55 protein-coding genes (2 of these 55 cut by a window edge) are annotated in these 55,499 nt (G+C 66.6%); 20 read left to right on the top strand and 35 right to left on the bottom strand.

The window, feature by feature from the left end:
• The 5 genes from O9281_RS13285 to rpmG all read right to left on the bottom strand — a co-directional run.
• On the bottom strand, window positions 1-469 hold the 5' portion of the coding sequence (locus O9281_RS13285; protein ID WP_298186734.1) for a GNAT family N-acetyltransferase. Its footprint begins 26 nt before the window's first position; the window shows 469 of its 495 coding nt (coding positions 1-469); its start codon is at window positions 467-469; the stop codon falls past the left edge of the window.
• Window positions 470-477: 8 nt separating this feature from the next.
• Window positions 478-1,533 (bottom strand): GTP cyclohydrolase II, encoded by a 1,056-nt coding sequence (gene ribA, locus O9281_RS13290; RefSeq protein WP_298186736.1) that lies wholly within the window; start codon window positions 1,531-1,533, stop codon window positions 478-480.
• Window positions 1,530-2,321, bottom strand: a complete 792-nt coding sequence (locus O9281_RS13295; RefSeq protein ID WP_298186739.1) for an exodeoxyribonuclease III — start codon at window positions 2,319-2,321, stop codon at window positions 1,530-1,532. Before O9281_RS13295 ends, ribA begins: the two co-directional genes overlap by 4 nt.
• A gap of 436 nt (window positions 2,322-2,757) precedes the next feature.
• Window positions 2,758-3,399 (bottom strand): outer membrane lipoprotein carrier protein LolA, encoded by a 642-nt coding sequence (locus O9281_RS13300; protein ID WP_298186741.1) that lies wholly within the window; start codon window positions 3,397-3,399, stop codon window positions 2,758-2,760.
• A 42-nt stretch (window positions 3,400-3,441) separates the two neighbouring features.
• Window positions 3,442-3,609: a 50S ribosomal protein L33 gene (gene rpmG / locus O9281_RS13305; RefSeq protein ID WP_147089455.1), complete on the bottom strand. Its 168-nt coding sequence runs from the start codon at window positions 3,607-3,609 to the stop codon at window positions 3,442-3,444.
• Between the two features lie 189 nt (window positions 3,610-3,798).
• Here rpmG and phhA point away from each other — a divergent pair, with 189 nt between their 5' ends.
• Entirely contained in the window at window positions 3,799-4,740 is a 942-nt protein-coding gene (gene phhA, locus O9281_RS13310; protein WP_298186746.1) for a phenylalanine 4-monooxygenase, read from the top strand.
• Window positions 4,741-4,744: 4 nt separating this feature from the next.
• Here phhA and O9281_RS13315 read toward each other — a convergent pair whose 3' ends face one another.
• The 3 genes from O9281_RS13315 to O9281_RS13325 all read right to left on the bottom strand — a co-directional run bounded on the left by O9281_RS13315 (window position 4,745) and on the right by O9281_RS13325 (window position 9,640).
• Window positions 4,745-5,554 carry an undecaprenyl-diphosphate phosphatase gene (locus O9281_RS13315; RefSeq protein ID WP_298186748.1) on the bottom strand — a complete coding sequence of 270 codons (810 nt, stop codon included), beginning with the start codon at window positions 5,552-5,554 and terminating at the stop codon, window positions 4,745-4,747.
• 64 nt (window positions 5,555-5,618) lie between these two features.
• Window positions 5,619-7,748: a M13 family metallopeptidase gene (locus O9281_RS13320; protein WP_298186751.1), complete on the bottom strand. Its 2,130-nt coding sequence runs from the start codon at window positions 7,746-7,748 to the stop codon at window positions 5,619-5,621.
• Between the two features lie 77 nt (window positions 7,749-7,825).
• Window positions 7,826-9,640, bottom strand: a complete 1,815-nt coding sequence (locus O9281_RS13325; protein ID WP_298186753.1) for an ABC transporter transmembrane domain-containing protein — start codon at window positions 9,638-9,640, stop codon at window positions 7,826-7,828.
• Window positions 9,641-9,811: 171 nt separating this feature from the next.
• Between O9281_RS13325 and O9281_RS13330 the strand changes: the two genes are divergently transcribed.
• Entirely contained in the window at window positions 9,812-11,056 is a 1,245-nt protein-coding gene (locus tag O9281_RS13330; protein ID WP_298186755.1) for a polyhydroxyalkanoate depolymerase, read from the top strand.
• Window positions 11,057-11,079: 23 nt separating this feature from the next.
• Here O9281_RS13330 and O9281_RS13335 read toward each other — a convergent pair whose 3' ends face one another.
• The 6 genes from O9281_RS13335 to O9281_RS13360 form a co-directional block, all read right to left on the bottom strand.
• Entirely contained in the window at window positions 11,080-11,676 is a 597-nt protein-coding gene (locus O9281_RS13335; RefSeq protein WP_298186758.1) for a carboxymuconolactone decarboxylase family protein, read from the bottom strand.
• Window positions 11,676-12,860 (bottom strand): acetyl-CoA C-acyltransferase, encoded by a 1,185-nt coding sequence (locus tag O9281_RS13340; protein ID WP_298186760.1) that lies wholly within the window; start codon window positions 12,858-12,860, stop codon window positions 11,676-11,678. Before O9281_RS13340 ends, O9281_RS13335 begins: the two co-directional genes overlap by 1 nt.
• A gap of 51 nt (window positions 12,861-12,911) precedes the next feature.
• The gene (locus O9281_RS13345) at window positions 12,912-13,361 is read right to left on the bottom strand and encodes a MaoC family dehydratase (protein ID WP_298186762.1); all 450 of its coding nucleotides are present in this window, start codon (window positions 13,359-13,361) and stop codon (window positions 12,912-12,914) included.
• A 119-nt stretch (window positions 13,362-13,480) separates the two neighbouring features.
• Complete coding sequence (locus O9281_RS13350; RefSeq protein ID WP_298186765.1) at window positions 13,481-14,590, bottom strand: acyltransferase; 1,110 nt, start codon at window positions 14,588-14,590, stop codon at window positions 13,481-13,483.
• Complete coding sequence (locus tag O9281_RS13355) at window positions 14,587-15,948, bottom strand: putative O-glycosylation ligase, exosortase A system-associated (RefSeq protein WP_298186767.1); 1,362 nt, start codon at window positions 15,946-15,948, stop codon at window positions 14,587-14,589. Before O9281_RS13355 ends, O9281_RS13350 begins: the two co-directional genes overlap by 4 nt.
• Window positions 15,941-16,120 (bottom strand): hypothetical protein, encoded by a 180-nt coding sequence (locus O9281_RS13360; protein WP_298186770.1) that lies wholly within the window; start codon window positions 16,118-16,120, stop codon window positions 15,941-15,943. Before O9281_RS13360 ends, O9281_RS13355 begins: the two co-directional genes overlap by 8 nt.
• Window positions 16,121-16,186: 66 nt before the next feature.
• Between O9281_RS13360 and O9281_RS13365 the strand changes: the two genes are divergently transcribed.
• The 4 genes from O9281_RS13365 (at window position 16,187) to O9281_RS13380 (ending at window position 25,309) form a co-directional block, all read left to right on the top strand.
• Window positions 16,187-17,416 (top strand): TIGR04063 family PEP-CTERM/XrtA system glycosyltransferase, encoded by a 1,230-nt coding sequence (locus O9281_RS13365; RefSeq protein WP_298186773.1) that lies wholly within the window; start codon window positions 16,187-16,189, stop codon window positions 17,414-17,416.
• Between the two features lie 42 nt (window positions 17,417-17,458).
• Window positions 17,459-18,988 (top strand): hypothetical protein, encoded by a 1,530-nt coding sequence (locus O9281_RS13370; RefSeq protein WP_298186775.1) that lies wholly within the window; start codon window positions 17,459-17,461, stop codon window positions 18,986-18,988.
• Window positions 18,989-19,223: 235 nt separating this feature from the next.
• Window positions 19,224-23,864, top strand: coding sequence for a glutamate synthase large subunit (gltB, locus tag O9281_RS13375; RefSeq protein ID WP_298186778.1), 4,641 nt, complete (start codon window positions 19,224-19,226; stop codon window positions 23,862-23,864).
• A gap of 11 nt (window positions 23,865-23,875) precedes the next feature.
• Window positions 23,876-25,309, top strand: a complete 1,434-nt coding sequence (locus O9281_RS13380) for a glutamate synthase subunit beta (protein ID WP_298186780.1) — start codon at window positions 23,876-23,878, stop codon at window positions 25,307-25,309.
• Between the two features lie 4 nt (window positions 25,310-25,313).
• Here O9281_RS13380 and O9281_RS13385 read toward each other — a convergent pair whose 3' ends face one another.
• Entirely contained in the window at window positions 25,314-26,333 is a 1,020-nt protein-coding gene (locus tag O9281_RS13385) for a beta-propeller fold lactonase family protein (RefSeq protein ID WP_298186783.1), read from the bottom strand.
• A 40-nt stretch (window positions 26,334-26,373) separates the two neighbouring features.
• Window positions 26,374-27,072, bottom strand: a complete 699-nt coding sequence (locus O9281_RS13390) for a pirin-like bicupin family protein (RefSeq protein WP_298186786.1) — start codon at window positions 27,070-27,072, stop codon at window positions 26,374-26,376.
• A gap of 111 nt (window positions 27,073-27,183) precedes the next feature.
• On the opposite strand from O9281_RS13390, the gene O9281_RS13395 reads away from it, so the two are divergent.
• Complete coding sequence (locus tag O9281_RS13395; RefSeq protein WP_298186788.1) at window positions 27,184-28,071, top strand: hypothetical protein; 888 nt, start codon at window positions 27,184-27,186, stop codon at window positions 28,069-28,071.
• Here the strand turns inward: O9281_RS13395 and O9281_RS13400 are convergent.
• Window positions 28,068-28,754 (bottom strand): uracil-DNA glycosylase, encoded by a 687-nt coding sequence (locus O9281_RS13400; protein WP_298186790.1) that lies wholly within the window; start codon window positions 28,752-28,754, stop codon window positions 28,068-28,070. The two genes, O9281_RS13395 and O9281_RS13400, sit on opposite strands and share 4 nt — an antisense overlap.
• Window positions 28,755-28,830: 76 nt before the next feature.
• On the opposite strand from O9281_RS13400, the gene O9281_RS13405 reads away from it, so the two are divergent.
• Genes O9281_RS13405 through O9281_RS13425 form a run of 5 tightly spaced genes read left to right on the top strand, consistent with a single transcriptional unit; the run spans window position 28,831 to window position 33,055 of the window.
• Window positions 28,831-29,451, top strand: a complete 621-nt coding sequence (locus O9281_RS13405) for a ribonuclease D (RefSeq protein ID WP_298186792.1) — start codon at window positions 28,831-28,833, stop codon at window positions 29,449-29,451.
• Between the two features lie 21 nt (window positions 29,452-29,472).
• Window positions 29,473-30,117: an LPS export ABC transporter periplasmic protein LptC gene (locus O9281_RS13410; protein ID WP_298186795.1), complete on the top strand. Its 645-nt coding sequence runs from the start codon at window positions 29,473-29,475 to the stop codon at window positions 30,115-30,117.
• Window positions 30,117-30,650: an LptA/OstA family protein gene (locus O9281_RS13415; RefSeq protein WP_298186798.1), complete on the top strand. Its 534-nt coding sequence runs from the start codon at window positions 30,117-30,119 to the stop codon at window positions 30,648-30,650. Before O9281_RS13410 ends, O9281_RS13415 begins: the two co-directional genes overlap by 1 nt.
• A 6-nt stretch (window positions 30,651-30,656) precedes the next feature.
• Window positions 30,657-31,820 carry a nucleotidyltransferase family protein gene (locus tag O9281_RS13420; protein ID WP_298186799.1) on the top strand — a complete coding sequence of 388 codons (1,164 nt, stop codon included), beginning with the start codon at window positions 30,657-30,659 and terminating at the stop codon, window positions 31,818-31,820.
• Window positions 31,817-33,055, top strand: coding sequence for a WcaI family glycosyltransferase (locus O9281_RS13425; RefSeq protein WP_298186802.1), 1,239 nt, complete (start codon window positions 31,817-31,819; stop codon window positions 33,053-33,055). Before O9281_RS13420 ends, O9281_RS13425 begins: the two co-directional genes overlap by 4 nt.
• Here O9281_RS13425 and O9281_RS13430 read toward each other — a convergent pair.
• From O9281_RS13430 to mutS, 3 genes are read right to left on the bottom strand one after another with little or no spacing between them, the layout of a single operon-like run.
• Complete coding sequence (locus O9281_RS13430) at window positions 33,018-33,347, bottom strand: hypothetical protein (RefSeq protein WP_298186804.1); 330 nt, start codon at window positions 33,345-33,347, stop codon at window positions 33,018-33,020. The genes O9281_RS13425 and O9281_RS13430 overlap by 38 nt on opposite strands.
• Before the next feature lie 3 nt (window positions 33,348-33,350).
• Window positions 33,351-33,524 (bottom strand): hypothetical protein, encoded by a 174-nt coding sequence (locus tag O9281_RS13435; protein WP_298186806.1) that lies wholly within the window; start codon window positions 33,522-33,524, stop codon window positions 33,351-33,353.
• 41 nt (window positions 33,525-33,565) lie between these two features.
• Window positions 33,566-36,148, bottom strand: a complete 2,583-nt coding sequence (gene mutS / locus O9281_RS13440; RefSeq protein ID WP_298186962.1) for a DNA mismatch repair protein MutS — start codon at window positions 36,146-36,148, stop codon at window positions 33,566-33,568.
• A 133-nt stretch (window positions 36,149-36,281) separates the two neighbouring features.
• Here mutS and O9281_RS13445 point away from each other — a divergent pair, with 133 nt between their 5' ends.
• On the top strand, window positions 36,282-38,579 hold the full coding sequence (locus O9281_RS13445) for an NADP-dependent malic enzyme (RefSeq protein WP_298186809.1): 2,298 nt from the start codon (window positions 36,282-36,284) through the stop codon (window positions 38,577-38,579).
• Window positions 38,580-38,652: 73 nt separating this feature from the next.
• Here O9281_RS13445 and O9281_RS13450 read toward each other — a convergent pair whose 3' ends face one another.
• The 7 genes from O9281_RS13450 to dksA form a co-directional block, all read right to left on the bottom strand.
• The gene (locus O9281_RS13450) at window positions 38,653-39,417 is read right to left on the bottom strand and encodes a sulfite exporter TauE/SafE family protein (RefSeq protein ID WP_298186812.1); all 765 of its coding nucleotides are present in this window, start codon (window positions 39,415-39,417) and stop codon (window positions 38,653-38,655) included.
• Window positions 39,418-39,566: 149 nt separating this feature from the next.
• A complete protein-coding gene (locus O9281_RS13455; RefSeq protein WP_298186814.1) occupies window positions 39,567-40,289 on the bottom strand; it encodes a tRNA (guanosine(46)-N(7))-methyltransferase TrmB in 723 nt (240 codons plus the stop codon).
• A 74-nt stretch (window positions 40,290-40,363) separates the two neighbouring features.
• Window positions 40,364-41,059 (bottom strand): response regulator transcription factor CtrA, encoded by a 696-nt coding sequence (gene ctrA / locus O9281_RS13460; RefSeq protein ID WP_298186816.1) that lies wholly within the window; start codon window positions 41,057-41,059, stop codon window positions 40,364-40,366.
• Between the two features lie 140 nt (window positions 41,060-41,199).
• Window positions 41,200-41,598, bottom strand: a complete 399-nt coding sequence (locus O9281_RS13465) for a DUF4112 domain-containing protein (RefSeq protein ID WP_298186819.1) — start codon at window positions 41,596-41,598, stop codon at window positions 41,200-41,202.
• 90 nt (window positions 41,599-41,688) lie between these two features.
• Window positions 41,689-43,158 (bottom strand): ABC transporter substrate-binding protein, encoded by a 1,470-nt coding sequence (locus O9281_RS13470; protein WP_298186821.1) that lies wholly within the window; start codon window positions 43,156-43,158, stop codon window positions 41,689-41,691.
• Between the two features lie 45 nt (window positions 43,159-43,203).
• Window positions 43,204-43,566 (bottom strand): PilZ domain-containing protein, encoded by a 363-nt coding sequence (locus O9281_RS13475; protein ID WP_298186824.1) that lies wholly within the window; start codon window positions 43,564-43,566, stop codon window positions 43,204-43,206.
• Between the two features lie 170 nt (window positions 43,567-43,736).
• Window positions 43,737-44,195, bottom strand: a complete 459-nt coding sequence (gene dksA / locus O9281_RS13480) for an RNA polymerase-binding protein DksA (protein WP_298186827.1) — start codon at window positions 44,193-44,195, stop codon at window positions 43,737-43,739.
• A gap of 306 nt (window positions 44,196-44,501) precedes the next feature.
• Here dksA and O9281_RS13485 point away from each other — a divergent pair, with 306 nt between their 5' ends.
• Window positions 44,502-44,840 carry a hypothetical protein gene (locus O9281_RS13485; RefSeq protein WP_298186830.1) on the top strand — a complete coding sequence of 113 codons (339 nt, stop codon included), beginning with the start codon at window positions 44,502-44,504 and terminating at the stop codon, window positions 44,838-44,840.
• Between the two features lie 6 nt (window positions 44,841-44,846).
• Here the strand turns inward: O9281_RS13485 and O9281_RS13490 are convergent, their stop codons facing one another.
• From O9281_RS13490 to O9281_RS13510, 5 genes are read right to left on the bottom strand one after another with little or no spacing between them, the layout of a single operon-like run.
• Window positions 44,847-45,980, bottom strand: a complete 1,134-nt coding sequence (locus tag O9281_RS13490) for a GNAT family N-acetyltransferase (protein WP_298186833.1) — start codon at window positions 45,978-45,980, stop codon at window positions 44,847-44,849.
• The gene (locus O9281_RS13495; RefSeq protein ID WP_298186835.1) at window positions 45,977-46,756 is read right to left on the bottom strand and encodes a glycerophosphodiester phosphodiesterase family protein; all 780 of its coding nucleotides are present in this window, start codon (window positions 46,754-46,756) and stop codon (window positions 45,977-45,979) included. The genes O9281_RS13490 and O9281_RS13495 overlap by 4 nt, the downstream gene beginning before the upstream one ends.
• Entirely contained in the window at window positions 46,728-47,198 is a 471-nt protein-coding gene (locus tag O9281_RS13500; RefSeq protein WP_298186838.1) for a RidA family protein, read from the bottom strand. Before O9281_RS13500 ends, O9281_RS13495 begins: the two co-directional genes overlap by 29 nt.
• A complete protein-coding gene (locus tag O9281_RS13505; protein ID WP_298186841.1) occupies window positions 47,191-47,823 on the bottom strand; it encodes an HAD family hydrolase in 633 nt (210 codons plus the stop codon). The genes O9281_RS13500 and O9281_RS13505 overlap by 8 nt, the downstream gene beginning before the upstream one ends.
• On the bottom strand, window positions 47,820-48,104 hold the full coding sequence (locus tag O9281_RS13510) for a DUF3572 family protein (RefSeq protein WP_298186963.1): 285 nt from the start codon (window positions 48,102-48,104) through the stop codon (window positions 47,820-47,822). Before O9281_RS13510 ends, O9281_RS13505 begins: the two co-directional genes overlap by 4 nt.
• Window positions 48,105-48,125: 21 nt before the next feature.
• Here O9281_RS13510 and O9281_RS13515 point away from each other — a divergent pair, with 21 nt between their 5' ends.
• From O9281_RS13515 to O9281_RS13530, 4 genes are all read left to right on the top strand, one after another.
• Entirely contained in the window at window positions 48,126-48,503 is a 378-nt protein-coding gene (locus O9281_RS13515; RefSeq protein ID WP_298186844.1) for a response regulator, read from the top strand.
• Window positions 48,504-48,579: 76 nt separating this feature from the next.
• Window positions 48,580-48,819, top strand: a complete 240-nt coding sequence (locus O9281_RS13520) for an acyl carrier protein (protein WP_298186846.1) — start codon at window positions 48,580-48,582, stop codon at window positions 48,817-48,819.
• 8 nt (window positions 48,820-48,827) lie between these two features.
• Entirely contained in the window at window positions 48,828-50,027 is a 1,200-nt protein-coding gene (locus O9281_RS13525) for an aminotransferase class I/II-fold pyridoxal phosphate-dependent enzyme (protein WP_298186848.1), read from the top strand.
• Window positions 50,027-50,791, top strand: coding sequence for an SDR family NAD(P)-dependent oxidoreductase (locus O9281_RS13530; protein ID WP_298186850.1), 765 nt, complete (start codon window positions 50,027-50,029; stop codon window positions 50,789-50,791). Before O9281_RS13525 ends, O9281_RS13530 begins: the two co-directional genes overlap by 1 nt.
• On the opposite strand, the gene O9281_RS13535 is transcribed toward O9281_RS13530, so the two are convergent.
• From O9281_RS13535 to O9281_RS13545, 3 genes are read right to left on the bottom strand one after another with little or no spacing between them, the layout of a single operon-like run.
• Window positions 50,775-52,340 (bottom strand): serine hydrolase, encoded by a 1,566-nt coding sequence (locus O9281_RS13535; protein WP_298186853.1) that lies wholly within the window; start codon window positions 52,338-52,340, stop codon window positions 50,775-50,777. The genes O9281_RS13530 and O9281_RS13535 overlap by 17 nt on opposite strands.
• A complete protein-coding gene (locus O9281_RS13540; RefSeq protein WP_298186855.1) occupies window positions 52,337-52,957 on the bottom strand; it encodes a glutathione S-transferase family protein in 621 nt (206 codons plus the stop codon). Before O9281_RS13540 ends, O9281_RS13535 begins: the two co-directional genes overlap by 4 nt.
• A complete protein-coding gene (locus O9281_RS13545) occupies window positions 52,954-53,589 on the bottom strand; it encodes a YqaA family protein (protein ID WP_298186856.1) in 636 nt (211 codons plus the stop codon). Before O9281_RS13545 ends, O9281_RS13540 begins: the two co-directional genes overlap by 4 nt.
• Window positions 53,590-53,781: 192 nt before the next feature.
• Here O9281_RS13545 and O9281_RS13550 point away from each other — a divergent pair, with 192 nt between their 5' ends.
• On the top strand, window positions 53,782-54,327 hold the full coding sequence (locus O9281_RS13550) for a hypothetical protein (RefSeq protein WP_298186859.1): 546 nt from the start codon (window positions 53,782-53,784) through the stop codon (window positions 54,325-54,327).
• Window positions 54,314-55,499 carry the 5' portion of a terminase family protein gene (locus O9281_RS13555; protein ID WP_298186861.1) on the top strand. 158 nt of this gene lie beyond the right edge of the window, so the window shows 1,186 of its 1,344 coding nt (coding positions 1-1,186); it begins with the start codon at window positions 54,314-54,316; the stop codon falls past the right edge of the window. The genes O9281_RS13550 and O9281_RS13555 overlap by 14 nt, the downstream gene beginning before the upstream one ends.

The raw sequence follows: 55,499 nt of genomic DNA on the forward strand, positions 1-55,499 counted from the left end.
ACGTGCCCTGCGGCGCTGTGCCGGACAAGACCTGAGCCCGGAAGAACTGCGCATCGTGCTCGGCCAAGGGAGCGAGGCCGGGAATGATCGCGAAGCCGAAGCGCTCGTAATAAGCCGGGTTGCCGACGACGGCGACGCCGCGCGCACCTTGCTCCTGCAAAGCCGCAATCCCCGTTCGGATCAGCGCCGAGCCGATCCCCTGCAGCTGAACCTCGGGCGAGACCGAGACCGGCGCCATCTGGAACCAGCCGCAGTCAGCACCATCGATCGTTACCGGACTGAAGCCAATATGGCCGCCGATCTCGTCAGCTGCGGTCACGGCAACCAGCGACAGCACCAGATCGCCCGCGCCGCGCAAGGCATCAACCAGATCGGGTTCGCTGCCATCGCTGAACCACATCGGTGCGAAGGCGCGGCGGACCAGATCATGGATGGCGGCCTGATCCTGCGGCTCTTCGCGTCGGATCATTGGCGGGCTCACAGCAGGATATGCCCGGTCCGGTCGCGCTTGGTATCGAGGTAGCGGGCGTTGTGCGGATTGGGCGGCAGCTGGTGGGGCACGCGTTCGCCCACGGTCACCCCGGCGGCGGATAGTGCCTCAACCTTCGCGGGATTGTTGGTCATCAGCCGGATCGGGCCGACGCCCAGCAGATGCAGCATCCGGGCCGCAACGGGGAAATCGCGCGCCTCGGTCGGCAGACCCAGCCGGTTGTTGGCATCAACCGTGTCGAACCCCTGGTCCTGCAGCTGATAGGCCCGCAGCTTGTTGACGAGACCGATCCCCCGCCCTTCCTGCCGCAGGTAGAGCAGCACGCCCCAGCCGCCGGTCCTGGCTTCCTCCGCCATGGCGCGCAGCGCAGCATCGAGCTGCGGCCCGCAATCGCATTTGAGGCTGCCGAGGATGTCGCCGGTCAGGCATTCGGAATGGAGCCGCACCAGCGGTGGCCGGTCGGCATTCTGCTGGCCGATCACCAGCGCGACGTGTTCGCGCAGGTCATCGGCCGAACGGAAGGCCACGATCTCCGCATCCTCGGCCGCCGCCACCGGCAGTCGGGCGCGGGTAGCGATGGCGAGATGGCGCGGATCGCTGAACTCTGCGAGATCGCCGGAAGACACGGCCTGCGCCTCACCGGCACCGTCGGGATCGACCAGGAAAGCCGGCAGGATGCCCGCCAGGCGCGCGAGCGCCAGCGCCGTCTCGGCAGCCCGCCCATGCTCGATATGCTCGGCCGCGAAAGGGCCCTTCATGGGCCAGTTGAGGTCTTCCGCCGGATCGGCCAGCACGCGCGCGGCGGGCAACGTGAAGGGTTCGGCCGCGCGGATCAGCACCGGGGCTTCGGGTACGGCAGCCTCGCGCTGATTGGCCAGCTTGAGCGTGGCGGCGCGCGCTGCGGAAATCAGCAGGCGCGGCGCACTGGCACCGGGGGCAAAGCCGGTTTCGGCCGGCAGCAGGCGCAGCACCCCGTCGACCTCGATCGGCCAGCCATGGCGCAAGGCGTCAAGCGCCAGGGCAACACGGCGGGTGGCTCTCAAAGCGCAAACTCCGTGATCAGCGGCACGTGGTCACTCGGCTGTTCCCAGCGGCGGGTTTCCTCGACGAAGCGGTGGCTGACCGACTGGGCGGCAAGCTCGGGCGAAGCCCACATGTGATCGAGCCGGCGGCCGCGATCCTTGTCCTGCCAGAAGGTGCGATAGGACCACCAGGTCCAGTTGCGTTCCGGCGCGGGGATATGCTTGCGGCCCAGATCTACCCAGCCATGGGCGTCGCGGAAGCGGTAGAGCTCCTCAATCTCGATCGGCGTGTGGCTGACCACCTTGATCAGCGCCTTGTGATCGTAAACGTCGCAATCGAGCGGGGCGATGTTGAAATCGCCGACGATCAGAGTCGGCCGGTCCAGCTTGTCCGCCCAGTGCGTCATCCGCTCCAGGAAGTCGAGCTTCTGACCGAACTTGGCGTTCTGGTCGCGGTCCGGAATGTCTCCTCCGGCGGGGATATAGACATTCTCGACCACCAGCCCTTGCCCGACGCCAAGCAGTTCCACCCCGATATGCCGCGCCTCGCCATTGGCCTGCCAATCGTGCCGGTCCAGCTCGCGCAGGGGAATGCGACTGACCGTAGCAACGCCGTGATAGCCCTTCTGCCCGTTGACCACCCGGTGGGCATAGCCAGCCGCTTCGAACACGTCGTGCGGGAACAGGTGTTCGGCACACTTGATCTCTTGCAGGCACAGAACGTCCGGCCCCTGTTCGGACAGGAACCGCACCACCTGATCGGCGCGCAGACGGACGGAATTGATGTTCCAGGTGGCAATCGAAACCATGGGGCTGGCTTTAGGTGTGATGCGACAGGGCGGCAAGGGTAGTGCACAATCGCCAGCAAAGGCTTTTCGCGCTCCAGATTGGCTCAGGCCGGAGCGAAAATGGTAGATGCGGAGAACCGGCGCGCAGCGACCATCAAGGTCGTGAGCACCGGAAGCGCAGGCGGCTGCCATTTGCAGCCCGGCATCAGCCGATCTGGTAGCGAAAAGGAAAACCCCCGGTCCGGGGGCATTGGACCGGGGGCTCCTTGGTGCGTTCGTCACGCTGTTGACGTTGCGGCCCTTACAGGAGGCTTGGGCAACAGGGGGGAAACCCGCCTCAGGCCGCGCCGTCGAGAACCGTTCTAGGCCCTTGCGGCTTGCTGGCCCATGAACAATCGCAAGGTTCGCGGTGCAGTTCATCGCAGCCAGCGCACATTCCGCGCCGGGCCGTTTCCGGTCATCGACGAGTGGGCGAGCGGGGGTCGTTGAAGCGGAAGGTGTTGTCGGGGACGGCCAGTCCGTATTGCTGATTCGAAAGCGTGACGATGGTCCGCCGCTTCTGCGAATCGAGCGCCGCCCAGCTGGAAAGTTCCAGCCCGCCCGGTACGCCGGCCTTGCGCACGAAGACCAGGGTGATCACGCCATATTCGGGCCGCGCCTTGTCGCGCACCTCGATGCTGACGATCCGGTCGCTGCCGGTCGGCATCACGCGGCCATACTTGCCGACATCGCGATTCGGATCGAGCAGCGCGCCCAGTGGACTGTTCCGGATCGGCCAGCGCTGGACCTGGCGAACTTCGTAATCGACAAAGGTCAGCGCGCTGCCGTCCGAGACGATCAGCATCGGCACGCCTTTTTCGTACTGGAAACGAATCCGCCCTGGCCGCTTCAGGGTCAGCACGCCCTTGATCTGCTGGCCATTCGGATCGGACTGGACGAAATCGGCGCGCATCGTGGAGATGGCGCGAAGTGCGGTCACCGCACTGGCCAGATCGGCCGAATCCTGGGCTGCGGCAGGTACTGCGACAGAGGCAGAAACGACAAGCGCCGCCGAAACGGCGGCACTTGCAAGCGATCGAAAGGTAAAGTGCAAATTCATGGCTGGGCGACTAGCCGCTGCGCCGTGAACAAGCCTTGAACCTTACTTGATCTTGGCTTCCTTGAACTCGACATGCTTGCGCACGACGGGATCGTACTTCTTGAACACCATCTTCTCGGTGGTGTTGCGCGGGTTCTTCTTGGTGACATAGAAGAAACCGGTATCGGCGGTGGAAACCAGCCGGATCTTGACGGTTGCGGGCTTCGCCATGGCGTACGTCCTGTTCTCTAAACGATTCGGCCCGAAAGCCGCAAAAACCAAGCGGGCGGCCGCGCGGCCGCCCTTCACGGAGCGGGCCATTGGCCCAGAAGCCCCGGAAAGTCAAGGCGCGCAGGCCCCACAATTGCGGCAGGCAATTGCAGCGACGAGGCTTCGCTGCTAGAAGTTGCAAACGAAACTATGTCCCAGACCGCAACCCTCGCTCCCGAAGACTTTGCCCGGCTGCCCGACCCGGGCCCGGACGTGTTCACCGCCCCGCTCCAGCGCCCCGCCCATGTCGGCGAGGACTGGCTCGAACCGGTCCAGCGCCAATATACGGCCGAAGAGCATGGGATCTGGGACGACCTGTTCGCCCGGCAGATGCAGGTTCTGCCCGGCCGCGCCGCCAGCGCCTTCATGGCCGGGCTCGACCGGCTGGACCTTGGCCGGGGGGGTGTGCCGGACTTCGCACGGATGTCGGAAGACCTGGGCAAGCTGACCGGCTGGTCGGTGGTGCCGGTGCCGATGCTGATCCCCGATCACGTGTTCTTCTGGCACCTCGCCAACCGCCGCTTCCCGGCCGGCAATTTCATCCGCACGCGCGAGACCTTCGACTACATCCAGGAACCTGACGTGTTCCACGATGTGTTCGGCCACGTGCCGATGCTGACCGACCCGGTCTTTGCCGACTACATGCAGGAATATGGCCGCGCCGGGTGGAAGGCGATGCGCTATAACCGGCTGAAGGCGCTGGGCGCGCTCTACTGGTACACGGTGGAATTCGGGCTGATCCTCGAGGCGGAAGGCCTGCGGGCCTATGGCGCGGGGATCCTCTCCGGCCCGACCGAGACGGTCTTTTCGGTCGAGGCGCAAAGCCCCAACCGGATCATGCTCAACGTCGACCGGGTGATGCGCACCGATTACGTGATCGACGATCTGCAGCCGACCTATTTCGTGATCGAGAGCTTTGGCGAGCTCTATCACGACACCGTCGATCGCGATTTCGACCGGCTCTACCGCTCGCTCGGCCCCGGATTCACCTATGCCAATTCGGCGGTGATCGACGTCGACGACGTGCTCCATCGCGGCACGCAGGAATATGCCCTGCGCGGCGGGCGGGGATCGGGCGCGAAACCGGTCTGAGCGCCTAGCGGCTGAGCAGCCAGATCGCGAAGATCCCCAGCACGATCCGGTACCAGGCGAAGGGGGCAAAGCCCGCGCGGCTCACGAAGGCGACCAGCGCCCGAACCACGGCCAGGGCCACCACGAAGGCGGTGACGAAGCCCACGCCGATTTCGGCCCAGCCGACCGGGCCGGTGCCGGCCATCAGCGCCGCCCGATTGTCCCACAATTGCAGGCTGGTGGCCCCCATCATGGTGGGCACCGCCAGGAAGAAGCTGAACTCGGCGGCGGTGCGTCGCTCGATCCCCATGGCCAGGGCGCCCATGATCGTCGCGCCGCTGCGGCTGACGCCGGGGACCATGGCGAGGCACTGGATCAACCCGACGCCCAGCGCCTGGCGCGCGGGCAATTGCGAGACGCCGCTCGCCGGGCCGGGCTTGGCGACCTTTTCAATCGCCAGGATCGCGATCCCGCCCAGCAACAGCGCCCAGGCCACCACCAGCGGGCTGCCCAACATCTGGTTGATCTGGTCCTTGAACAGGAAGCCCAGCACCGCGGCTGGCAGGAACCCCAGCAGGATGTTGCGGACGAAGGCCACGCTTTCCGGCCGCCATTTGAGCAGGCCGAGCCCAACGGCCCAGAACGTGCGCCAGTACAGCACCACCACCGCCAGCACCGCGCCCAGCTGGATCGCCACGGTGAACACCTTCCAGGTGGCCGGGTCATAACCGAACAGTTCGGTCGCCAGGATCAGGTGCCCGGTCGAGGAGACCGGCAGGAACTCGGTCAGCCCTTCGACGATACCGAGCAGGATGGCGGTAAGGATGGTGTCCATGGCCCGCCGATCAACGCGGCGGGCGCGGCCAAGTCAAGCCGCACCCGCCGGTTATGGCAAGTTTTTACCAGATCCGGACGCGCTGTTCCGGCGGCAGGTACATCTTGTCGCCCGGCTGGACGTTGAAGGCCTTGTACCATTCGTCGAAGTTCCGGACCACGCCGAGGATCCGGTACATGCCCGGCGAGTGCGGGCCGGTCTGCAGCTGGCGGCGCAGCGCGGCTTCGCGGAACTTGGTGCGCCACACCTGGGCCCAGGCCATGAAGAAGCGCTGGTCGCCGGTGAAGCCGTCGATCACCGGAGCCTCCTTGCCGCCAAGCGAGAGCTTGTAGGCGCGGTAGGCCAGGCTCAACCCGCCCACGTCGCCAATGTTCTCACCCAGCGAAAGCCGACCATTGATGCAGGTCTTGCCATCGTCGAGCGGGCAGAGCTTGCTGTACTGATCGGCCAATGCCCCGGTCAGCTTTTCGAAATTGGCCTTGTCCTGCGGGGTCCACCAGTCGCGCAGGTTGCCATCGCCGTCGCTCTTCGAACCCTGGTCGTCGAAGCCGTGGCCGATCTCGTGACCGATCACCGCACCGATCGCGCCATAGTTCACCGCATCATCGGCGCTCAGCGCGAAGAAGGGCGGCTGCAGGATGCCGGCCGGGAACACGATCTCGTTGCCCGAGGGGTTGTAATAGGCATTCACCGTCTGCGGGGTCATGAACCATTCGGTCCGGTCCACCGGCTTGCCCAGCCGCTGGACGCGGTCGGCCTGGAACCAGCGGGCGGCGGCTTCGGCATTGGCAAAGGCGCTGTCCGGGGTGACGTTGAGGCCCTTGTAGTCCTTGTACTTGTCCGGATGGCCGATCTTCAGCGAGAAGGCATCAAGCTTGGCCTTGGCAGCAACCTTGGTTTCCGGGCCCATCCAGGTCAGGTTTTCAAGGTTGTAGGCCATGGCGGTCCGCAGATTGCCGACCAGCTTGTCCATTGCCGCCTTGTGGGTGGCGGGGAAATGCCGTTCGACATAGAGCTTGCCAGTCAGCTCGCCCAGGGTGCCCTCGGTCGCGCTGAGTGCGCGCTTCCAGCGCGGGCGCTGTTCGGGCTGGCCGCCCAGGAACTTGTTGTAAAAGTTGAACTGCGCTTCGTCGAAACGCTTGGGCAGCACGGCAGCGCGGCCCGAAACATACATCACCGACATCCAGGCCTTCCAGGCCTCGATCGGCTCGCTGGCAATCAGCTTGGCCAGCGCCGGTACCCCGCCACCCAGCTTGGCAGCCATTTCCGGGGTATACTTGGCGGCTTCCAGTTCTTCCTTGGTCGGCGGCAGCTGCGCGACGATGATGTCCTTGGCCTGGCCCACGCCCAGCGCATCCATCGCCGTCTTCAGCGGAACGTTGGGCGCCAGCGCGAGGAATTCGGCGACCGGCATCTTGTTGTAGGTCAGGTCGCGGTTGCGGCCGAGCGCACGATCCCAGTTCTGGGCGGCCATCTTCTTCTCAAGCTCGAAGATCATGTTGGCCGTTGCGGCCGGATCGCCATAGCCCAGTTCGCCCGCCACGAAGGTCAGGTATTCCTTGTACTTGGTGACGATCTCCTGGTTGCGGGGATTGTCGACCAGGTAATAGTCGCGGTCAGGCAGGCCAAGCTGGGCCTGGCTGGCATAGAGCGCGTTGACTCGGCTGTCCTTGGCATCGGGCGAAACCCCCATGCCGACGGGCGAAGGGATCCCCGGCATGACAAACAGCTTGGCCAGATCGGTAGTGGTGCGGGCGGCCTTGATCCGGTTCAGGGTCGGCTGGGTGGGCTTCAGCCCGGCCTGCTCAATGGCATCGGTGTTCATGTAGGCATTGAACACGGCGGCAATCCGCGCCTCGTCGCTGCCCGGCTTGTGCTGGCCCTTGGCGATTTCCTCGATGATCGCCTTCATCCGAGCTTCGGACAGGTCAGCGAGTTCAACGAACGAGCCGAAGATGCTGCGATCGGCCGGGATCTCGTAGGTGTCCAGCCACTTGCCGTTGACGTAGCGGTTGAAATCGTCGCCCGGCTTGACCGAGACGTCCATGTAAGGGGTCTGGATGCCCCAGCCCCAGTCCGCGGCAGGCTTGGCCGCCTGGGCCGCGGGTGCGGCGGTGGTCTGGGCCAGCGCGGGCGTGCCGCAGGTCAGGGCCACCGAGCTGGCGGCAAGCAGGATCGAAGCGCGAAGATTCATGGCAAGTCCCCGAATATGATGTTCTATGGGACGGCCTGATAAGGTCTTGCGCGCGCGCGGGAAATGCGGACCTTGTGCTATTTGACGGGTTCGCTTGACGGTTCGTCGAATTGCAGCGCGGCCAGCCGGGCATAAAGCCCGCCAGCCCGGCTGAGCGCCTCGTGGGTGCCCTGTTCGACAATGCCGCCCTTCTCCATCACCACGATCCGGTCGGCCGCGCGCACCGTGGCGAGGCGGTGGGCGATCACCAGCGTGGTGCGGCTGGCCATCAGCCGGTCGAGCGCCTGCTGAACCAGCCGTTCGCTTTCGGCATCGAGGGCCGAAGTGGCCTCATCCAGCAGCAGGATCGGCGCATCGCGCAGCAGCGCGCGGGCAATCGCCATGCGCTGGCGCTGCCCACCCGAAAGGCGCGCCCCGCCCTCGCCCAGGTAGGTGTCCAGCCCCTCGGGCAGTTCACGGAGGAATTCGGCGGCATTGGCGGCTTCGGCGGCCTGCCAGATCGCCGCGTCTCCCGCCTCCCAATTGCCATAGCGCAGGTTGTCGCGGGCCGAGGCGGCGAACAGGATCCCTTCCTGCGGCACCAGCGCCATGTTGCGGCGGATCGTGGCCGGATCGACCGCGGTCAGCGGCACGCCATCAAGCTTCACCGTGCCGGCCTGGGGATCGTAGAACCGCTCAGCCAGCTGAAACAGGGTGGACTTGCCCGCACCCGAAGGGCCGACGATCGCCACAGTCTCACCGGGTTCGATGGTCAGCGAAAAGTCGGCCAGGGCCGAAACCTCGGGCCGGGTCGGATAGCGGAAGGTGACCTTCTCGAAGGCCAGCTTGCCGCGCACCGGCGAGGGGAGCTGGAGTGGCCGGGCCGGCATGGCGATGGTCGGCTTCTCGTTGAGCAATTCGTTGAGGCGACTAGCTGCGCCCGCGCCGCGCAGCAGGTCGCCATAGACCTCGGTCAGGGCGCCAAAGGCCCCGGCCACCAGACCGCCGGTCAGCACGAAGGCGGCGATGGTGCCACCGCTGATCGTGCCTTCGGCGACCCCGATCGCGCCTTCCCACATCAGCATGGTAATCGCCCCGAACACCAGCATGATGATGATCGCCGTCATCGCCGCGCGCAGCAGGATGCGGCGCTTGGCGGTGGCAAAGGTAGCCTCCACCGCGCTGGCGAAGCGCGCGGCCTCGCGCTCTTCCTGGTTGAAGGCCTGGACGATCTTCATCGCCCCCAGCACTTCGGCCACCATCGAGCCGACATCGGCCACCCGGTCCTGGCTGGAGCGCGAGACATTGCGCAGCCGCCGTCCGAACCAGACGATCGGCAGGACGATCAGCGGAATTGCGATGACCAGCGCCAGGGTCAGCCTAGGGGCCAGGGTGAACAGGTAGGCCACCCCGCCGATGCCCATGATCGTGTTACGCAGCGCCACCGAAACCGTAGTGCCGACCACCTGCTCGATCAGCGCGGTGTCGGACGTCATCCGGCTGGAAATCTCGTTCGGGCTGTTCTCCTCGAAGAAGCCGGGCGCCATGCGCAGCAGGTTGGCCTGCACCTGCAGCCGGATATCGGCCACCACCCGTTCGCCCAGCCAGGACACGAAATAGAACCGCAGCGCCGTGCCGATCGCGAGGGCCAGCACGATCAGCAGCAGGTACTGGAACCAGCGCCCGATGTCCTCGGGATTGCCCCCGGCGGCAAAGCCCCGGTCGATGATCAGCTTGAAGCCCGACGGGATCGCCAGCGTTGCCCCGGCGGTGATCATCAGCGCGAGACCAGCCATGGCCAGCTGCGTCGGATAGGCCAAGGCTGCGCGCCAGATCATCCGCAGCGGCCCCAGTGAACGGGCCGGCTTGGGTTCGGGGGCGGCAGCGGCAGTCTGATCGGGTAGGGAAGCCATAGCCTGCGGCCCTAGCGCAGCGAGGTTTAAGTAGCAAATCCGAACTTATTTTGCAGGCGCGAAAGGACTGCACCGAAATATTGCATTGCAACATGGAACGAATGGGAGCAGTTTGGCCTTAACAGTCCGGACATCCATTCAACCGGGGCCGGCGCGCAGGGGATCGTCGCTTTGCTCTACACCGCTTACGAACTGCAACGCTCGTGGCTGAATGCCGCCAGCACCTGGGCCTCGGTCGGGGCTGACCTGTTGTCGAATCCGGCCCTGCCGTTCGGCTATTCGGGCCTTGGTCCGGTCATGGCCTCGGCGCTGGAAGTCTTCGCCCATGCCTCGGCCCCCTATGGCAAGCCGGCGTTCGACATCGAGTCAGTCGAGGTCGATGGCACGAGCTATCCGGTGACCGAGGCGATCGTGATGCACCGCCCCTTCGGCAACCTGCTGCGCTTCAGCCATCCGGGCCTGCCCGCCGATGCTCCGCGCCTGCTGATCGTCGCGCCGATGAGCGGCCACTTCGCCACCCTGCTTCGCGGCACGGTCGCCCGCATGGTCGAAAATTGCGAAGTGTTCATCACCGACTGGGCCGATGCCAAGACCGTGCCGCTCGAGGCTGGCCGCTTCGATCTGGACGATTACATCGACTACCTGATCGGCTTCCTTGAGCACATCGGGCCGAACGCCCACATGCTGGCGGTGTGCCAGCCCTCGGTCCCGGCGTTGGCGGCCACTGCCCTGCTGGCCGGGCGCAAGCACCCTTGCCGCCCGCTGACCCTGACTATGATGGGCGGCCCGGTCGACACGCGCGAGGCGCCGACCTCGGTCAACGATCTGGCCATGCAGCGCCCGCTCGAATGGTTCAAGCACACCGTCATCGCCACGGTGCCATTGCAGTATCCGGGGGCTGGGCGGCGGGTCTATCCCGGCTTCCTGCAGCTGGCCGGGTTCATGTCCATGAACCTGGGCAACCACATGCTGAGCCATTACCACATGTTCAAGCACCTGGTCGCAGGTGACGGCGAAAGCGCCGAGGCGACCAAGGCCTTCTATGACGAGTATCGCGCGGTCTGCGACATGGATGCGGATTATTACCTGCAAACGATCGAACAGGTGTTCCAGCGCCAGTCACTTGCCCAGGGTGAATTCATGCACCGCGGCGAGCGGGTGGACCTGGGCGCGATCAAGGACACCGCGCTGCTGGCGGTCGAGGGTGAGCGCGACGACATTTCCGGGATCGGCCAGACCCGCGCCGCGCTGAAGCTGGCGGTCAACCTGCCCGAGAGCCGCAAGCGCTATCACCTGGCGCCGGAAGTAGGCCACTACGGGATCTTCAACGGCAGCAAGTGGCGCAACCAGATCGCGCCGGTGCTGGAAGACTGGATCAAGCAGCACGACAAGCCGCGGCTCAAAGTCGCAGCCTGAGGCTAGGGCCGATCAGCCGGGCCTTACCCGGCCCGGCGGTCCAGTTCGGGATCGAGTTCCTGACCCGGATCGAGCTGCACCCCGAAGCTGTTCAGCATCATCGAGACCTGGGTATACTGGCCCACGGTCATCACCAGATCCATCTGCTGCTTCTGGCTGAGGAAGGACAGGGCGGCCCAGCTGGCATCGGAAACGTGGAAATCGCGGGTGAGATCATCGGTCGCGCGCAGCATGGCGCGGTCAGCCTCGTTCCATGATGGATCGTCCGGCCCGGCCTTGATCGCCTCGATCTCTGCCTCGGTCAGCCCGGCATCGAGGCCGATGCGGGTGTGCTGGGTGAATTCATAGCCCGAACCGCAATTGAACCCGGTACGCAGGATCACGAGCTCGCGCTCGCGCTCAGCCAGGCTGTTGCGGCGCGAGAGAATGTAGCCGCCCCAGGCGAGAAAGGCGGTCAGCGCCTTGGGCGCGTGGACCAGGGTGCGAAAGATGTTGAGGACAGCCCCTTCGGACTTCGTCACATCCCGCGCGACCCCGGCAAAGACGGCCAGAGCCTCGCGCTGCTCGTCGTCGATCCTATCGAGATCGACGGGGGCAATGCGAGGCTCCGACAGCCGCATCAGAACACCTCGAACAGGCCGGCAGCACCCTGGCCGCCGCCGATGCACATGGTGACCACGGCATACTTGGCGCCGCGGCGCTTGCCTTCGATCAGGGCGTGGCCGGTGCAGCGCGCACCGGTCATGCCGAAGGGGTGGCCGATCGAGATCGAGCCACCGTTGACGTTGAGCAGCTCGTCAGGAATGCCCAGCTTGTCGCGGCAATAGAGCACCTGGACGGCGAAGGCCTCGTTCAGTTCCCACAGGCCGATGTCGTCCATCTTCAGGTTGAAGCGCTCGAGCAGCTTGGGGATCGCGAAGACCGGGCCGATGCCCATTTCATCGGGTTCGGTACCGGCCACAGCCATGCCGACATAGCGGCCCAGCGGGGTCAGGCCGCGCTTTTCGGCAACCTTGGCTTCCATCACGACGCAGGCCGACGAACCGTCGGACAGCTGGCTGGCATTGCCCGCGGTGATCACGCCGCCATCGCCCATCACCGGCTTCAGGCTGGCCAGTCCTTCCAGCGTGGTGTCGGGACGGTTGCAATCGTCCTTGGTGGCGGTGACTTCCTGGTAGGAGACTTCCTTGGTCTCCTTGTTGACTACGGCCATGGTGGCGGTGCAGGCCACGATTTCATCGTCGAACTTGCCGGCGGCCTGGGCAGCGGCGGTGCGCTGCTGCGACTGGAGCGAGTATTCATCCTGATATTCGCGAGTGATGCCATAACGCTTGGCCACCACTTCGGCCGTGCCGATCATCGGCATGTAGATGTGCGGATGCATTTCCAGCAGCTCGCGATCCGGCTCGACGAACATCTTGCCGCTGCCGACCACCTTGGAGATGCTTTCGACGCCGCCGGCGACGCAGATGTCCATGTTGTCGACCAGGATCTGCTTGGCCGCCGTGGCGATGGTCATCAGGCCCGAGGAGCACTGGCGATCGATCGTCATGGCCGGGACCGACACCGGCAGGCCGGCACGCAGCGCGGCGAGGCGCGCAACGTTGCCGCCGGTCGACCCCTGCTGGACGGCGGTGCCCATGATCACGTCATCGACTTCGGCCCCGGCAAGACCCGCACGCTCGACAGCGGCCTTGATCGACCAGGCGCCGAGCGTTGCACCGGTGGTGGTGTTGAAAGCGCCGCGCGCCGCCTTGGTCAGCGGGGTACGGGCGGTGGAAACGATGACTGCATCACGAGACATGGGAAATTCCTTGCTTGGTCGAATGGTTGTGACCCCCGGGGAGGGTGCAGATCACACGAAGAACAGCGTGATCCATTCGCAGATCAGGGCCGGCTTGTCCTCGCCCTCGATCTCGATGGTGATCTCGTTGGTCTGCTGCCACTGGCCGGGGCGCTTCTCGACGAGTTCGAGCAGCTTGGTGTGGGCGCGCACGCGCTTGCCGGCGCGGACGGGCGAGATGAAGCGGGTCTTGTTGCCGCCATAGTTGACGCCCATCTTTATCCCGTCGACGCGCGCGCCTTCAGTCATCGCGCCCAGCACCGGGATCAGCGACAGGGTCAGGAAGCCGTGGGCGATCGTCCCGCCGAACGGGGTTAGCTTGGCCTTTTCCTCGTCGATGTGGATGAACTGGAAGTCACCGGTGGCTTCAGCAAACTTGTTGATGCGGTCCTGGCTGACTTCGAACCAGTCCGACACGCCGATCACTTCACCGGTCTTGGCTGCGAGTTCCTGCGGGGTCATTTGCGCCTCTCCTCTGGAGCTGGAAAGGCGCTTACATGGCCCAAGGCGCGGCCTTGCGCAACGCATCTGCGCCTGCCGCTACGGCATGGAAGGGCCTGCGCCCCGTGCGAAGCGGCGAATCACTCGGCGGCGATGGCGGCCGGGCGCATGGCCCAGCGCGGCGGGCGGGCATTGAGCCAGCGCTGCGCCGGCTTTTCGAGCCCATGATACAATGCCATCGAGGCCGCCAGCACCAGTATCAGGAACCCGGCCAGCCCGGCCCAGCCAAGCTGGAGCGAAGCGTCAACGAAGGCGATCTTCCAAAGGATGAACAGAAAGAAGTGCGCCAGATAGGTCGAATAGGAAACCTCGCCCAGATAAACCACTGGCCGGGCCGACAGTAGCCGCACCAGCCACCCCCGGCCCAGCGCCAGGGCCAGCAGCCCGGTCAGGAAGGCCGCCGGGGCAAAGGCCGTTTCCGGCAGGCCGAGGCCCAGCCCGGCACAGATCACGCCAAGACAGGCCAGCCCGGCCAGCAGGCCGCCAGACGCGGCGCTGCGCCAGCGCTGCCATAACAAGCACATGATATTGCCCAGCATGAACGCGGCCAGGCAGCGCCACAGCCCCAGTTGCTCGATCCCGTACCCCAGGGCGGTATAGCCGTAAGCAGCGAACAGCAAATGGATCGCCCCCAGCAGGACCAGCGCGACGCAGACCAGCAGCGCGGTCGATGCCCGCTGCCAGTCCGCCGCCAGCACGATCAGCGGGAATACCAGGTAGGCCGCCAGTTCGGTGCTGATCGACCAGGCGGGATGGTTCCAGCTGAGCGCGGTCGTGAACCCCCAGTTCTGCACCAGCAGGAGGTGCAGCGGCAGTTCCCCCAACGGATAGCCCGCCGTGCTGCGCCCGGTTGCAGCAAGCACCGCCACGAAGGCCAGCATGGCCAGCAGGATCGCAGCGTGGAGCGGCCAGACCCGGGCGATCCGGCGCCACAGGAACAGCCGCGTCTCGGCCCCGCCACCATCGCGCAGGCGCTCGGCATAGTTGTACCAGATGACGAAGCCGGACAGGATGAAGAACAGATCGACTGCCAGATAGCCGCGCGCCATCACCGCGATCGCCTCGGGCGGGAACAGCCCGGTCAAAGACAGGCGGATGTGATAGAACACGACGGCCCAGGCGGCGATGCCGCGAATACCGGTCAGGGCATCAAGATGGCCGGGGCCGTCATTCCGGGCGGACGGGCTCATCCTGCCGTCACCCGCAATTGGGCGCGCGCACCGATCACCGGTGCCGCCACCGGCGCTTCGATCCGCCGGGCATAGGACCACAGCCCGCATTGCAGACCGATGATCATGAACATCACCGGCTGGAAGGCCACGCCGATAAACACCGCGCCGAGGAAATAGACGATCTGTGAAAGCTGGAGGGCATTGGCCAGTGGCGCGATCCAGGCGGTGTCAGGCCCCTTGCGATCCTTCCAGCGTCGCCGCAGTCGCTCCATCTGCCATACGCCGAGCAGCTGGATCCAGGCCCACAGCGCAAAGCCGAAGTAGCCCTGTTCGCCCAGCATCTCGAAATAGGCCGAGTGATAGGCCCGTGCCTTTTCCACGTGGTATTCGGTGACCAGGGTGACGTTGTTCTTCGGCCCGACCTCCTTCACCGTCGGCACCAGCAGGCTGTTGCCGCGATAGGCATCGAACCCGCCGCCAAACGGATGGTCCTGGACATAGTCCAGCGTCCACATCCACACCGCTACACGGGTCGAGGCCGACTGGTCGGACTGATGCTCGCGGATCGTACTCATCCGCTCGGTATAGCTGTCAGGCAGGAAGGGGATCGCGGCGAGGGCCAGCGCCCCGGCCGCGCCAAGGTAGAGAAAGCGGTGCTTCACCGCCCGCAACGACAATACCCCCAGCAGGGCAATGCAGAGCAGGCCGGTGCGGGTCTGGGTGCCGATCGGGATCATCAGCGCCGCGAAAGTAAGCGCCACCGCGAACAGCGTGACCAGCTTGCCCTTTGGAAAGATCGTGGTGTGGCGCGCTACCCACCAGATCAGCGGGATGATCATGATCGCCACGGTCGACAGGGTCGATCCTTCGTAGATCCCCGAGTTTTCGGCCACCAGCGTGCGCATGTGGCCATAGCCGCCGCCGCCACCCACGGTCTTGATCCCGCCAGAGATGAGAATCGCCCCCACGGTCAGCACCATGGTCGTCACCACCGCTTCGAACCGCAGGCGAGTGCGCAGGGTCAGTGGCAGGAAGATCGCGAAAAGCAGCGCCTTCCAGACCCATGACCATTTCTCGGCCGCCTCGACCGGGAACTCGGCAATGGTCGTGGTGATCCCGCAATAGGCCAGCAGGGCCACGATCAGCGCCTGGCGCAGGGTGAAGCGGGTGTCGCGCTTGTCATCCAGCAACAGCCAGCCGCCAAAGGCCAGCAGGAAGGCGATCAGCGAGATCGGTAGCGATGCCAGCAGCGACCAGCTGATCTTCTGGGGGGTCAGGATATCGATATAGAGATAGGCCAGCACCCACAGGAACGGCCGACGGAACCCCAGCGTCAGGAAGGCCAGGGTGAAGGCGGTGATGGCAAGGTCAAGCACGGGTGCGCAGCCCTGGCCTGACGGGTTTTGCAGCAGGCTTGTCCCCGGCCCGGTCGGGTTCGCGTTCGGCCGCAGGTTCGGGATCGCCATCCAGGTCGTCACGGAAAAGCAGCCGCCAGCCCGCAAGGGCCAGCAGCCCATGGGACAGGGCCAGGGCGAAATAGTCGACCATCGTGGCCTTGCCCTAGCAGGGCCTAGTTGACGCCCCGTTAAGCCTTGCTGCCCTAGGGAAACGGGCATGACCCGCGTTCTGCACGTCCTCGATCACTCGCTGCCGCTGCACAGCGGCTATACCTTTCGCACCCGCGCGATCCTGACCGCGCAGGCGGCGCTGGGGCTGGAAGTGCGCGGGATCACCGGGCCGCGTCATGTCGCACCGGGGCCGGACCGCGAGGAAGCCGAAGGGCTGACCTTCCACCGCACCCGTGGCAGCGCCGCTGGCCCGCCTGGCCTCAAGGAATGGCGCGAGATCGACTTGCTGGCCGATGCGATCGTCACGCTGGCCGGGGACTGGCGGCCCGACCTGCTTCACGCCCATTCGCCCGCGCTGTGCGGCAAGGCCGCGCTGATCGCGGGCAAGCGGCTGGGCATTCCGGTGGTCTACGAGGTTCGCGCCTTCTGGGAGGATGCCGCCGTTTCGAACGGGAATGGCCGCGAAGGCAGCCTGAAGTACCGGCTGACCCGCGCGCTGGAAGATCATGTCGTGGCCGGAGCCGATGCCGTGGTCACGATCTGTCAGGGCCTGAAGGACGATCTGGTCGCGCGCGGCGTGGCGGCGGACAAGATCTCGCTCAGCCCCAACGGGGTCGATCTCGACCTGTTTGGCGCGGCAGCTCAAGCCGATCCGGCACTGGCCGCCCGGATCGGGCTGCGGCCCGGCCCGGTGATCGGCTTCATCGGCAGCTTCTATGACTACGAGGGGCTGGACGACCTGATCGCCGCCATGCCGCTGCTGATCGCGCGCGAACCGGCTGCCCAGCTGCTGCTGGTAGGTGGCGGGCCGATGGGTGCGGCTTTGCGCGCGCAAGCGGCGGGCTCCAGCGCGGCGGACGCGATCCATTTCACCGGACGCGTCCCGCACAGCGAAGTGGAACGCTACTATGCCCTGATCGACGTGCTGGCCTTTCCGCGCAAGCGCAGCCGCCTGACGGAGCTGGTCACGCCGCTCAAACCACTGGAAGCCATGGCCCAGGGGCGGCTGGTGGCGGCATCCGACGTGGGCGGGCACCGCGAACTGATCACCGACGGGGTGACCGGCACGCTCTTTGCGCCCGATGATCCCGCTGCCTGTGCCGCAGCCCTGGCAAGCCTGCTGGCCGATCGCGACCAGTGGGAGGCTCGGCGCGCCGCCGGTCGCGCCCATGTCGCAGCGCGTCACGACTGGGCCGCGAATGTTCATCGTTATCAGGATGTTTACCAAGCCGCGCTAGGTCGATCAGTGCATTCACGGAACGCGGCGGCCGCCTGAACAGGGGGCGGAGGCCGCAGGGGACTGGACGGGATCGACAGGGTGGCACAGAGCAAACGCAAATCGGCGGGCAACAAGCCGATCACCAGTCATCCGCTGTTTGCGGCGGTGGTGGCGCTGTGGTTCAGCGCACTGTTCGGCCTGGGCAGCCTGGCAATCCGTCCCGCCCTGTTCGAAAGCCTGGTGCTGAAAAGCGGAATCGACCTGATCATTCCCGCCGCCGCTCCGCCACTGGGCGTCACCGCCCGGATCCTGATTGCCATGGCCATGGCGGCCTGCGGCGCGGTGATCGGCGCGATCCTGGCGCACCGCATGACCCGGCCAAAGGCGGCCCCGGTTGCGCGCAAGCGCGGCGTCCGCAGTACGGCCCCGGAACCGAAGGCGCGTCGCCCGATTTCGGCGCATGACGAACTGGGCGAAAGCCTCGACGCCCCCACCGAGCGCGAGAGCATCCTGACCAGCCGTCGCCGCCCCCTGTCGGTCGAGCACGAGGAACGCCCGTTCCAGCCGCCCGAGATGGCTCCGCTGCCCGGTGGTCTGCCCCCGATCCTGGCCGAAGCGCCAGTTGCCCCGGCTGCAACCCCGGCCCCCTTCGCGCCACCTGCCGCGCCCCAGGCCACGTCAGAGACCGAAGCCCCACTCGATCTAGGTGCCTTCGTCGCGCCGCTGGCCCAACCGGTCGCGCTCGACTGGGAGGCAGCGCAGCCGGTTGCCTCTGCCACGCCGCAATTCGAGGCACCCCCAGCATTCGCGCCATTTGCGGCGCCGCGCGCCGCCGAGCCTGCACCGCCGGTTGAACCGGTCACGCCGCCGCAGACCATTGCCACGGCCCGCCCAGCCAGCCTTGAGATGACCGACCTGGCGCTGCGGCTGCAGGAATCGATGGCCCGTCGCCGCGCCGCGCGTAACGCCGCCGCCCGCGCAACCGAACCCGAGGCTGCCGCCACCGCTGCCGCCGAGGCGGTACCAGTCGCCGCGCCAGCAGAACCGCCAGTCGATCTGGCCCCGCCGACAGCGCCGTTCGGCTCGGCCAACCTGTTCCTTGAACCGACCCCGGCCCCTGCCATTCCGGCTGCACCCCTGGCCATGCCGGCCGCGCTGCGCCCGCTCGACTTCGATATTGGCGATGATGAAGCCGACCTTGGCAGCCTGGGCCTGCTCGGCCCGCGCCATCTGACCATGCCGCCCGCACCAGCTACCGCCGCGCCGGTACCTGCAGCCACCTTCGCGCCCGAGCCGGAAGAGCAGGCAGCCGAGGAAGAGGCTGCACCGGCTTCCGAGCAGGCCTTTGGCTCGCTGCTTGACCTCGGGGCTGCCGCGCCGCGCACCGGCTTTGTCCGGATCGACGAGCCCGAACCGGCTGCCGCGCCGATCGAACCGGTGGTGATCTTCCCCGGCCAGCTCGCCGCCAGCCCGGCCGCACCGTTTCGCCGGTTCGATTCGCCTGCCAATGCGGCCCAGGCCGCGCCGGTTTCCGCCGCGCCAGCCGCCCCGGCGATCGAGGCCCAGGTCGCCGAGGCCGCGCTGCGCGCCGCGCTGGCCAATCTACAGCGGATGAGCGGCGCGGCCTGAGCCGCCTTCCCCCTTCCCGACCGCAATCCTATTCACAGCCACGCTTGGCCGCACCCAAGCGATTCTTGGCTTGTTCGCAGTTGCAAAAACAGCTTCCTGTCGTCATGGGAAAGCCTCGCGCAATTTTCGCTGCCTCTGGCGGCAGGGATTCTTGCGCTTAATTGCCGGATTTCCGGGGTTTGTGGCCAACTGGTGACGAATCGCGGCAACCGGGTGACGACAGGATGGGATTTCGATGGGATACCCGGCACCGCAAGGGCTTTACGATCCACGCAATGAGCACGACGCCTGTGGCGTCGGTTTTGTCGCCCATATCAAGGGCGCCAAAAGCCATGCGATCGTAACCCAGGCGCTGCAGATCCTGCACAATCTCGACCACCGTGGCGCCGTTGGCGCCGATCCGCTGCTGGGCGATGGCGCCGGCATCCTGATCCAGACGCCCGATGCGCTGTTCCGCAAGTGGGCCGACCGCGAAGGGCTGAAGCTGCCCACCGCCGGCGATTACGCGGTCGCCATGTGCTTCCTGCCCCAGGACCAGGCCAGCCGCGAATTCATCGTCGGCACCTTTGAAAAGTTCATCGCCAAGGAAGGCCAGCGACTGATCGGCTGGCGCGACGTGCCGGTGACCACCGATGGCCTGGGCAAGGCCGTGCTCGAACAGATGCCGGTGATCCGCCAGTGCTTCGTCGCCCGCGGCGACAACTGCGCCGACCAGGACGCCTTCGAGCGCAAGATCCTGGCGATCCGCAAGCAGACCCAGAACCCGCTGGCAGCCCTGGCCGAAAAGCACGGGATGCCGGGGATCGCCGATCTCTACATGCCCAGCTTCTCCAGCCGCACGGTGGTTTACAAGGGGCTCCTGCTGGCAACGCAGGTTGGCAGCTTCTACGATGACCTGCGCGATCCGGACTGCGTTTCGGCGCTGGGCCTGGTTCACCAGCGCTTTTCCACCAACACCTTCCCCAGCTGGAAGCTGGCGCACCCCTATCGCTTCATCGCCCACAATGGCGAGATCAACACGGTGCGCGGCAACGTCAACTGGATGAACGCCCGCCGCCGCACGATGGAAAGCGAGCTGCTGGGCGCGGACCTCGACAAGATGTGGCCGCTGATCCCGCACGGCCAGTCGGACACCGCCTGCCTCGACAATGCGCTCGAGCTGCTGCTGGCGGGTGGCTACAGCCTGGCCCACGCGGTGATGATGCTGATCCCCGAGGCCTGGGCCGGCAATCCACTGATGGATGCCAAGCGCCGCGCCTTCTACGAATATCACGCCGCGCTGATGGAGCCGTGGGACGGCCCGGCCGCCGTGGCTTTTACCGATGGTCGCCAGATCGGCGCGACGCTCGATCGCAATGGCCTGCGTCCGGCGCGCTTCCTTGTCACCGATGACGATATCGTGGTCATGGCGTCCGAAAGCGGCGTCCTGCCGATCAAGGAAGACAATATCGTGCGCAAGTGGCGGCTCCAGCCGGGCCGCATGCTGCTGATCGATTTCGACCAGGGCCGGATCATCGAGGACGAGGAACTGAAGGCCTCGCTCGCCGCTGCCGAACCTTATGAGGACTGGCTGGAAGCCGCGCAGTACAAGCTCAAGGATCTGGAAGTGGTCGAGCCGGAACTGGCTGCCCTGCCCCAGGAAAACACCAGCCTGCTCGATCGACAGCAGGCGTTTGGCTACACTCAGGAAGACCTCTCCCGCTTCCTTGAGCCGATGGCCGTCAATGCCGACGATCCGCTCGGCTCGATGGGCACCGACACGCCGATCGCGGTGCTCTCGAACCGCGCGCGCCTGCTCTACGATTACTTCAAGCAGAACTTCGCCCAGGTCACCAACCCGCCGATCGACCCGATCCGCGAGGAGCTGGTGATGAGCCTGGTCAGCATGATCGGCCCCCGCCCCAACCTGTTGGGGATGGAAGCCGGCACGCACAAGCGGCTGGAAGTCGACCAGCCGATCCTGACCAACGACGATATTGCCAAGATCCGCTCGGTCGAGGCCGCGCTCGATGGCGCCTTCCGCACCGAGACGATCGACATCACCTGGGATGCCGCCGCCGGTGCGGCCGGCCTCGAAATGGCGATCAAGGAAATGTGCTGGGCTGCGACCGAGGCCGTGCTGCAGGACAAGAACATCCTGATCCTGTCCGACCGCGCCCAGGGGCCTGACCGGATTCCGATGCCAGCGCTGCTGGCCACGGCCGCGGTGCACCACCACCTGGTCCGCCAGGGGCTGCGGATGCAGACCGGGCTGGTCGTCGAAACCGGCGAAGCGCGCGAAGTCCATCACTTCGCCGTGCTCGCGGGCTATGGGGCCGAAGCGATCAATCCTTATGTCGCCTTCGAGACGCTGGAGGACATCCGCGTCCGCAAGGAGCTGCCGCTCTCCGCCAAGGAAGTGCAGAAGAACTACATCAAGGCGGTCGGCAAGGGCATCCTCAAGGTCATGTCCAAGATGGGCATTTCGACCTACCAGTCCTACTGCGGCGCGCAGATCTTCGACGCGGTCGGCCTGTCGAGCCAGTTCATCGACAAGTACTTCACCGGCACGGCCACGACGATCGAGGGCATTGGCCTGGCCGAAGTGGCCGAGGAAACCGTGCTGCGCCACCAGGCAGCCTATGGTGACAACCCGATCTACAAGTCGATGCTCGACGTGGGCGGGATGTATGGCCTGCGCCTGCGCGGCGAGGAACACGCCTGGACCGCGCAGAACATCGCCGCGCTCCAGCACGCGGTGCGCGGCAACGTGCCCGACAAGTATCGCGAGTTCGCCCAGACCATCAACGACCAGTCGACCCGGATGTTGACCATCCGCGGGCTGATGGAACTCAAGCCGGCCGATAAGCCGCTCGACATTTCCGAGGTCGAACCGGCCAGCGAGATCGTGAAGCGCTTTGCCACCGGGGCGATGAGCTTCGGCTCGATCAGCCGCGAGGCGCACACCACGCTGGCCGTTGCCATGAACCGGATTGGCGGCAAGTCGAACACCGGCGAGGGCGGCGAGGAACCGGACCGGTTCAAGCCGCTGCCGAACGGGGATTCGCTGCGCTCCGCGATCAAGCAGGTCGCCTCTGGCCGGTTCGGCGTGACCACCGAATACCTCGTCAATTCGGACGACATCCAGATCAAGATGGCCCAAGGCGCCAAGCCCGGCGAGGGCGGCCAGCTGCCCGGCCACAAGGTCGACAAGGTAATCGGCAAGACCCGCCACTCCACCCCGGGCGTGGGCCTGATCTCGCCCCCGCCGCACCACGACATCTATTCGATCGAAGACCTCGCCCAGCTGATCCACGACCTCAAGAACGTGAACGGCAAGGCGCGGATCTCGGTCAAGCTGGTGTCGGAAGTCGGCGTCGGCACGGTTGCCGCGGGCGTTTCCAAGGCCCGCGCCGACCATGTGACGATCTCGGGCTATGAAGGCGGGACCGGCGCTTCGCCGCTGACCAGCCTGACCCACGCGGGCAGCCCCTGGGAAATCGGCCTGGCTGAAACCCAGCAGACGCTGATCCTCAACAACCTGCGCAGCCGCATCGCGGTCCAGGCCGACGGCGGCCTGCGGACCGGGCGCGACGTGGCCGTGGCCGCGCTGCTGGGGGCGGACGAGTTCGGCTTTGCCACCGCGCCGCTGATCGCGGCCGGCTGCATCATGATGCGCAAGTGCCACCTCAACACCTGCCCGGTCGGCGTGGCAACGCAGGACCCGGTGCTGCGCGCGCGCTTCACCGGCCAGCCCGAGCACGTGATCAACTACTTCTTCTTCGTCGCCGAGGAACTGCGCGCGATCATGGCCGAGATGGGCTTCCGCACGGTCGCTGAAATGGTCGGCCGGGTCGACCGGCTCGACATGAAGCAGGCGATCGATCACTGGAAGGCCAAGGGCGTCGACCTGTCGCGCATCCTCCACCAGGTGCCGCTGGGTGACAGCCCCTCGCTGGGCTGGAGCCAGACCCAGGATCACGGGCTCGACAAGGCGCTCGACAACGAGCTGATTGCGGCTGCCGCCGATGCGCTGGACAAGCAGCAGCCGGTGGTGATCGAGCGCAAGGTCATCAACGTCAACCGCACGGTCGGCGCGATGCTCTCGGGCGAAGTGGCCAAGCGCTATGGCCATGCCGGCCTGCCCGACAACACCATCAAGCTCAAGCTGACCGGGGTGGCCGGGCAGAGCTTCGGGGCCTGGCTGGCCCATGGGGTCACGCTGGACCTGACCGGCGATGCCAACGACTATGTCGGCAAGGGCCTGTCCGGCGGGCGGATCATCGTGCGCCAGCCGGCCCATGTCGAGCGTGATGCCAGCCAGAACATCATCGTCGGCAATACCGTGCTCTATGGCGCGATCGCTGGTGAAGCCTATTTAAACGGCGTCGCCGGGGAACGCTTTGCCGTGCGTAATTCGGGTGCGATCGCAGTGGTGGAAGGGACCGGCGATCACGGCTGCGAGTACATGACCGGCGGCGTGGTCGTGGTGCTCGGCAAGACCGGGCGCAACTTTGCCGCGGGGATGAGCGGCGGCGTGGCCTATGTCTATGACGAGGTCGGGCAGTTCGCCCAACTGTGCAACCGGGCCCAGGTCGACCTGCTGCCGATCAGCGCCGAACGCGACGAGGAAGACGGAGCGGGCCGGCCGCAGCAGCGCCCGCGCTCGGTCGACGATTTCGGCATGGGCGACATGCTGCGCCACGATGCCGAGCGCCTGCGCGTGCTGCTTGAGCGCCATCATCTCCACACCGGCAGCAAGCGCGCCCGCGCCCTGCTGGATGACTGGACCGTCACGCTGGGCAAGTTCGTGAAGGTGATGCCGAAGGACTATGCCCGCGCGCTCAAGCAACTCGAGGCCGAGCGGCTGGCTGCCGCTTCGGTGGCTGCGGAATAAGGACAGGAACGATGGGCAAGGAAACCGGCTTTCTCGAGCTTGACCGCCAGGACCGTGGCTATGCCGATCCCAAGGAGCGGCTGAAGCATTACAAGGAATTCGTGATCCCGCATCCCGAACCGGCGCTGAAGGCGCAGGCTTCGCGGTGCATGAACTGCGGCATTCCCTACTGTCACAACGGTTGTCCGGTGAACAACATCATCCCGGACTGGAACCACCTGGTCTATGAAGGGGACTGGCAGAATGCGCTGGAAGTGCTGCATTCGACCAACAACTTCCCCGAGTTTACCGGCCGCATCTGTCCCGCCCCGTGCGAGGCGAGCTGCACGCTGAACATCATCGACCAGCCGGTGACGATCAAGAGCATCGAATGCGCGATCGTCGACAAGGGCTGGGAGAACGGCTGGATCCACCCGCAGGTTCCGGCCAAGCGCACCGGCAAGACCGTGGCAGTGGTCGGCTCCGGCCCGGCGGGCCTGGCTGCCGCGCAGCAGCTGGCCCGTGCCGGACATTCGGTGACGGTGTTCGAAAAGAACGACCGCGCCGGGGGCCTGCTCCGCTATGGCATCCCCGACTTCAAGATGGAAAAGCACCTGATCAACCGGCGGCTGGTCCAGATGGAAGCCGAAGGGGTGCAGTTCCGCACCTCGACCGAGGTTGGTGTCCACGTTTCGATCGAGTCCTTGAAGGAAAACTTCGACGCGATCGTCCTGTCGGGCGGCGCGGAAGACCCGCGGCGACTGGAAATCCCGGGGGCCGAACTGCCCGGCGTGCGCCTCGCCATGGAATTCCTGACCCAGCAGAACAAGCGCGTGGCGGGCGACGATGAACTGCGCGCTGCCCCGCGCGGCACCCTGACCGCCACTGGCAAGCACGTGATCGTGATCGGCGGCGGCGATACCGGCAGCGACTGCGTGGGGACTTCCAACCGCCAGGGCGCCGCTTCGGTCACCCAGCTGGAAATCATGCCCAAGCCGCCCGAAAAGGAAGACAAGGCGCTGACCTGGCCCGACTGGCCACTCAAGCTGCGCACCTCGAGCAGCCACGAGGAAGGCGTCGCGCGTGACTGGTCGGTCCTGGCCAAGCGGGTGATCGGGGAAAACGACGTGACCGGCCTCGAATGCGTCCGGGTCGAATGGGTCGATGGGCGGATGCAGGAAGTGGCGGGCAGCGAATTCGTGCTCAAGGCCGACCTGATCCTGCTGGCCATGGGCTTTGTCGGCCCGCGCAAGCAGGGCCTGCTTGATCAGGCCGGAGTGGCACTCGATGGGCGCGGCAATGTCGCCGCCAACGTGATCGACTATCGCACCAGCGATCCGCAGATCTTTGCCTGCGGCGACATGCGGCGCGGGCAGAGCCTGGTCGTCTGGGCGATCCGCGAAGGCCGCCAGGCCGCCCGCGCGGTCGACGAGGCGCTGATGGGCGTCAGCGAACTGCCGCGCTGAGGCCTCAGGGCTTGGGGTTTGCCCTGGTCTGCACCGGGGCTATCGCCAGCCCGTCGCCCTGCACGCCCGCCGCCAGCTGGCCGATCAGCCGCCCGTCGGGGAAGCTGAATTCGGCCACGCGGTTGGTCCGGGTCAGCGCCGCGTAAAGCCGCTTGCCATTAGCCGAGAACAGCAGCGTCACCAGCTCGCTGGCGCTGCCGCCCGGCACTTGCAGCGTCTGGACCAGCCGCGCATTCGCCGTGCGGACAACCGAGATCGTCCCATCGCCGTAATTGCTGGTCACGGCATGGCGGCCATCCGGGCTCAGGATCACTCGCAGCGGCACCTTGCCCACGGCCACGCGGCGCCGCACAGCCAGGCTGTCGGGATCAAGCTGCATCAGCTGACCGGTATCGCGCGCGGTCACCCACAGGCTGCGGCCATCGGGGGACAGGGCGATCCCCTCGGTCCCGCCACCGGTCATCGCCTCGCGCAGCGGCTGGCCCGTGGTTAGGTCAATCAACGTCACGCTGCCGCTGCGCAGGTTGGCGGTCCAGGCGCGGGTCGCCCCGGCGTCGACGACCACCATGTGGCTGCCCGCGCGCGGTGCTGTTCCGGCGGGACGGGTGGAGATCGTGGTCACTTTCGCATCTGGCCCGGCTTCGGGCCGCTCGATCACGACCATCGCATCAATCCCCTCGGCCGAGGCATAGATCCGGCCATTGGCGTGCCAGACGATGCCGTGAGGCCGCGCGCCTTGCGGCAGGGGGATGGTGGTTAGCAGGGCGCGGCTGGCAACGTCGAACAGCGCGATCGCCTCACCCCCATAAGCCACCACCGCGACCCGGCGACCATCGGGGGCCAGCGCAACCTCGTGCGGGGCCGGGCCGAACGGCGCGCGCGCCACTTCACGGCCATTGACCAGATCGATGAAGCTGACGGTGTTCTCGCCCTTGTTCCCCACGACCAGCGTGTCCGCGCCAGCGGCGGCACCGGCCAGCAACATGGTCGCCCCCGCGATCAGAGGCAGCATCTGCTTCGTCATGTCCGTTCTCCCATCAGGCCCGAGTTATCACGCCCGGCTATCAGGCCGCATCGACCAGCACCAGTTCGGCGTCTTCCAGCGCGGTGACCTCGATCTGGCTTTCGCCGGTGATCGCCACGCCATCGCGCGCCGCCGCTTCGACCGTGCCGATCCGCACCCGCCCGGCCGCGGGCACCAGGTAAATGTGCCGATCGGGCGCGGTGTCATAGCGCACGGTCTCCCCCGCCTTGACGAAGGCCGCGGCGACCCGCCCGCTGGTGTTGATTTTCAGCGCCTCGGCATCGTCCGGCAGGCCCGAGGCCAGCACCTCGAACCGCCCGTCACGGCTGTCCTTGGGGAAGGGGCGCGTACCCCAACTGGGGGCATGGCCGCCGCGATCCGGCATGATCCAGATCTGGAACAGGCGGCACTCCTCGTCCTCGAGGTTGTATTCGGCATGGCGGATGCCGGTGCCCGCGCTCATCACCTGGACATCGCCCGCCTCGGTCCGGCCCTTGTCGCCCAGGCTGTCCTGGTGGGTAATCGCGCCCTGGCGGACATAGGTGATGATTTCCATGTCCTGGTGCGGGTGCGGCGGAAAGCCGCTCTTCGCCGCGATCCGGTCATCGTTCCAGACCCGCAGCGCGCCCCATTGGACTCGCGCGGGATCGTGATAGTTCGCGAAGGAAAAGTGGTGGCGGGCATCCAGCCAGCCGTGGTTTGCCGCACCCAGCGAGGCGAAGGGGCGAAGTTCGATCATCGTCAGTCTCCGGGGCCGATCCGCCGGGATCGGCTGTTGTGCGCCAGATAGGTGTTGTCTGGCGATCCGCCAGATGGAAGAGGGCCAATCGACCGTAACGAAAGCTTGCCCGTGCCGAAGATCGCCTTTCTTGCCTGCCCCGCCACCCTGCCCGGATCGCCCACCCGCCGCCCCGATGCCTTCGAGCATGACCTGCAGATCGGCGCGCTGCGCGATGGCCTCAAGGGTCGGGCCGAGGTAACCGAGATTGACTGGCGCGCACCGCTGGCCGAGCTGGCCGGGTTCGACCTCGCCTGGCTTGGCACCCCCTGGGACTATACCGAGGCCAAGGACGAGTTCCTGGCCCGGCTGGGCGAACTGGAAGCCGCCGGGGTGATCGTCTGCAATCCGCTGGAGGTGGTGCGCTGGAATGCCGACAAGCTTTACCTGAAGGAATTGGCGCAGCGGGGCGCGGTAACGATCCCGACGCTCTGGCCCGAACGCGCCGACCCTGCGGACGTGCATGCCGCCTTCGATCACTTCGCCACCGACCGGGTGGTGGTGAAGCGCCGGGTGGGCGCGGGCGCGATCGGCCAGGACAGCTTCACCCGCGACAATCCGCCACCCGCTGACTGGCGGATCGACCAGCCGGCGATGATCCAGCCCTTCCTCCCCGCGATCCAGCGCGAGGGCGAGCTGAGCTTCATCTTCGTCGATGGCGCGCTGAGCCACGCCCTGCTCAAGCAGGCGACCGGCGGCGACTATCGCATCCAGTCGCTCTATGGTGGCACCGAAACCCCGCTGGACCCCGCCCCGGCCGACCGCGCCGCTGCCGAAGCGGTCATGGCCCTGCTGCCCTTCGACCAGGCCCCGCTCTATGCCCGGATCGACATGGTGCGGCTGGAGGATGGGCAGCTGGCCGTAATTGAGGCCGAACTGATCGAACCCTATCTTTATCCCGAGCAGGGCCCGGGCTTCGGCCCCATGCTGGCCGAGGCGATGCTGCGGCGGCTGGCCTAGAGCGCCCAGTCCACCGCACTGCGACCCTGCGATGCCAGAAAGGCATTGGCCTGGCTGAAATGCTTGCAGCCAAGGAAGCCCCGGTGGGCCGAAAGCGGGCTGGGATGCGGGGCCGTCAGTACGAGATGATGGCTGTTCATCAGCCCCGGCACAGATTGCGCCTTGCGCTGGGCGTGGCTGCCCCAAAGCAGGAAGACGCAGGGCTCGGCCTTGGCCGCGACGGCGGCGACCACGGCATCGGTGATCTCCTCCCAGCCGCGGCCCTGATGTGAGGCGGGCTGGCCATCCTCCACCGTGAGGGCGGCATTCAGCAGCAGCACGCCCTGCCTGGCCCAGTTGGTCAGGTTGCCGTGGCGCGGGACGGCCAAGCCCAGGTCGCTAGCCAGTTCCTTGTAGATGTTGACCAGGCTGGGCGGCACCCGCACCCCGTCCTGGACGGAAAACGACAGGCCGTGGGCCTGACCCGGTCCGTGATAGGGGTCCTGCCCCAGGATCACGACCTTGACCGCATCGAGCGGGGTCAGCTCCAGCGCGGCCAGGCGGGTTCCGCGCGGCGGGTAGATCGCCTTGCCGGCGGCCTCCTCGGCCTTCAGGAACCCGCCCAATTTGCGCGACTTCGGACTGGCAAGGACAGGTTCCAGCACCGCCTGCCAACTTTCCGGAACCGCATCGCTGCCAGCCATTGCCGAAACCTCGTTCCTGCCCGTGCCATTGCGGGGCTTTCATCCCCGCGCCAATCGGCCTAAGCACCATCGGGATATGGCTGTCTATCTCCACGAAGAAGATCTCCCCGCAGGCGTGCTCGGCCCCGGCCCGATTGCCGTCGATACCGAAACCATGGGTCTGCTGACTCACCGTGACCGGCTCTGCGTGGTGCAATTGTCCGATGGTTCGGGCGATGAGCACCTGGTGCGCTTCAGCCCGGGCTCGCCCTATGCCGCGCCTCATCTCAAGGCGGTCCTCGCCGATCCAGGCCGGCTCAAGCTCTATCATTTCGCCCGGTTCGACCTGGCCGCGATTGAGCATTACCTCGGCGTCACCGCGGCACCGGTGTTCTGCACCAAGATCGCGAGCAAGCTGGTGCGCACTTATACCGACCGGCATGGCCTGAAGGACCTGGTGCGCGAACTGCTGGGCAAGGAGCTGTCGAAGCAGCAGCAGTCGAGCGACTGGGGCGGGCCGATCCTGAACGAGGCGCAGCTGGAATATGCCGCCTCCGACGTGCGCTATCTCCACGCCATGCACACCATCCTGGTGGCCCGGCTGGAGCGCGAGGGGCGCACGGCCCTGGCCCAGGCCTGTTTCGATTTCCTGCCTGTCCGCGCCCGGCTTGACCTGGCCGGCTGGGCCGAGAAGGACATCTTCAGCCACGAGGCCTGAGCGCAAAGCGGAACACCAAGCATGACCGAAGCCGCCGACCGGATCCGCGATACGCGCCGCCAGTGGGCCGCGCCGGGGGGATCGCATGACCGCCTTGTTCGCACCCTGGCGCGCTGGCTGCCGGGTGCGGTTGGCGTGGTGCTGGCGGCGATGATCCTCGGCCCCTTGTTCCCGCGCGGGGAAATCAGCTTCCTGCTCGATCGCAACAAGGTGGCGGTTACCAGTGAGCGGGTGCGGGTGGTCAATGCCATGTACCGGGGCGAGGACAACGAGGGCCGGCCCTTCACCGTGACCGCGGCCGATGCCGTCCAGGTTTCCGCCGCCGATCCGATCGTGCGGATGCAGGGCCTGGTGGCGCGGATCCTGATGGCGGATGGCCCGGCGCAGCTCTCCGCCGCAGGCGGAACCTATGACTATGACCGTGAAGCGGTCGAAGTGGCCGGCCCGGTCACCTTCACCGCCGCCGACGGTTACCGGATGACCACCGCCCATGTCGCGATCGACCTCAAGGGGCAGCGGGTGGTCGGCGATGGCGGGGTCAGCGGGGCCATTCCGGCTGGCACATTCGCCGCCGAACGGCTAGTAGCCGATCTCAACGCGCGAACCATCGCGCTCGAAGGAAACGCCCGGCTGGTGATGACCCCGGGCAAGCTGAGGATGCCGTGATGGCCGAGGTTCCGCTTTCCCGTCTTGCCCTGCGCTCGCTGCTGACGGGCCTGGCAATCGGCGCCGTTGGGATCATGGCGGTGAGCCAGTCGGGCGCCCAGGCGCTGGGCGGCCACAACACGGATGCCCCGGTCAGCTACCAGGCCGACCGCATGGAACTGCAGGACCGGCAGGACCGGGTGGTGCTGGCCGGCAATGTCCGGATCAGCCAGGGCAACCTCAGCCTGACCGCCGAACGCACCACCGTCGCCTTCACCGATACCGGCAGCCTGCAGATCCAGCGGATCGACGCCACTGGCGGGGTCAATGTGACCCGCGGGAGCGAAAGCGCGCGCGGCGACGTGGCGATCTATGACTTCAACCGCCGGGTGATCACCCTGGCGGGCAATGTTGCCCTGCGCCGGGGCGGCGATACGCTCAATGGCGGACGGCTGGTGATCGATCTCAACAGCGGCGTCTCCAGCGTCGATGGCCGTGGTGGCGGCGCCGGTGGGCGTGTTTCGGGCACATTCTCGGTCCCCAAGCGCAACTGACCGGCGATGGCGCGTGCAGGCGGAGCCACGGCCCGGCAGATCCTCGCACTGTTGCAGCCCTGTCCGGCGGGACTGGATCACCTGAGCGGCGCCGACTGGGCCGAACTTGACCGGATCGCTGCCCGGCAACGCCTGCAACCGCTGCTTCACGCCCGCCAGCGCGACAATCCGGCCGTGCCCGAAGCGATCCGCGCCGGGTGGGCCCAGGCCTATCGCGCCGCTGCGCTCGCCACGCTGACGATCCAGGCCGACCTTGCCGATTGCCTGGCCCTGCTGCGGGCACAGGGGATCGAGCCACTGGCGATGAAGGGCGCCTGGCTGGCCTGGCACGCCTATCCTCATCCGGCCGAACGGCCGCTGCGCGATCTGGACCTGCTGGTGCCGCTGGACCGCGCCCGCGAAGCGCTGGAACTGCTGCAGGCGGCCGGCTGGCCACTGAACGAACCGCTGGACCTGCCGATCGAGCAGTTGCTGGTGGTCGACAAGAGCCCGCCACCGCTGATCGCGCCGCGCGGCACCCCGATCGAACTGCACTGGCACGCCTGGTTCCCGGCGGGTCGGCTCGATCACTTCAGCCCCGCGCCCGACGATGCCGGGATGTTCGCCCGCGCCCGGCAGGGCAATGACGGGGTGCTTTACCCCTGCCCGGAAGACATGCTGGCCCACCTCGTCGTTCACGGGGTCTACAGCCACCGGCTCGATTGTGGCCCGCTCCTGCTGCCCGATATCGCCATGCTGCTGGCCAGCGGCCCGCTCGACTGGGCCGGGTTCTGGGCCAGGGCCGCGCGCGAAGGCTGGAGCAGCGGCGCGCGGCTGGTGCTGGACCTGGTCCGGCGGCATTGCCCCGAAGCCGCGATCGACTTTACCGGCGCTCCCGCGCAGACCCCGCCCGAACTGCTCGATGCCGCGGCCGAGCTGCTGCTGCAGGATCACGACACCCGGCTCAGCGCCGGGGTGATGGCGGGGGGCATCACCGGGCTGGTGCGCCGCCTGCGCCGTGAAGTGCGCACGGCCGATGGCACGGCGGTGCGCCGCGATTCGGATCGCGATGGCGGCTACCTGGCCTGGGCCGGATCGCGGCTGCGCCGGACCCTAGCCGATCTGGCCGATCCGGCGGTGCGCCGCCAGTCCCGCCGGATGGCGCAGATCAGCCGGTGGCTGGACCAATGAGCGGCCTGAAGATCATGCTGCTGGGGCTCAACTATGCGCCCGAGCCGGTCGGCATCGGCCCCTATTCGGCGGGTCTGGCCGAAACCCTGGCAGGCGAAGGGCACAGCGTGACCGCCGTGGTCGGCAAACCCTATTACCCGCAGTGGCGACCCGATCCGGCCCATGCCGGGGGTGGCTGGCGGTGCAGCGAGGAAGCAGGGGTGCGGATCGTCCGCTGCCCACACTACATCCCGGCCGAACCCGGCGGGGTGAACCGGATCGTGCACCTCGCCAGCTTCGCGCTCAGCGCCCTGCCCGCCGCGCTGGTTGCGGCCTGGCGGCAGCGTCCGCAGGTGGTCTTTACAGTCGCGCCGGCGCTGCTCAGCGTGATCACCGCCTGGATCGTCGCCCGCCTGTGCGGCGCGAAGCTGTGGATCCATGTCCAGGACTTCGAGGTCGAGGCGGCGCTTGCCACAGGGCTGATGGAGCAACGCGGGATCGGTACGCGCCTGGGCCGCTGGCTCGAGGGCTGGGTGCTGCGCCGGGGCGACCGGGTCTCGACGATCAGCCCGCAGATGATGGCCAAGCTGGTCGAAAAGGGCGTGGCGGCCGAGCACTGCTATGAACTGCGCAACTGGGCCAATGCCCGCTTCGCGCTGGACGCGGCCGGGGCCGAGAATGTTCGCGCCGAATGGGGCATCGGCGCGCGCAAGGTGGCGCTCTATTCGGGCAACATCGCCCGCAAGCAGGGGATCGAGATCCTGATCGATGCAGCCCGGCTGCTGGCGCACCGCGATGACATCATGTTCGTGATCTGCGGCGAAGGGCCCAACCGCGCGGCACTGGCCGAACGGGCGGCGGGCCTGGGCAATGTCCAGCTGCACGATCTGCAACCGGCCGAGCGGATGGGGGCCATGCTGGCCATGGCCGACCTGCACCTGCTGCCACAGATTGCCGGAGCGGCCGACCTGGTGCTGCCGTCAAAGCTCACTAACATGCTGGCATCGGGGCGCCCGGTCGTGGCGACGACCGAGGCCGGAACCGGGCTTTATGCAGAGGTCGATGGCTGCGGGCTGGTGGTCGATCCCGGCGATGCAGCCGGGCTGGCGCGCGCGATCGAACAGCTGGCCGACGATCCGGCCTTGCGGGCCGAACTGGGTCAGGCCGCAGCCGAGCGGGCGGTGGAACGCTGGCAGCAGCCGGCGATCCTGGCCCGCCTCATGGTTGAGTTGCAGCGTCTGGCGAACCCGCGTTAGCCGCTTCATCCGGCGGCGTGGGATCGAGCGGGGTGGTATCGGCCAGCGGCTCGCCAAAGCCGGGGCCTTCATCCTCTTCTGCGACCGGGGCTGGCGCCTCTGCCGGGGCGGCGACCGGCGCCGGGGCAGGTGCAGAACTATCGGTCACCTGCCGCGCGGCCCTGATCTCGGCCGCGCTCTTGGCCAGGTCTTCGTGGCCGCCACCTTCGGCAAAGAACGCTGCGACTCCGGCAGTCAGGCCGATGGCCCAGAGCAGGGCGAAACGCCAATCGCGGAACAGCAGCTGCTGCATGGCTCAGTTATCCTTCGCCCAGGGTGACTTGTGCGGGGCAGCCGGCTTGGCCGCTTCCTGCTGGCGCGCGCTATCGGCCATCGGCACGGTGCAATAGGCCGTTGCCAGGATGCCCAGCGACCAGAACACCGCTTTCCAGCGGCTCTGGAATACCGTGGTGATCCTTGGCCCGAACATTCCGCACGCAATAGCGGCACAAGGTTAAGGAACCCTGCAGCTCAACCTTCCGCTCCGGCCTCGCGCTTCAGGTCATAGAGCAGGTCCAGCGCCTCGCGCGGGCTGAGTGCATCGACATCGAGGCCCTTGAGCCGTTCGCGCAGCGTGTCGACCAGGTCGGCCCGTGCCTCGGCTGCTGCAGCGAACAGCGGCAGGTCGCCGAGCCCCGCGGCCAGCCCGCCGGTTTCGGCCCGGCCCTTTTCCAGCCGTTCCAGCACCGCCTTTGCCCGCGCCACAACCGGGGCGGGCACCCCGGCCAGCTTGGCGACCGCGAGGCCATAGGAACGATCCGCCGGGCCTTCCGCCACCTCGTGCAGCAGCACCAGGTCGCCCTTCCACTCGCGCGCGCGGACGTGGTGGAGCGACAGCGCCTCGCAGCTGTCGGCCAGCCGGGCCAGCTCGTGATAGTGCGTGGCGAAAAGGCAGCGGCAGCGGTTGACCCCGTGCACCGCCTCGACCACCGCCCAGGCGAGGGCGAGGCCATCGTAGGTGGACGTGCCGCGCCCGACCTCGTCGAGGATCACGAAGCTGCGCTCGCTCGCCTGGGCGAGGATCGCGGCGGTCTCGACCATCTCGACCATGAAGGTGGAGCGTCCGCGCGCGAGGTTGTCCGAGGCGCCCACGCGGCTGAACAGCCGGTCAACCAGCCCGACCCGCGCGGCCTCGGCGGGGACAAAGCTGCCCGCCTGGGCCAGCAGCACGATCAGCGCGTTCTGGCGCAGGAAGGTGCTCTTGCCGCCCATGTTGGGGCCGCCGACCAGCCACAGCCGGTCATCGGGCAGCAGGGTGCAATCGTTGGCGACGAACCGCTCACCCTTGGCCGCCAGCGCCGCCTCGACCACCGGGTGCCGCCCGCCGGTGATCGCAAGGCAGGGCTCGTCCACCACTTGCGGCGGGCACCAGCCGCCCTCGGCCGCGCGCTCGGCCAGGCCCGCGGCCACGTCAATCCGCGCCAGCGCCGCTGCCGTGGCCGCAATCGACTGCCGCGCGGCAATGGCGAGCGCGATCATTTCCTCGAAGTGCGCCTCCTCGGCGGCGAGCGCATGCCCCCCTGCCTCGGCGATCCGGCTCGCCTCTTCGTGCAGGGCCAGCGCGTTGAAGCGCACCGCCCCGGCCATAGTCTGGCGATGGGTGAACCCGCTGTCCGGCATCATCAACGCATCGGCGCGGCCGGCCGGCACCTCGATGAAATAGCCGAGCACGCCATTATGGCGCACCTTCAGCGCGGCGATCCCGGTCTGGTCACGATACTTCGCTTCCAGCGCAGCGATTGCTCGGCGGGCGTCGCCGGAAATGCGCCGCAACTCGTCCAGCGCGGCGTCATAGCCCTCGGCGATATAGCCGCCCTGCCCGCGCTCGGTCGGTGGGCTGGGGACTAGCGCGCGGGTGAGGTGGTCGACCAGCGCGCCATGGCCGGACAGGCTGGGCAGAAGCCGGTCGAGCAAGGCGGGCCGGTCGGCCCGGTGCAACAGATGATCGTGGATCCGCCGCGCTTCGGACAGGCCATCGCGCAGCTGGCCCAGGTCGCGCGGGCTGCCCCGCCCCGCCACGATCCGGCCCAGCGCCCGGCCGACATCGGGCGCGGCGCGCAGCACGGCGCGCAGGTCACCGCGCAGCAGGGCATCGCCATGCAGCCAGGCGACTAGCGCCAGTCGCTCCTCGATCGCCGCCCGATCGGTCAGCGGCGCGGCGAGGTCTTCGGCCAGCTGGCGCGCACCCGCCCCGGTAACGCAGCGATCGACCGCCTCGACCAGGCTGCCCTTGCGGCCACCCTGGCTCGAAACCAGGATCTCCAGGCTGGCCCGCGTCGCCTCGTCCATGGCGAGGTGCGCCGAGGCCCCGACGATCACCGGCGGCAGCAGCAGCGGCAATTTCCCGCGCCCGGCATGGTCGAGATAGGCGATCAAACCCCCTGCAGCCGCCAGCAGCGCGCGCGAGAACTGGCCGAACCCGTCGAGCGTGGCGACGCCGTGCACGGCCTTCAGCCGCGCCTCGCCCGCCTCGCTGGCGAAATCGCGCGAAGGGCGGGGAAAGGCTTCGGCGGGCGCATCGTCCCAGCCTTCTGGGGCGACCAGTTCGCTCGCCCCCAAGCGGGCGAGGGCCGCGCCCAGCCGCTCGGGCGGGCATTCCTCCAGCTCCATCCGCCCGGTCGAGATGTCGCAGGCGGCAATCGCGCAAGTGCCGCGCACTTCGCACACGGCCGCCAGCACATTGGCGCGGCGCGGTTCGAGCAGGGCTTCCTCGGTCAGGGTTCCGGCCGTGACGAAGCGGACGATATCGCGCGCCACCAGCGCCTTCGATCCGCCACGCTTCTTCGCTTCCTCCGGCGTTTCGACCTGTTCGGCGATCGCCACCCGGCACCCGGCCTTGATCAGCCGGGCGAGATAGCCCTCGGCCGAATGGACCGGCACCCCGCACATCGGGATCGGCACGCCCAAGTGCTCGCCCCGGCTGGTCAGCGCGATGTCGAGCACCTGCGCGGCAAGTTTCGCATCTTCGAAGAACAGCTCGAAGAAATCGCCCATCCGGTAAAACAGTAGGCAATCCCCGGCCTCGGCCTTCAGCGCGAGGTACTGCGTCATCATCGGGGTGGCGGGTGCGTTCACGGCTGCGGGGTTAGCCGGTTGAATACGATTCGCGCAAAGGCGCGCAGGCCAGCTTTCCCCTATCCCGTCGCGGCCAGTTCCGTTAGGGCGTGGGCGATTGAAGGAGATACCGGTGTCCGAAGAAGCCACCCCCAAGGAAGCCAGCCCCAAGGAAGAGAGCCGGGTCAGCTTCACCGAGCGCGAGGCGCTGTTCTATCACAAGACCATCCGCCCGGGTAAGATCGAGATCATCGCCAGCAAGCCGATGGCGACCCAGCGCGACCTGAGCCTGGCCTATTCGCCGGGCGTGGCCGTGCCGGTCCAGGCCATCGCCGACAATCCGGCCGACGCCTATGAATATACCGCCAAGGGCAACCTGGTGGCCGTGATCTCCAACGGCACCGCGATCCTTGGCATGGGCAACCTGGGCGCGCTGGCATCGAAGCCGGTGATGGAAGGCAAGGCGGTGCTGTTCAAGCGCTTTGCCGACGTCGATTCGATCGACATCGAACTGGCCAGCGAAGACCCCGATGCAATCATCGAGGCGGTGGCGATGATGGAACCCAGCTTCGGCGGCATCAATCTTGAGGACATCAAGGCCCCTGAATGCTTCGTGATCGAGCAGGCCCTGCGCGATCGGATGAAGATCCCGGTCATGCACGACGACCAGCACGGGACGGCAATCATCGCCGCCGCCGGCCTGGTCAACGCCTGTTTCCTGACCGGCCGCGAGTTCAAGGACGTGAAGGTGGTGGTCAACGGCGCAGGGGCCTCGGCGCTGGCCTGCACCGCGCTGATCAAGTCGATGGGCGTGCGGCACGAGAACGTGACCGTCTGCGACCGGTCCGGCGTGATCTATCGCGGCCGCGAGGGCGGCATGGACCAGTGGAAGAGCGCCCATGCGATCGACACCGCCGCGCGCGATCTGGAAGAGGCGCTGGTCGGCGCCGACATCTTCCTGGGCCTGTCCGCCGCCGGAGCGCTGAAGCCCGAATATGTGGCCAAGATGGCACCCCAGCCGATCATCTTCGCCATGGCCAACCCCGATCCGGAAATTCGGCCCGAAGAAGCCAAGGCCGTGCGGCCCGATGCGATCATCGCCACCGGGCGCAGCGACTATCCCAACCAGGTCAACAATGTGCTGGGTTTCCCCTTCATCTTCCGCGGCGCGCTGGACGTGCGGGCCACCGCGATCAACGAGGAGATGAAGATCGCCGCCGCCAAGGCGATTGCCGAGCTGGCCCGCGAACAGGTGCCCGATGAAGTGGCCGCCGCCTATGGCAAGAACCACCAGTTCGGCCCGGAATACATCATCCCCGCGCCGTTCGATCCGCGGCTGATGGAAGTCGTTTCCTCGGCCGTAGCCAAGGCGGCGATGGACACCGGCGTGGCCCAGAAGCCGATCGAGGATTTCGACGCCTATCGCACCAGCCTGAAGGCGCGCCTCAACCCCACCACCTCGGTCCTGACCCAGGTCTATGAACAGGTGAAGGCCAACCCCAAGCGGGTGATCTTTGCCGAGGCCGAGGACGAGATCGTGCTGCGCGCCGCGATCCAGTACCGGGATTTCGGTTATGGCGAACCGGTGCTGGTTGGCCGGACCGAACAGGTCAAGGCCAAGCTGGCCGAGCTGGGCGTGGAAGACCCGAATGCCTGGCATATCGAGAATTCGGCCGTAAGCGAACACGTGCCGGCCATGGTCGAGCTGCTTTACGACAAGCTCCAGCGGCGCGGCTTCCTGGAACGCGACGTGCGCCGCATGGTCAACCAGGACCGCAATGTCTTTGCCTCGCTGCTGCTCAAGCTGGGGGTGGGCGATGCCATGGTGACGGGCAAGACCCGCACCTTTGCCCAGACCATCCGCGAAGTGCGCCAGGTGCTGGAACCGCAGGAGGGCCGCCTGCCCTTCGGCATTCACCTGATGATCGGCAAGAACTATACCGTGTTCCTGGCCGACACGACGGTGAACGAGCGGCCGAATGCGGCCGAACTGGCGGTGATCGCCAAGGAAACCGCCGCCGTCGCCCGCCGCCTGGGACATGAGCCGCGGGTGGCCTTCCTGTCCTATTCCACCTTCGGCAACCCGCCGGGCCGCTATCTGGAAAACATCCGCGATGCAGTGGCGCTGCTCGATGCCGAGAATCCCGGCTTCGAATACGAAGGCGAAGTGGCCCCCGATGCCGCGCTCAACCCGACGGTCATGAAGAACTATCCCTTCAGCCGCCTGACCGCACCGGCCAACGTGCTGGTCATGCCGGGGCTGCAATCGGCCAACATCTCCGCCAAGCTGCTGCGCGAACTGGCGGGCAATGCCACGATCGGGCCGATGCTGATCGGGATGGAAAAGCCGGTCCAGGTCATCCCGATGACCGCGATCGCGCCCGATGTGCTGACCCTCGCCGTGCTGGCCGCGGCAGGCGTCGCGGGCTGATCTTCGCCGGGTCTGCCCTTCGCGGTGATTGTGCCGCGAAGGGCGCCCCGGTGGCGCGCGGGGGCTGGTCCACTTACCCCAGCGCGCGATAAACTCCGTAGCCGCTGGTCAGCGACAGCACGACGCCGACCAGGATCAGCATGGCCTTGGGCGGGAAATGCTTGGCCGCCCAGGCGCCGAGCGGCGCGGCCGCCACCCCGCCGATCAGCAGGCCCAGCGTCGCCCCGGCCACATCGGCCAGCCCGAGGTGATAGATGAAGGTGGCGCTGATCGTCAGCGTCAGGAAAAACTCGACCGAATTGACCGTGCCTACCACCTTGCGCGGGTCGGCCCCCTGGATCAGCAGGTTGGACGTAACCACCGGGCCCCAGCCGCCGCCACCCGCCGCATCGAGGAACCCGCCGACCAGGCCCAGCGGCGCCACCAGCTTCGCCTCGCGCAGCTTGGGCGGATAGAACAGCCCGCGCCACAGGAGGTAGAGGCCGATCCCGGCAAGGTAGGTCAGGACGAAGGGCTTGACCACGTCGGCATGGAGCGAGGTCAGCACATAGGCACCGGCGATGCCGCCGATCACGCCCGGCACCAGCAGGCGGAAGAAGAGCTTCCCATCGATATTGCCGTGCAGCAGGTGGCTGATTCCCGATGCCGCGGTGGTGAAGCATTCGACCAGGTGGACCCGCTGCGAGGCCTGGGCCGGGGGGACGCCCAGCACGCCGACCAGCAAGGTGTTCGAGATCACGCCAAAGGCCATGCCCAGTGCGCCATCGACCAACTGGGCGGCAAAGCCCACGGCAATGAAGGGGAGCAGGTAGGCAAGATCGATACCGGCAAGATCCACGACCGACTCCGCGCTCGGTTAATGTCGATCGAAAAGCTAGAGTTTGTAAATGACCGACGCCACAAAGTTTTTCGCTTCAGCGCCGAAGCGAAATTATCCTGCGGCGGGTCGCCCCGATCATCGGGGCGAGGCGTCCCGGCTGATATTGGTCAGCCCGCCTTGCGCCTATAGCGGAAGTACCAGACCTCGTGGCCATAGACGGCGCGGGCCTTGTGCTCATAGCGCGTTTCGGGCCAGCCGCCGGGACGGACCTGGAAATCGCGCGGCTCCTGCGTCAGCCATTCGAATTGATGGGCATGACGCCGCATCACCATCAGGGCGTGACGGACATAGACCGGGTGATCGGTGCCAAAGCGGAATTCGCCGCCCGGTTTCAGCTTGGCCGCGAACAGATCGACCGGGCCATCGTTCATCATCCGCCGCTTGGCATGGCGTGCCTTGGGCCAGGGGTCGGGATGTAGCAGGTACAGGAAGCTCAGGTGACCGTCTGGTATGCGTTTAAGGACATCCAGGGCATCGCCGTGGTATATCCGAACGTTGCCCAAAGGCGGGTGTGCCCCATGATCGCCCGACACGTGGACCAGCGCCTGGGCCACCCCGTTGAGGAACGGCTCGGCTCCGATGAAGCCATGGTCGGGCAGCATGTCGGCCCGCGCCGCCATGTGCTCACCCCCGCCAAAGCCGATCTCGAAATGGAGCGGGCAATCCTGTCCGAACAGGCCAACCGCCGTCACCTCGCCCTCTTCAGGCACGGAAATCTGCGGCAAAAGCTGGTCAACCAGGGCCTGTTGCCCGGCGCGCAGGGGCTTGCCCTTGGCGCGGCCATAGAGGCGGTTAATCGTGGTCGGATCGCCGGATTTGTGCGCGGTCATCCGCGCCCCTTACAAACCAAAACGGCCCGCCGAAAGGGGCGAGCCGCAATGGTATGGCAATGACACGGAAAAGATCAGGCGGCGACCGCTTCTTCACCCGGATCGCGCAACACATAGCCGCGGCCCCAGACGGTCTCGATGTAGTTCTCGCCGCCGCAGGCATGCGCAAGCTTCTTGCGCAGCTTGCAGATGAACACGTCGATGATCTTGAGTTCGGGTTCGTCCATCCCGCCATAAAGGTGGTTCAGGAACATTTCCTTGGTCAGCGTGGTGCCCTTGCGCAGCGAAAGCAGCTCGAGCATCGCATATTCCTTGCCGGTCAGGTGGACGCGGGCACCATCGACCTCGACGGTCTTGGCATCCAGGTTCACGGCCAGCTTGCCGGTGCGGATGACCGACTGCGAATGGCCCTTGGAACGGCGCACCACGGCATGAATCCGGGCCACGAGTTCCTCGCGGTGGAACGGCTTGGTCACGTAATCGTCAGCCCCGAAGCCGAACGAGCGCACCTTGGAGTCCATCTCGCTGATACCGGACAGGATCAGCACCGGGGTCTGGACCTTGGCGACGCGCAGCTTCTTGAGCACGTCGTACCCGTGCATGTCGGGCAGGTTCAGGTCGAGGAGGATGATGTCGTAGTCATAGAGCTTGCCAAGGTCCAAGCCCTCTTCGCCCAGGTCGGTCGAATAGACGTTGAAACCCTCGGTGGTGAGCATCAGCTCAATAGCCCGCGCCGTGGTCGGCTCGTCCTCGATCAGCAGTACGCGCATGGGTCGTCCCCCCTTTGCCCCGTTTACGACAACAACCCTTTCGTAAGGGTCATTGCCAGCCATTAACCATATGACCAATGAAGAGGAAAGGTTAATTTCTCGTAAACGCGCGGATTCCGGCGAGTCGCGGGGTATCGCGGTCAGGTTTCGATCACCTTTGTGGCCGGATGATGCCGATCCAGATGCTTGCGGATAATCCGCAGGTTACGGGTATTCGAGCGATAAAGCAGGTCGAAGAGATCCCCGGCGACAGGCACTGCGCCAATCAGGCTGTCAAATCCGACATTGGCCGCCATCCGCCACAGCTGCCACTTCGGCAGGCCCAGATTGCGGGCCTCCCAGACCAGGTAAAGCCCCAACCCGGCAGTCAGCAGATCGCCCACTACCGGTACTACCCCGGCAATGGCATCAAGGCCGACTTTGCGGCGCAGGACCGGGATTTCCACCAGCCCTTCGAGCAGGCGCTCCAATACCTCGATCCGGCGCCGGACCGACAGCGGATCGCTGCCGAGCGGGATATCCGTCGTCAGCGGATCCATGCGCCGGGGTCGGTTGAGCCGGTTGAGACTGTCCATCACCATTTCCTTGCCGCTAGCGATCGACCTGGCCGAGGCTGCCTATTTGACCCCCTATTTGGGGAGCATGGCCAGCGGCAACAAGGGATGCACGTTCCAGGGGTTGGGCATGAACCCCGTCGTGCTGCCACTGATCAGCGACCAGCGGATTGGTACGCCGAAGGGGATGAAGCTGTTGGCGATGGTCAGTTGGGCCTCAGCCTGGGCGAATAGGTCAGCGCGCCGGGCCGGATCTGTCTCGGCAAGGGCCTGGGCGGCCAGGCGATCGGCGGCAGCACTGCACAGGGTGCGGACATTGGTGCAGCTGAGCTGGTTGAGGAACCAGCCGGCGCGCGGATAACGCGCGACCGTGTCGACCAGCCGCAAGTCGGCAGGGGCATTTTCGGCAACCTTGCGGGAAGCTATGCCGATTGCCTCAAGATCGCTGCGCAGGCGGGTGAACAGCAAATCGCTGCCGGGTCCGGTGGGCAAGGCGATCCGCAACTGTGGGCGCCCCTTGTCCGCTCTCCAGCGCGCCACGCGCGCGGCGGCCGTGGCGCGGCGTTCCGCCAGTTCTTCACCGGGCCAGCGCTCGCCCACCGTCCCGTTATCGTCGCCCGCGCCCGGATTGACGATCCGCGTCGTGGCAGCCCAGCCGCCGACATTGAGCGCAATGGCCAGGGCATCTCGATCGATCGTCATGGCGATCGCTTCGCGGTTTTCCGCCGCGGCAAGAAATCCCTGGGGAGCGACAACCGCAAGGCCAAACAGGCCCGCCACCGGATCGAGCCGGATTGCCCCGCGCGACACGCCGCTCGCATCAAGCCGCGGGAAATCAGCCAGCCGCCCGCCCAGGACCACGTCCGCTTCGCCCGCGTTGAAGCGGGAGATCGCCCGCTCGGCAGGCAGTGCCGAAAGCCGCAGCTTGCGGCTCCGTTCCGCCCACCCTTCAACCTGGGGGAGGCCGCGATCCTCTGGCGCAATTGGAGTGAGCAGCACGCTGCCTTCTTCGCGCTTCAGGCGCATCGGCCCTGCCCCGCGACCCTTGCGGGCCAGGCCCAGCTCCGGCTGAGCCAGAAGTTGCAGGAAATCGGGCTGTTGCTGGCGAAGGCGGATTTCGACCACCCGACCCGCCATCGCCCGCACCTCGGCAATTCCGGACAGATCCTGCGCCAGGGCTGTGCCGCGCAGCGCGGCGATCGCCTGAACGAGCGCCGCCCGGGCATTGTCGCCAGTCAGCGGCGTCTTGTCGGGCCAGGTCCCGTCACGCAGGCGGAAGATGTAACTGAGCCCATCGTCTGTAACGATCCAGCGGTCGGCCAGCGCCGGAACCACTCGGCCGCGCTCGTCGAAGCCGACCAGTCCTTCGATGGTCGATGAACGCACCAGCTGGGCCGCCAGGGGAAGCCGTGGGCCACTCGCGAACAGCGAACCAGGTTCTCCGATAACCACCGCTTCGACCGCGCGATCGCTGGCCGAATTGCAGGCACCCAGCGCAACGAGCGGGGCAAGCGGAGACAACAGGCGGCGCAGCTTGGGCGACATGCACCCTGCTTAGCCGATTAGAACGAGGGCGGACAGGCCCGCGCGTCAGATCTTGCGCAGGGTCGTAAAGTCGGGCTGGGGGACCAGGGGCGTGCGGACAAACCGCGGCGGGCCATCCCCGGTCGTAACGGGCGCACGTGCCAGCTTCGGATCGATCTCTTCCCGGAAGGCGATCCCGCAGCGGCTGTCCTGGACCCAGGCGACCGTCCCTTCGACCCAGCCGATATTGCGAAGCTGGATCCAGACCAGGACGCCGCGCTGCAATTGCGGGCCACCGTCGGCCATGAGGCCGCCGGACGACAGGTTGCGCACGCGCACCTTGTGCTCGCCCTCGATTCCGTCGATCCGCAGGTCAGCCGAAAGGAACAGGCTGTCGCGCGTGATCTGCCGATGCTCGTTCCCGCCCATGGTCGCGTCTCGTACTCCTGGTTCCGTTCTAGGCCTGCCCCCTCGGAACAAGGGAACTAGCCGAGATGCCATCGCCGAAGACTAAACCGGAATGCCAAAGATGCGGTTAACGCCAGATCGGATCCCTGCGGGCAGCGCCGCTTCAACCGAGTTTTCGCCTGTCGGAAGGCTTAATCGTCGCGCGAAATCTTCTCGCGGCGCTCATGCGCTTCCTGGGCTTCGACCGTCATGGTCGCGATCGGGCGAGCCGACAGTCGACCCAGGCCGATCGGTTCCCCGGTAACCTCGCAATAGCCGTATTCGCCCTCTTCGATCCGGCGCAGCGCCGAATCGATCTTGGCGATCAGCTTGCGCTGACGATCACGGGTACGCAGTTCGATCCCCCAGTCCGTCTCGCTCGAAGCCCGGTCATTGAGATCGGGTTCCCGGATCGGGCCATCCTGGAGCGATTGCAGGGTGTCCTGCGCTGCCGACAGGATCAGCTTCTTCCATTCGAGCAGCAGTCGCCGGTAATAGTCCAGCTGCGCCTCGCACATGTATTCTTCGCTGTCACTCGGGGTATAATCGCCGCCAAGCGAACGCTTCGCCTTGGCAAGGACGTCAATCTCTTCGCCCAGAACCGTTGCCATAAACTCTCCACACCCAACCGAACGGACCCAGCGAGGTCCCTGCTGCCCCGGGTTTTCCCGATAGCTACCAGACGCCGGTTTTCGAGCGCGCCTATAGTGGGGGGGCAAGGCCCGCACAAGCGGCAATGCAGCGCTTTGGAGACATTCCACAGGCAGTTACCCATTTGCGCGTAAACCGGGGTTAACCGGCCAATTGCATGTCACCGAAAAGACTTTCTGCTGCGTTAACCTTTTGTTGACCAAGTTCCGCAAGTTTTGGCCTGTAACCGGGCAACAGGGACCCGGATCGAATTGGGGGTTGGAAAAATGAGCACGACCTGGATCCACACTGAAGCCTTCGCGACCGTGAAGCCGATGATCGAAGCCGGAGAAGACCTGCTGGTCGCCACTTGTCTGGCCGCCGCGGCCCAGGGGGATACGAGCGCCTACTACGATCTTGGTGTGGCCTATTCGACCGGCAGCCACGGCGTCGACTGCGACCTGATCGAAGCACACAAGTGGTTCAACCTGGCCGCCGCCGCCGGTCATGCCGAAGCCGCGCTCTGCCGCGCCGATGTCTCCGACGAGATGACGGCCCGCGAGATCGCCGAAGCCCAGCGGCGCGCCCGCGAATGGCTCTCGGCGGCCGTGCGCAAGGCGGCCTGAACGGCCTCAGCCTTTTCTGAAGGGCGCGCGTACCGCGAGGAACAGCCGGTCCGCTTCGACCCCGCGCCGTTCGCGATCAAGAAAATCTGCCACGGCCTCGCGAAAGCCGGGATGAACGATGTAATGAGCCGATCGTGTTTCGACCGGCTCATAGCCCCGGGCCAGCTTGTGCCCGCCCTGCGCTCCCGCCTCCACGCGATCGAGGCCCAGCCGGATCGCGGCGTCGATCGCCTGATAATAGCACAGCTCGAAATGCAGGAACGGCTTGTCGACGACGGCCCCCCAATAGCGGCCGTAGAGAGCATCCGGCCCGATGAAGTTCAAGGCGCCCGCAACCGGCTGCCCCTCGACCAGCGCCAGGATCAGCAGGATCCGGTCAGCCATCCGCTGCCCCAGCAGGCTGAAGGCCTCGCGGCTCAGATAGGGGCGCCCCCATTTGCGCGCGCCGGTATCCTGGTAGAAGTGCCAGAAGGCATCCCAATGGGTTTCAGACAAGTCCGCTCCGGTAATGTGCCGGATTTCCAGTCCGGCCTGGGCGGCGGCGCGTTCCTTGCGGATGTCCTTGCGCTTGCGGCTGGATAGTGCGCCCAGAAAGTCGTCGAAGCTGGCATAGCCCCGATTCTCCCAGTGGAACTGGATATCGCTGCGCAGCAACCAACCAGCCGTTTCGAACAGCGGCACCTGTTCTGGCGCGATGAAAGTGGCGTGGGCCGATGACAGGCCATTGGCCTCACAAAGCTGCTCGGCCGCGCGCAGCAGCGGTGTGGCCAGCGCCGGATCGCCCAGCAACAGACGCGGTCCGGTGGCCGGCGTGAAGGGTACGGCGATCTGGAGCTTGGGGTAGTAACTGCCGCCCGCCCGGTGCCAGGCATCGGCCCAGGCATGATCGAACACGTATTCGCCCTGGCTATGTCCCTTGAGGTAAGCCGGCAGCGCCGCTGCCAGGCGCCCATCGGCGCCGTTGATCGCAATCGGGGCCGGGGTCCAGCCAGTGCCAGGCCCGACCGAGCCCGAATCTTCCAGCGCGGTCAGAAAGGCATGGCTGAGAAAGGGGTTGCCCCCCGTCAGCGCATCCCACTCGGCGGCCGGCACTTCGCCCACCCTAGTCAGGACCCGCGCCTCGATCGGAGTACTGCTCACGCGATCCCCGCGCCCTCCGCAATCGGTGCATCGGCATGGATGGCGGCCCGTTCGCGGTGTTCGACGCTGCGCACCGTCCAGGTCGTGACAGGCAGACCGCGCGCGCGCTGGATGGCGGCAAAGCGGCTGGGCAGGTCGCGGATGTCATAGGCGAGGAACTGCGGCCGGGCATGCCACAACGACAGGCGGCGGCGGATCATGCCGGGCAACGCCTTGTCATTCTCCTCGGTCACAACGAGACCGCGCAGGGTCAGCGACGAATGATCGGCGAACCAACGGACAATCCGGGGATCGAAGCTCATGATCGCGTGCGGCCCCTGGTAGCCCTCCAGCACACGCCGGACCGACAGGCACAGCGCGCTGATCCGGCGGTGATCGTCCCTGGGCGACTTGATTTCGATCAGCAGCGGCACCTGGCCCGCCACCTGATCCAACAGCTGGCGCAATGTCGGGATCGTATCCTGTCCGCCAGCCAGGCCGATCCGGCCCAGTTCTGCGGCGCTGCGCCGGGCGACAGGACCGGTCTCGGTAGTCAGCCGATCCAGCGTGGGATCGTGAAAGACCATTGCCTGGCCGTCGCTCGAGCGCTGGATGTCGCATTCGATACCCAGCCCCCGTGCAATCGCCCCGGCAAACGCAGCTGGCGAGTTTTCCGGAACACCCGGGCCATGCAGACCGCGATGGGCAAACGCCCACTCGCGCAGCCAGCGCACCCGTGCCGGATCGGGCACGGGCACCCGCCAGCGGTCAATCGGCGCGAAGGGCGACAATGGCATCGACTTCGACCGCGCAGCCCAGCGGCAGGCTGGGCACGCCGACAGCGGCACGGGCATGCTTGCCCGCCTCGCCGAACACGGCGACCATCAGTTCCGAGGCGCCGTTCACCACCTTGGGCTGGTCAGTGAAATCGCCGGTGCAATTGACGAAGCCGCCCAGCTTGACGATCCGCTCGACCCGATCGAACGAACCGAGGGCAGCCTTCAGCTGGGCCAGGATCATCAGGCCGCAGCCTTGCGCGGCACGGATCCCGTCTTCGACTGTGAGGTCCTCGCCCAATCGCCCCTTCAGCAGCGCGCCATCGACGAACGAGACCTGGCCCGAAACGAAAGCATGCCCGCCCGAAACGACCACCGGGACGTAGGCCGCCACCGGCGCTGCCGCGGCGGGCAGGGTCAGGCCCAGTTCGGCCAGCTTCGCTTCGACTTCGGCGTCAGTCATTCTTCTCTCCATTGATCCGCCCAAGCAGCCACGGCAGCGCGTGGTCCCAGGTGTCGATCCGGGCGTGCGCGTTGCCCGCCTCAAAGGCGCAGGAAATGTGCGGGGCCAGCGTCGGTTCACCGCACAGGTGCAGCCGGTCGATATGCGGGGCAATCTCCTTCACCGAACCGTGGTGATTGGCGATATCGTCGATGAACACCGCGTGGCTCGGCCGATACTCGTCGAGGATCGCTTGCAGCGCCGGACCTTTCGGGCCCTGGTTGGTAAAGACCCGCGCCTCGATCCCGTGATCGAGGAGTTGCCGGCGGCGCGCCTCGTTGTGCTTGTCGTGCAGGTTGGTCAGGATCACCACGTCAGCATGTTCGGCCAGAGTGTTGATCGCGCTGACCGCGCCGGCGATCGGGTATTGCCGGTGCATCTCGTTGTCGAAAAAGCCTTGCAGGAATTCCCAGATCTTCGGCCCTTCGACCAGCTCGCCGCTGTCCTTCCAACGGACCGCGCGGCTGAAATCGTTGCCGACCATCGAGAACGATACGCCCTGCGTTTCGTCCAGCCATTGGGCAAAGGGGACGACCATGTGCAGCAGCACTTCGTCGCAATCGGAAATGATCAGGGGTTTCGTCATGTCAGCGAATCTCGTGCCGCGATCAAGGCCTGCGGCGCAACCCCCAAATGCTCGGCTGCGGCACAAAGGTCAGGTTCGTGTGCTGCAAGGAACTCAAGCACAGCGCCCAGCACGGCCGGATCGGCAAGGCCCGAGCGCAAGGCATCAGCATCCAGTCCGGTCAGCGCCAGCAGCCGCTCGGCCCTTGGCGAATCGGCCAGCACCCAGACGAGCGCGCCCAGCGCCAGGGCAAAGGGGTCGACGGGGGATTGGGGTTCGCGAAGAATTGCGGGCCTCTGCAGTAACAGTGTAGGACATTGCGCATGGCAAAGCGTATCCTGGTTGTCGAGGACAACGACCTCAACCGCAAGCTGTTCTGCGATGTGCTGCGCAGTCAGGGCTATGCCGTGGAACCCTGCGCCGATGGGCTGGAAGCGCTCGACAGGGCGCGCAGCTTCGTCCCCAACCTGATCATAATGGATATCCAGCTGCCCAACGTTTCAGGCCTTGACCTGATCGAGGCGACCAAGGCCGATGCCGTGCTGCGCCAGATCCCAGTACTCGCTGTCACCGCCTATGCCGGCAAGGGCGACGAAGAGCGGATCCGCGACGCCGGGGCCGAGGGTTATCTCGCCAAGCCGGTCTCGATCGGACCGTTCATGGCGGCCGTGAAGGGCTTGGTCGAAAAGGCCGTAGCTTGACTTTTAGTGCCCCGCGCCGCTTTTCCGCCCCATTCATCGGCCAGAGCGCCGCAAAATCAATCGGAGCATGAAGACAATGGATCGCGCCGCTACCGCTGAAAAGATCGCCGGGATCATCGAACCCTTCAACAAGAAGGGCGTGGAGATCACCGATGCGAGCACCTTTGCCGGGGACCTGGAGTTCGACAGCCTGACCGTGATGGATTTTGTCGCCGCGATCGAGGACGAGTTCGACATCATCATCAGCATGAACCAGCAGGCCGAGATCGAGACCTACGGCCAGCTGATCGATGCCGTGGTGAAGCTGCAGGGCTGATACGAGCGATGACCGACCTGTTCTCCAAGTTCGACCCGCTGATCGAGCTGCGCACCAATCTGCTGGCTCACGGCCAGGAAGACCCGTTCAATCTGGTGATGGAGCGGGTGATCTCGCCCACCGAGGCGGTGTGCAACGGCCGTCCGACGATCCTGCTGGGCACTTACAACTACATGGGCATGACCTTCGATCCCGATGTGATCGAGGCCGGCAAGCAGGCGCTCGATGATTTCGGTTCGGGCACCACCGGCAGCCGCGTGCTGAACGGCACCTATGCTGGTCACCGCGCGGTGGAAGATGCACTCAAGGAATTCTACGGAATGGACCACGCGATGGTCTTTTCCACCGGCTACCAGGCCAACCTGGGGATCATTTCGACCGTCGCCGGCAAGGGCGATTACATCGTGCTCGACATCGATAGCCATGCCTCGATCTGGGATGGCTGCAAGATGGGCGATGCCGAGGTGGTGCCGTTCAAGCATAACGATATCGAGGCGATGGAAAAGCGCCTCAAGCGCATTCCCGAAGGCGCGGGCAAGCTGGTCGTGCTGGAAGGCGTCTACTCTATGCTGGGCGACATTGCCCCGCTGAAGGAGATGATCAGGGTCGCCAAGGACAACGGCGCGATGGTGCTGGTGGACGAGGCGCACTCGATGGGCTTCATCGGCCCCAACGGGCGCGGCGTGGCCGAGGACCAGGGTGTGCTTGACCAGGTCGATTTCGTGATCGGCACCTTCTCGAAGTCGGTCGGCACCGTCGGCGGTTTCTGCGTGTCGAACCACCCCAAGTTCGAGATCCTCCGGCTGGTTTGCCGCCCCTATGTGTTCACCGCCAGCCTGCCGCCCAGCGTGGTTCACACCGCCAGCACCTCGATCCGCAAGCTGATGCATGCCGGGAACAAGCGGGCGCACCTGTGGGAAAACTCGCGGGTCCTGCACCAGGGGCTGCGCGACAAGGGCTTCCAGCTCGGCACCGAAAAGGCCGAAAGCGCGATCATTGCAGTGATCATGCCCGATCTGGAAAAGGGCGCGGCGATGTGGGAGGCGCTGCTGAAGGAAGGGCTTTACGTCAACCTGGCCCGCCCGCCGGCAACCCCCGCCAACATGACCCTGCTGCGCTGCTCGCTCTGCGCTGAGCATACCGCCGAACAGGTCCAGACCATCATTGGCATGTTCGAGCGTGCCGGGAAGGCCGTGGGGATCATCTGATGGGGCGCCTGACCGGCAGGCGTTGCCTGATTACCGGGGCGGCGCAGGGGATCGGCAGGGCCATTGCCGAGCGGTTTTCGGCCGAAGGGGCAGGGCTGCTGCTGGTCGATATCGATGGGCGAAAAGTCGCCGAAGTCGCGGATTCGCTGGGTCAGCAGGCCTTTGCTGCCGATGTTTCGCACAAGGCCCAGGTCGAGGCGATGATCGCCGCGGCCGTGGCCAAGCTGGGCAGGCTGGACGTGCTGGTCAACAACGCCGGGATCACCCATTCCGCCAGCCTGGACGAGCTGGCCGAGGACGATTTCGACCGGGTTTTCGCGACCAATCTCAAGTCCGCGCTGTGGGGGACCCAGGCGGCGGCGCGGGTGATGGCACCGGGCAGTGCCATCATCAACATGAGCAGTGTCAACGCGGTGCTCGCGATCCCCAACCAGATTCCCTACGTTGTATCCAAAGGTGCACTAAAACAGCTGACCAATGTAACCGCATTGGCACTTGCTGCGAAAGGCATCCGCGTCAACGCGATCGGGCCCGGTTCGATCGAGACCGAGATGCTGGCGGGCATCCTCGCCGAGGACGATGCCGCGCGCGATCGCATTCTCAGCCGCACCCCCCTGGGTCGTTGCGGCACGCCCGAGGAAGTCGCCGCCGTCGCCCTATTCCTCGCCAGCGAGGACAGCAGCTATGTCACCGGCCAGACGATCTATCCTGACGGGGGCCGGCTTGGGCTGAACTATACGGTGCCGGTCAACCGCCCGGCGTGATCACCAGCCGGGGCCGCCCGGTCGGCAGCCGATCGAGCACCAGCCGCCATGTGCCAGGTGCGGCGGTTTCGAACACCACGTTGCCGCCGCCGGGATCGAGCTTCAGCGTCCCGCCGTTGGCCTTCAGCCCGGCACCGGCACCCTGCCCCAGCGCCAGATAATCCCAGTCGGCGGTGGCCAGCTTGAATTCGTGGCGACCGGCGGGCAGCGTCACTTCGGCTGCAAAGCCCGCTCCTTCGCGCCGAAGCGGGGTGGCCGTGCCCCAGTCGTTCATCGAGCCGCGCAGGTAGAGCACGGTATCGGCCGGCAGGCTGGCCAGCGCGCGCGACTGGTATGCCGCCCAGCCATAGCGGTTGGCGGCAGCGCGGATAATCTCGTCCGCCAGATCAAACCCGCGGAAATCGTTAGCCATGACCACGATGCCATCGCCGCTTTCGGGGTGGATGAAGGCGCGGGTGAACATGCCCCAGCGGGTGCCATCATGCCCGAAGGAGAAGCCTGCGCCGCTGCCCTTGAGCTTCAGCCCCAGCCCCCAGTCGGCCGCCTGAACCTTGGCCATCTCGCGCGCGGCGGCTTGCGGCAGCAGCGTCGTATCGCTGCCGGTCCAGGCCCCGCGCAGCGCGATCAGCAGTCGCGCCAGATCACCGGGCGTTGACCACAGCCCGCCCGCCCCCAGTTCGGCGACGTTGTAGAACCGGTCGGCAAAGGGCTGGCCCAGGTGATGCCCGGCGGCGGTCGCAGCCAGCAAGGGCGCAGCAGGCGGCTGGGCAAAGGTCGAGCGGGTCATCCCCGCCGGAGCCAGCACCTGCTTGTCGGCCAGGGCGGCAAAGCCTTCGCCATACATGTCTTCCAGCGCGGCCTGAACGACCAGGTAGCCGCCGTTCGAATAGTCCCAGGCCCCGCCGGGCTTGCCGGTAACCCGCACCGGCTGGCCCTTCACCCCCTTGCCGGTAAGGATCGCCTGCAGACTGGGCAGCGGCGTGCCGGGGGCATAGCCGGTCGAATCCGGGCTGGAGACCCCGGCGGTGTGTGACAGCAATTGGCGCAGCGTCACCCGGTCCTTCGGATAGGCCTTGTTCATCGGCAATTGCCAGCGCGCCAGCGCCCAGTTGATATCGGCATCGAGCGGGTGCCTGCCCGCCTGCACCGCCTGCATGGCCAGCGTCGCGGTCACCACCTTGCTGACCGATCCGGCCTGGAACAGGGTATCGGCGGTCACCGGGGCGCAGGTCGCCATGTCAGCAGTGCCCCAGCCGCGCGCCAGCACGATCCTGCCGCCCCGGATCAGCGCCACGCTGACCCCCGGCACCTGCAGCGCCTGCATCCGCTTGGCCAAGGCCTGTGGCTTCACTTCGCTGCCGGTCCAGGCTGGGACGAGACCCTTGGCGAGCGCTTTGGCCTCGGCATCCATTGCCCCGCCGACGGTATCCTTGGGCGCCTTGCAGGCCTTGGCCGCGGCGAGCGGCGGCAGGCCTTCGGGCAGGGTTTGGGCCTGCGCGGGGGCCGCGAACAGGGCCGAGGCAAGAGCCAGTGTGGCAAACCGGATCATCGCTGCTGTTTCTCCTTGGCGCGCTGGAAGGCGGGCCGCTGGCTGAGCCGATCGAGATAGGCGCGGCCCGCTTCGGGCACCTGTTCCTCCAGCCCGATCGACATGGCCAGCATCACCGCATAGCCCACCGAGACATCGGCCATGGTGAACCGCCCGGCACAGGCGAATTGGGGTCCCATCAGCTTCAGCGCATTGTGCAGCCGGGCGCCGAACCACTGGGCATAGTCCGCCGCCGCTTCGGGGCAGCGGCCTGGCTCCAGCCGGGTATAGCGCAGGTGGATCGTCTGCGGGAAAGTCAGCGTCGCCTCACCCATGACGAGGAAGTTCATGTAAGCGGGATAGTCGGGCTCATCCGGGACCAGCGCCAGGGGCGAAGGGCCGAAGCGGGTAGCCAGCACGTGCGGGATCGCGCTGCTTTCGGTCATCAGCTGGCCGTCGATCAGGCAGGCAGGCACCGTGCCCAGCGGATTGACATCGCGGTACCCTTCAAACCGGGCGCGCGGCGGGAAGGGCATCAGGGTCAGCTCATAAGGCAGGCCCAGTTCCTCCAGCGCCCAGAGCGCGCGGAACGAGCGGGCATCGGCGCAATGGTAAAGGTGGATCTGCGGCACGCTCATCCCTGCATCACTCCCACGGCGGCGCATTTCGCGCTCGATTCCTTCGCATCGCCGCCAAGGTAGGCGACTGCGATGAAACCGCCAACCACCACCACCACGAAAGCGGCGGTGGCGAGGCCCAGGTACTTGTCGATGAAAGCCTTGATCGGCGCGCCGAACAGGCGGAACAGCACGCCCACGAACAGGAAGCTGATCGCGCGAGAGACAATGCTGGCCAGGATGAATGGCACCAGCGGCATGGCGATGAACCCGGCGGTGATCGTCAGCAGCTTGAACGGGATCGGGGTTGCCCCCTTGATCATGATGATCTCTGCCCCGAATTCGCGCAGGTAACAGGCCGCCTTGGGAAAGCTTTCCGACAGGCCGAGCAGGGCGAGCAGCTGGGTGCCAAGCGTATCGTAAAGCGCATAGCCAATCGCATAGCCTAGCAGGCCGCCTGCGACCGAGGCGAAGGTGGCGATCAGGGCAAAGCGCACGGCCTTCTTCGGTTCGGCCAGGCACATCAGCCCCAGCAGCGGATGCGGCGGGATCGGGAAGAAGCTGGCCTCGATAAAGGCGAAGGCCGCCAGCCACCATTCGGCATGGCGATGTGCCGCCTTGGCCATGGTCCAGTCATACAGGCTGCGCAGCATCGCGATATTCCCCCATTCCCGCCGCTTGCTTAGAAGCGCGCGAAGCGGGCGGCAAGCCGGACTAGCAGATAACCATATTGGTTATTTTGGCTTGACATTGTCACGCTTATTCGGTACATAGGTGGAACATCGCGATAGACCGATTCGGATCGGCCTGCCGCCTCCCCACCCCCTTTCAACAGGAGCATGCCCATGACTACGGCCCCACCGGGACCGCACAAATCCGCGCGTGCCCTAAAAGCCAAGGCCCTGAAGCCGAAACCGAAAGTGCGCCTGCCCGGCCGGGTGCGCGAAGCGGGTGACAATCCCGGCACCGGCCACTGGCGGACCTATTTCCTGGAGCACCTGATCGAAACCTCGAACATCACCGCCTCGGCCCACTTCGCCAAGACCGTGCCCAGCCGGGCCTATCGCACCCGCAAGCAGGACCCGGCCTTTGCCGCAGCCTGGGATGCGGCCCTGGCCGAAGGGTATCGCAACCTCGAAATGGACCTCTTGGCCTATCTCCGCAGCCCCAGCCCGGACCGCAAGATGGACGTGGCCAGCGCGATCCGCCTGTTGACCCTGCACCGCCAGGCCGTGGCCCGGAGCCGCGCCGAGGAGGACGAGCAGAGCGAGCAGGACGTGCTCGATTCGATCGACGCGATGATCGACGAGATGCGCCAGCGCGCCGCCGCCAATGCGGCGCTGTCCGCCGGAGAGGACGCCGAACAGGATAGGTCGGATGAGCAAGCGTAGCGACAGCCGCGCCGCCTGTCTGCTGAAGCTGGAGCGGCCTGAATGCCGCGCCTTGCTGGCGCAGATGAGCGAACGGCAGCAACATTTGCTGCGCCACTACTGGGGGCTGTGGGCGCATGACGGCCAGCTGCCGCCCGCCGGTGACTGGCTGGCCTGGCTGATCCTCGCCGGGCGCGGCTTTGGCAAGACCCGGGCCGGGGCCGAATGGGTCCGCGCGATTGCCGAGGCCGATGGTTCGGCCCGGATCGCGCTGGTCGGCGCATCGCTGGGCGAGGTACGCCGCGTGATGGTGGAGGGTGACAGCGGCCTGCTGGCCATCGCCCCGCGTGGCAAGCGGCCCCGGTTCGAACCTTCGAAGCGGCTGCTGCGCTGGCCCGGCGGCGCCCAGGCCATGCTCTATTCGGCCGGTGAGCCGGAATCGCTGCGCGGGCCGCAGCACAGCCATGCCTGGTGCGACGAGATCGCCAAGTGGGACAATGCCGGCGGCAAGGCCGGAGCCGCCTGGGACAACCTGCTGCTGGGCCTGCGCTTGGGCCAGCACCCGCGCGCCCTCGCCACGACGACACCGCGCGCGGTGCCCTTGCTGAAGCGGCTGGTGAACCATCCGGACGTGGCAATCACGCGCGGCCGGACCGAAGACAACGATCGCCACCTGCCGCCCCGCTTCCTGGCGGCGATGCGGCGCGAATTCGGCGGGAGCGCGCTCGGCCGACAGGAGCTGGACGGCGAACTGCTGGAGGATATCGAAGGCGCGCTGTGGACCCGGGCCCTGCTGGAGGCGGCCCGCGATGGGGCCGCCTCCGGCTTGCCCGGCGGCTGGACCCCGGTCCGGACCGTGATCGGGGTCGATCCGCCTGCTTCGGCGGGCGGCGATGCCTGCGGGATCGTGGTCTGCGCGCTGGGCGAAGATGGCCTGGTGCGGGTGCTGGCCGATTGCTCGGTCGAGAAGGCCAGCCCCGAAAAATGGGCCCGGGCCGTCGCCACTGCCGCCGAGGCCTGGCAGGCCGACCGGGTGGTCGCCGAAGCCAACCAGGGCGGGGCCATGGTCGAATCCGTGCTCCGCGCCGCAGAGGTCAACTTGCCGCTGCGGCTGGTCCACGCCCGCCAGGGCAAGAGCGCTCGCGCCGAGCCCGTCGCGGCACTCTATGAGGCTGGCCGGGTCCGCCACGCGG

It is taken from the genome of Novosphingobium sp. (assembly GCF_027531025.1).
GTDB lineage: Bacteria > Pseudomonadota > Alphaproteobacteria > Sphingomonadales > Sphingomonadaceae > Novosphingobium.

What these genes read in the sequence shown, in the direction of transcription:
- O9281_RS13470 (WP_298186821.1), bottom strand. Translation starts at nt 43,158, where the DNA reads ATGTCGCCCAAGCTGCGCCGCCTGTTGTCTCCGCTTGCCCCGCTCGTT.
- O9281_RS13540 (WP_298186855.1), bottom strand. Translation starts at nt 52,957, where the DNA reads ATGAGCGTGCCGCAGATCCACCTTTACCATTGCGCCGATGCCCGCTCG.
- O9281_RS13425 (WP_298186802.1), top strand. Translation starts at nt 31,817, where the DNA reads ATGAGCGGCCTGAAGATCATGCTGCTGGGGCTCAACTATGCGCCCGAG.
- O9281_RS13515 (WP_298186844.1), top strand. Translation starts at nt 48,126, where the DNA reads ATGGCAAAGCGTATCCTGGTTGTCGAGGACAACGACCTCAACCGCAAG.
- O9281_RS13295 (WP_298186739.1), bottom strand. Translation starts at nt 2,321, where the DNA reads ATGGTTTCGATTGCCACCTGGAACATCAATTCCGTCCGTCTGCGCGCC.
- O9281_RS13525 (WP_298186848.1), top strand. Translation starts at nt 48,828, where the DNA reads ATGACCGACCTGTTCTCCAAGTTCGACCCGCTGATCGAGCTGCGCACC.
- O9281_RS13300 (WP_298186741.1), bottom strand. Translation starts at nt 3,399, where the DNA reads ATGAATTTGCACTTTACCTTTCGATCGCTTGCAAGTGCCGCCGTTTCG.
- O9281_RS13360 (WP_298186770.1), bottom strand. Translation starts at nt 16,120, where the DNA reads ATGGTCGACTATTTCGCCCTGGCCCTGTCCCATGGGCTGCTGGCCCTT.
- phhA (WP_298186746.1), top strand. Translation starts at nt 3,799, where the DNA reads ATGTCCCAGACCGCAACCCTCGCTCCCGAAGACTTTGCCCGGCTGCCC.
- O9281_RS13340 (WP_298186760.1), bottom strand. Translation starts at nt 12,860, where the DNA reads ATGTCTCGTGATGCAGTCATCGTTTCCACCGCCCGTACCCCGCTGACC.
- O9281_RS13455 (WP_298186814.1), bottom strand. Translation starts at nt 40,289, where the DNA reads ATGACCGCGCACAAATCCGGCGATCCGACCACGATTAACCGCCTCTAT.
- rpmG (WP_147089455.1), bottom strand. Translation starts at nt 3,609, where the DNA reads ATGGCGAAGCCCGCAACCGTCAAGATCCGGCTGGTTTCCACCGCCGAT.
- O9281_RS13420 (WP_298186799.1), top strand. Translation starts at nt 30,657, where the DNA reads ATGGCGCGTGCAGGCGGAGCCACGGCCCGGCAGATCCTCGCACTGTTG.
- O9281_RS13495 (WP_298186835.1), bottom strand. Translation starts at nt 46,756, where the DNA reads ATGCCATTGTCGCCCTTCGCGCCGATTGACCGCTGGCGGGTGCCCGTG.
- O9281_RS13505 (WP_298186841.1), bottom strand. Translation starts at nt 47,823, where the DNA reads ATGACGAAACCCCTGATCATTTCCGATTGCGACGAAGTGCTGCTGCAC.
- O9281_RS13475 (WP_298186824.1), bottom strand. Translation starts at nt 43,566, where the DNA reads ATGGGCGGGAACGAGCATCGGCAGATCACGCGCGACAGCCTGTTCCTT.
- dksA (WP_298186827.1), bottom strand. Translation starts at nt 44,195, where the DNA reads ATGGCAACGGTTCTGGGCGAAGAGATTGACGTCCTTGCCAAGGCGAAG.
- mutS (WP_298186962.1), bottom strand. Translation starts at nt 36,148, where the DNA reads ATGATGACGCAGTACCTCGCGCTGAAGGCCGAGGCCGGGGATTGCCTA.
- gltB (WP_298186778.1), top strand. Translation starts at nt 19,224, where the DNA reads ATGGGATACCCGGCACCGCAAGGGCTTTACGATCCACGCAATGAGCAC.
- O9281_RS13550 (WP_298186859.1), top strand. Translation starts at nt 53,782, where the DNA reads ATGACTACGGCCCCACCGGGACCGCACAAATCCGCGCGTGCCCTAAAA.
- O9281_RS13335 (WP_298186758.1), bottom strand. Translation starts at nt 11,676, where the DNA reads ATGCGGCTGTCGGAGCCTCGCATTGCCCCCGTCGATCTCGATAGGATC.
- O9281_RS13390 (WP_298186786.1), bottom strand. Translation starts at nt 27,072, where the DNA reads ATGATCGAACTTCGCCCCTTCGCCTCGCTGGGTGCGGCAAACCACGGC.
- O9281_RS13500 (WP_298186838.1), bottom strand. Translation starts at nt 47,198, where the DNA reads ATGACTGACGCCGAAGTCGAAGCGAAGCTGGCCGAACTGGGCCTGACC.
- O9281_RS13325 (WP_298186753.1), bottom strand. Translation starts at nt 9,640, where the DNA reads ATGGCTTCCCTACCCGATCAGACTGCCGCTGCCGCCCCCGAACCCAAG.
- O9281_RS13345 (WP_298186762.1), bottom strand. Translation starts at nt 13,361, where the DNA reads ATGACCCCGCAGGAACTCGCAGCCAAGACCGGTGAAGTGATCGGCGTG.
- O9281_RS13320 (WP_298186751.1), bottom strand. Translation starts at nt 7,748, where the DNA reads ATGAATCTTCGCGCTTCGATCCTGCTTGCCGCCAGCTCGGTGGCCCTG.
- O9281_RS13385 (WP_298186783.1), bottom strand. Translation starts at nt 26,333, where the DNA reads ATGACGAAGCAGATGCTGCCTCTGATCGCGGGGGCGACCATGTTGCTG.
- O9281_RS13410 (WP_298186795.1), top strand. Translation starts at nt 29,473, where the DNA reads ATGACCGAAGCCGCCGACCGGATCCGCGATACGCGCCGCCAGTGGGCC.
- O9281_RS13365 (WP_298186773.1), top strand. Translation starts at nt 16,187, where the DNA reads ATGACCCGCGTTCTGCACGTCCTCGATCACTCGCTGCCGCTGCACAGC.
- O9281_RS13520 (WP_298186846.1), top strand. Translation starts at nt 48,580, where the DNA reads ATGGATCGCGCCGCTACCGCTGAAAAGATCGCCGGGATCATCGAACCC.
- O9281_RS13545 (WP_298186856.1), bottom strand. Translation starts at nt 53,589, where the DNA reads ATGCTGCGCAGCCTGTATGACTGGACCATGGCCAAGGCGGCACATCGC.
- O9281_RS13465 (WP_298186819.1), bottom strand. Translation starts at nt 41,598, where the DNA reads ATGGATCCGCTGACGACGGATATCCCGCTCGGCAGCGATCCGCTGTCG.
- O9281_RS13435 (WP_298186806.1), bottom strand. Translation starts at nt 33,524, where the DNA reads ATGTTCGGGCCAAGGATCACCACGGTATTCCAGAGCCGCTGGAAAGCG.
- O9281_RS13535 (WP_298186853.1), bottom strand. Translation starts at nt 52,340, where the DNA reads ATGATCCGGTTTGCCACACTGGCTCTTGCCTCGGCCCTGTTCGCGGCC.
- O9281_RS13380 (WP_298186780.1), top strand. Translation starts at nt 23,876, where the DNA reads ATGGGCAAGGAAACCGGCTTTCTCGAGCTTGACCGCCAGGACCGTGGC.
- O9281_RS13350 (WP_298186765.1), bottom strand. Translation starts at nt 14,590, where the DNA reads ATGAGCCCGTCCGCCCGGAATGACGGCCCCGGCCATCTTGATGCCCTG.
- O9281_RS13400 (WP_298186790.1), bottom strand. Translation starts at nt 28,754, where the DNA reads ATGGCTGGCAGCGATGCGGTTCCGGAAAGTTGGCAGGCGGTGCTGGAA.
- O9281_RS13530 (WP_298186850.1), top strand. Translation starts at nt 50,027, where the DNA reads ATGGGGCGCCTGACCGGCAGGCGTTGCCTGATTACCGGGGCGGCGCAG.
- O9281_RS13415 (WP_298186798.1), top strand. Translation starts at nt 30,117, where the DNA reads ATGGCCGAGGTTCCGCTTTCCCGTCTTGCCCTGCGCTCGCTGCTGACG.
- O9281_RS13315 (WP_298186748.1), bottom strand. Translation starts at nt 5,554, where the DNA reads ATGGACACCATCCTTACCGCCATCCTGCTCGGTATCGTCGAAGGGCTG.
- ctrA (WP_298186816.1), bottom strand. Translation starts at nt 41,059, where the DNA reads ATGCGCGTACTGCTGATCGAGGACGAGCCGACCACGGCGCGGGCTATT.
- O9281_RS13405 (WP_298186792.1), top strand. Translation starts at nt 28,831, where the DNA reads ATGGCTGTCTATCTCCACGAAGAAGATCTCCCCGCAGGCGTGCTCGGC.
- O9281_RS13430 (WP_298186804.1), bottom strand. Translation starts at nt 33,347, where the DNA reads ATGCAGCAGCTGCTGTTCCGCGATTGGCGTTTCGCCCTGCTCTGGGCC.
- O9281_RS13485 (WP_298186830.1), top strand. Translation starts at nt 44,502, where the DNA reads ATGAGCACGACCTGGATCCACACTGAAGCCTTCGCGACCGTGAAGCCG.